The organism is Nonomuraea longispora, assembly GCF_004348345.1.
Classification (GTDB): Bacteria; Actinomycetota; Actinomycetes; order Streptosporangiales; family Streptosporangiaceae; genus Nonomuraea; species Nonomuraea longispora.
The window spans coordinates 1-47,152 of sequence record NZ_SMJZ01000046.1 but is presented as its reverse complement, the minus strand read 5'-3'; the positions used below and the strand labels follow the sequence as shown (position 1 = coordinate 47,152).

General features: G+C 69.7%; 49 protein-coding genes, 2 tRNA genes, 1 rRNA gene and 1 riboswitch. Of the genes, 26 read left to right on the top strand and 26 right to left on the bottom strand.

What is annotated here, in order from left to right:
- Positions 1-68: 68 nt before the first annotated feature.
- The 3 genes from E1267_RS14810 to E1267_RS14800 all read right to left on the bottom strand — a co-directional run bounded on the left by E1267_RS14810 (position 69) and on the right by E1267_RS14800 (position 2,504).
- The gene (locus E1267_RS14810; RefSeq protein WP_132333027.1) at positions 69-518 is read right to left on the bottom strand and encodes an NUDIX domain-containing protein; all 450 of its coding nucleotides are present in this window, start codon (positions 516-518) and stop codon (positions 69-71) included.
- A gap of 346 nt (positions 519-864) precedes the next feature.
- The gene (locus E1267_RS14805) at positions 865-1,551 is read right to left on the bottom strand and encodes a DUF47 domain-containing protein (protein ID WP_246063874.1); all 687 of its coding nucleotides are present in this window, start codon (positions 1,549-1,551) and stop codon (positions 865-867) included.
- Positions 1,548-2,504 (bottom strand): inorganic phosphate transporter, encoded by a 957-nt coding sequence (locus E1267_RS14800; protein ID WP_246063872.1) that lies wholly within the window; start codon positions 2,502-2,504, stop codon positions 1,548-1,550. Before E1267_RS14800 ends, E1267_RS14805 begins: the two co-directional genes overlap by 4 nt.
- Positions 2,505-2,857: 353 nt before the next feature.
- Here E1267_RS14800 and purU point away from each other — a divergent pair, with 353 nt between their 5' ends.
- Positions 2,858-3,721 carry a formyltetrahydrofolate deformylase gene (purU, locus tag E1267_RS14795; RefSeq protein ID WP_132333026.1) on the top strand — a complete coding sequence of 288 codons (864 nt, stop codon included), beginning with the start codon at positions 2,858-2,860 and terminating at the stop codon, positions 3,719-3,721.
- A 6-nt stretch (positions 3,722-3,727) separates the two neighbouring features.
- Here the strand turns inward: purU and E1267_RS14790 are convergent, their stop codons facing one another.
- Genes E1267_RS14790 through E1267_RS14775 form a run of 4 tightly spaced genes read right to left on the bottom strand, consistent with a single transcriptional unit; the run spans position 3,728 to position 7,630 of the window.
- Positions 3,728-4,378 carry a DUF6461 domain-containing protein gene (locus E1267_RS14790; RefSeq protein ID WP_132333025.1) on the bottom strand — a complete coding sequence of 217 codons (651 nt, stop codon included), beginning with the start codon at positions 4,376-4,378 and terminating at the stop codon, positions 3,728-3,730.
- Positions 4,379-4,414: 36 nt separating this feature from the next.
- Positions 4,415-4,765: a VOC family protein gene (locus tag E1267_RS14785; protein ID WP_132333024.1), complete on the bottom strand. Its 351-nt coding sequence runs from the start codon at positions 4,763-4,765 to the stop codon at positions 4,415-4,417.
- The gene (locus E1267_RS14780) at positions 4,762-5,562 is read right to left on the bottom strand and encodes a helix-turn-helix domain-containing protein (RefSeq protein WP_132333023.1); all 801 of its coding nucleotides are present in this window, start codon (positions 5,560-5,562) and stop codon (positions 4,762-4,764) included. The genes E1267_RS14785 and E1267_RS14780 overlap by 4 nt, the downstream gene beginning before the upstream one ends.
- Before the next feature lie 10 nt (positions 5,563-5,572).
- Positions 5,573-7,630 carry a prolyl oligopeptidase family serine peptidase gene (locus tag E1267_RS14775; protein WP_132333022.1) on the bottom strand — a complete coding sequence of 686 codons (2,058 nt, stop codon included), beginning with the start codon at positions 7,628-7,630 and terminating at the stop codon, positions 5,573-5,575.
- 281 nt (positions 7,631-7,911) lie between these two features.
- Between E1267_RS14775 and E1267_RS14770 the strand changes: the two genes are divergently transcribed.
- From E1267_RS14770 to E1267_RS14760, 3 genes are all read left to right on the top strand, one after another.
- The gene (locus E1267_RS14770) at positions 7,912-8,418 is read left to right on the top strand and encodes an HNH endonuclease (protein WP_132333030.1); all 507 of its coding nucleotides are present in this window, start codon (positions 7,912-7,914) and stop codon (positions 8,416-8,418) included.
- Positions 8,419-8,461: 43 nt separating this feature from the next.
- Positions 8,462-9,256, top strand: coding sequence for a GNAT family N-acetyltransferase (locus E1267_RS14765; RefSeq protein WP_132333021.1), 795 nt, complete (start codon positions 8,462-8,464; stop codon positions 9,254-9,256).
- 145 nt (positions 9,257-9,401) lie between these two features.
- A complete protein-coding gene (locus E1267_RS14760) occupies positions 9,402-9,602 on the top strand; it encodes an FmdB family zinc ribbon protein (RefSeq protein WP_132333020.1) in 201 nt (66 codons plus the stop codon).
- A gap of 45 nt (positions 9,603-9,647) precedes the next feature.
- On the opposite strand, the gene E1267_RS14755 is transcribed toward E1267_RS14760, so the two are convergent.
- The 4 genes from E1267_RS14755 to E1267_RS14740 all read right to left on the bottom strand — a co-directional run bounded on the left by E1267_RS14755 (position 9,648) and on the right by E1267_RS14740 (position 13,474).
- A complete protein-coding gene (locus E1267_RS14755; protein ID WP_132333019.1) occupies positions 9,648-9,923 on the bottom strand; it encodes a hypothetical protein in 276 nt (91 codons plus the stop codon).
- A 124-nt stretch (positions 9,924-10,047) separates the two neighbouring features.
- Complete coding sequence (locus E1267_RS14750) at positions 10,048-10,542, bottom strand: helix-turn-helix transcriptional regulator (RefSeq protein ID WP_165959619.1); 495 nt, start codon at positions 10,540-10,542, stop codon at positions 10,048-10,050.
- Positions 10,543-10,628: 86 nt separating this feature from the next.
- Positions 10,629-12,467 (bottom strand): dihydroxy-acid dehydratase, encoded by a 1,839-nt coding sequence (gene ilvD / locus E1267_RS14745; RefSeq protein WP_132333018.1) that lies wholly within the window; start codon positions 12,465-12,467, stop codon positions 10,629-10,631.
- 179 nt (positions 12,468-12,646) lie between these two features.
- Positions 12,647-13,474, bottom strand: coding sequence for a nuclease-related domain-containing protein (locus E1267_RS14740; protein ID WP_132333017.1), 828 nt, complete (start codon positions 13,472-13,474; stop codon positions 12,647-12,649).
- Between the two features lie 241 nt (positions 13,475-13,715).
- Here E1267_RS14740 and E1267_RS14735 point away from each other — a divergent pair, with 241 nt between their 5' ends.
- Positions 13,716-14,006, top strand: a complete 291-nt coding sequence (locus tag E1267_RS14735; protein ID WP_132333016.1) for a hypothetical protein — start codon at positions 13,716-13,718, stop codon at positions 14,004-14,006.
- Between the two features lie 7 nt (positions 14,007-14,013).
- Positions 14,014-14,376, top strand: a complete 363-nt coding sequence (locus E1267_RS14730; RefSeq protein ID WP_236667470.1) for a DUF5130 family protein — start codon at positions 14,014-14,016, stop codon at positions 14,374-14,376.
- A gap of 11 nt (positions 14,377-14,387) precedes the next feature.
- Here the strand turns inward: E1267_RS14730 and E1267_RS14725 are convergent, their stop codons facing one another.
- The 3 genes from E1267_RS14725 to pepN form a co-directional block, all read right to left on the bottom strand.
- Positions 14,388-15,338, bottom strand: a complete 951-nt coding sequence (locus E1267_RS14725) for a hypothetical protein (protein WP_132333014.1) — start codon at positions 15,336-15,338, stop codon at positions 14,388-14,390.
- 52 nt (positions 15,339-15,390) lie between these two features.
- Positions 15,391-16,668, bottom strand: coding sequence for a serine/threonine-protein kinase (locus E1267_RS14720; RefSeq protein WP_132333013.1), 1,278 nt, complete (start codon positions 16,666-16,668; stop codon positions 15,391-15,393).
- Between the two features lie 92 nt (positions 16,669-16,760).
- Positions 16,761-19,325, bottom strand: coding sequence for an aminopeptidase N (pepN, locus tag E1267_RS14715; protein WP_132333012.1), 2,565 nt, complete (start codon positions 19,323-19,325; stop codon positions 16,761-16,763).
- A 90-nt stretch (positions 19,326-19,415) separates the two neighbouring features.
- Between pepN and E1267_RS14710 the strand changes: the two genes are divergently transcribed.
- A complete protein-coding gene (locus E1267_RS14710; protein WP_132333011.1) occupies positions 19,416-20,036 on the top strand; it encodes a mycothiol-dependent nitroreductase Rv2466c family protein in 621 nt (206 codons plus the stop codon).
- 129 nt (positions 20,037-20,165) lie between these two features.
- Positions 20,166-21,569, top strand: a complete 1,404-nt coding sequence (locus E1267_RS14705) for an aldehyde dehydrogenase family protein (protein WP_132333010.1) — start codon at positions 20,166-20,168, stop codon at positions 21,567-21,569.
- 32 nt (positions 21,570-21,601) lie between these two features.
- Here E1267_RS14705 and E1267_RS14700 read toward each other — a convergent pair whose 3' ends face one another.
- Both E1267_RS14700 and def read right to left on the bottom strand, forming a co-directional pair.
- Positions 21,602-22,330 (bottom strand): SDR family oxidoreductase, encoded by a 729-nt coding sequence (locus tag E1267_RS14700; RefSeq protein WP_132333009.1) that lies wholly within the window; start codon positions 22,328-22,330, stop codon positions 21,602-21,604.
- 9 nt (positions 22,331-22,339) lie between these two features.
- The gene (gene def / locus E1267_RS14695) at positions 22,340-22,825 is read right to left on the bottom strand and encodes a peptide deformylase (RefSeq protein WP_132333008.1); all 486 of its coding nucleotides are present in this window, start codon (positions 22,823-22,825) and stop codon (positions 22,340-22,342) included.
- A gap of 92 nt (positions 22,826-22,917) precedes the next feature.
- Here def and E1267_RS14690 point away from each other — a divergent pair, with 92 nt between their 5' ends.
- The gene (locus tag E1267_RS14690; RefSeq protein ID WP_132333007.1) at positions 22,918-23,385 is read left to right on the top strand and encodes a ribose-5-phosphate isomerase; all 468 of its coding nucleotides are present in this window, start codon (positions 22,918-22,920) and stop codon (positions 23,383-23,385) included.
- A 3-nt stretch (positions 23,386-23,388) separates the two neighbouring features.
- Here the strand turns inward: E1267_RS14690 and E1267_RS44330 are convergent, their stop codons facing one another.
- Positions 23,389-23,535, bottom strand: a complete 147-nt coding sequence (locus tag E1267_RS44330; protein ID WP_161714674.1) for a hypothetical protein — start codon at positions 23,533-23,535, stop codon at positions 23,389-23,391.
- Between the two features lie 15 nt (positions 23,536-23,550).
- Entirely contained in the window at positions 23,551-24,783 is a 1,233-nt protein-coding gene (locus E1267_RS14685; RefSeq protein ID WP_132333006.1) for a GNAT family N-acetyltransferase, read from the bottom strand.
- A gap of 118 nt (positions 24,784-24,901) precedes the next feature.
- Between E1267_RS14685 and E1267_RS14680 the strand changes: the two genes are divergently transcribed.
- Positions 24,902-26,017: a PP2C family protein-serine/threonine phosphatase gene (locus E1267_RS14680; protein WP_132333005.1), complete on the top strand. Its 1,116-nt coding sequence runs from the start codon at positions 24,902-24,904 to the stop codon at positions 26,015-26,017.
- A 114-nt stretch (positions 26,018-26,131) separates the two neighbouring features.
- Here E1267_RS14680 and E1267_RS14675 read toward each other — a convergent pair whose 3' ends face one another.
- Positions 26,132-26,728 carry a response regulator transcription factor gene (locus E1267_RS14675; protein WP_132333004.1) on the bottom strand — a complete coding sequence of 199 codons (597 nt, stop codon included), beginning with the start codon at positions 26,726-26,728 and terminating at the stop codon, positions 26,132-26,134.
- 154 nt (positions 26,729-26,882) lie between these two features.
- On the opposite strand from E1267_RS14675, the gene E1267_RS14670 reads away from it, so the two are divergent.
- Complete coding sequence (locus E1267_RS14670) at positions 26,883-28,187, top strand: M50 family metallopeptidase (protein WP_132333003.1); 1,305 nt, start codon at positions 26,883-26,885, stop codon at positions 28,185-28,187.
- A 13-nt stretch (positions 28,188-28,200) separates the two neighbouring features.
- On the opposite strand, the gene E1267_RS14665 is transcribed toward E1267_RS14670, so the two are convergent.
- Positions 28,201-29,034, bottom strand: coding sequence for a hypothetical protein (locus E1267_RS14665; RefSeq protein ID WP_220449491.1), 834 nt, complete (start codon positions 29,032-29,034; stop codon positions 28,201-28,203).
- Between the two features lie 202 nt (positions 29,035-29,236).
- Here E1267_RS14665 and E1267_RS14660 point away from each other — a divergent pair, with 202 nt between their 5' ends.
- Positions 29,237-30,454 (top strand): sensor histidine kinase, encoded by a 1,218-nt coding sequence (locus tag E1267_RS14660; RefSeq protein WP_132333002.1) that lies wholly within the window; start codon positions 29,237-29,239, stop codon positions 30,452-30,454.
- Positions 30,451-31,134 (top strand): response regulator, encoded by a 684-nt coding sequence (locus E1267_RS14655; protein WP_132333001.1) that lies wholly within the window; start codon positions 30,451-30,453, stop codon positions 31,132-31,134. The genes E1267_RS14660 and E1267_RS14655 overlap by 4 nt, the downstream gene beginning before the upstream one ends.
- 12 nt (positions 31,135-31,146) lie before the next feature.
- On the opposite strand, the gene E1267_RS14650 is transcribed toward E1267_RS14655, so the two are convergent.
- The 3 genes from E1267_RS14650 to E1267_RS14640 form a co-directional block, all read right to left on the bottom strand.
- Positions 31,147-32,100 carry a coiled-coil domain-containing protein gene (locus tag E1267_RS14650; RefSeq protein ID WP_132333000.1) on the bottom strand — a complete coding sequence of 318 codons (954 nt, stop codon included), beginning with the start codon at positions 32,098-32,100 and terminating at the stop codon, positions 31,147-31,149.
- Between the two features lie 5 nt (positions 32,101-32,105).
- A riboswitch (cyclic di-AMP (ydaO/yuaA leader) is annotated at positions 32,106-32,248 on the bottom strand.
- Between the two features lie 66 nt (positions 32,249-32,314).
- On the bottom strand, positions 32,315-33,397 hold the full coding sequence (galT, locus tag E1267_RS14645; RefSeq protein ID WP_132332999.1) for a galactose-1-phosphate uridylyltransferase: 1,083 nt from the start codon (positions 33,395-33,397) through the stop codon (positions 32,315-32,317).
- A complete protein-coding gene (locus E1267_RS14640; protein WP_132332998.1) occupies positions 33,394-34,173 on the bottom strand; it encodes a DeoR/GlpR family DNA-binding transcription regulator in 780 nt (259 codons plus the stop codon). The genes galT and E1267_RS14640 overlap by 4 nt, the downstream gene beginning before the upstream one ends.
- Before the next feature lie 135 nt (positions 34,174-34,308).
- Here E1267_RS14640 and E1267_RS47885 point away from each other — a divergent pair, with 135 nt between their 5' ends.
- Complete coding sequence (locus E1267_RS47885; RefSeq protein ID WP_372513659.1) at positions 34,309-34,386, top strand: 50S ribosomal protein bL37; 78 nt, start codon at positions 34,309-34,311, stop codon at positions 34,384-34,386.
- A gap of 52 nt (positions 34,387-34,438) precedes the next feature.
- Here E1267_RS47885 and E1267_RS14635 read toward each other — a convergent pair whose 3' ends face one another.
- Entirely contained in the window at positions 34,439-35,062 is a 624-nt protein-coding gene (locus tag E1267_RS14635; RefSeq protein ID WP_132332997.1) for a nucleoside/nucleotide kinase family protein, read from the bottom strand.
- Positions 35,063-35,158: 96 nt separating this feature from the next.
- Here E1267_RS14635 and E1267_RS14630 point away from each other — a divergent pair, with 96 nt between their 5' ends.
- Positions 35,159-35,425, top strand: a complete 267-nt coding sequence (locus tag E1267_RS14630; protein ID WP_132332996.1) for a hypothetical protein — start codon at positions 35,159-35,161, stop codon at positions 35,423-35,425.
- 21 nt (positions 35,426-35,446) lie between these two features.
- On the opposite strand, the gene E1267_RS14625 is transcribed toward E1267_RS14630, so the two are convergent.
- Positions 35,447-35,517, bottom strand: a tRNA-Gly gene (locus E1267_RS14625).
- An 89-nt stretch (positions 35,518-35,606) separates the two neighbouring features.
- On the opposite strand from E1267_RS14625, the gene E1267_RS14620 reads away from it, so the two are divergent.
- The 4 genes from E1267_RS14620 (at position 35,607) to E1267_RS14605 (ending at position 37,668) form a co-directional block, all read left to right on the top strand.
- Positions 35,607-35,683, top strand: a tRNA-Pro gene (locus tag E1267_RS14620).
- 238 nt (positions 35,684-35,921) lie between these two features.
- Positions 35,922-36,371, top strand: a complete 450-nt coding sequence (locus tag E1267_RS14615) for a DoxX family protein (RefSeq protein WP_132332995.1) — start codon at positions 35,922-35,924, stop codon at positions 36,369-36,371.
- 38 nt (positions 36,372-36,409) lie between these two features.
- Complete coding sequence (locus E1267_RS14610; protein WP_132332994.1) at positions 36,410-37,156, top strand: hypothetical protein; 747 nt, start codon at positions 36,410-36,412, stop codon at positions 37,154-37,156.
- Between the two features lie 11 nt (positions 37,157-37,167).
- Positions 37,168-37,668: a DinB family protein gene (locus E1267_RS14605; RefSeq protein ID WP_132332993.1), complete on the top strand. Its 501-nt coding sequence runs from the start codon at positions 37,168-37,170 to the stop codon at positions 37,666-37,668.
- A 78-nt stretch (positions 37,669-37,746) separates the two neighbouring features.
- Here the strand turns inward: E1267_RS14605 and E1267_RS14600 are convergent, their stop codons facing one another.
- Positions 37,747-38,226, bottom strand: a complete 480-nt coding sequence (locus tag E1267_RS14600) for an ATP-binding protein (RefSeq protein WP_132332992.1) — start codon at positions 38,224-38,226, stop codon at positions 37,747-37,749.
- Positions 38,227-38,460: 234 nt separating this feature from the next.
- Here E1267_RS14600 and E1267_RS14595 point away from each other — a divergent pair, with 234 nt between their 5' ends.
- The 7 genes from E1267_RS14595 to E1267_RS14565 form a co-directional block, all read left to right on the top strand.
- Complete coding sequence (locus E1267_RS14595; protein ID WP_132332991.1) at positions 38,461-39,327, top strand: helix-turn-helix domain-containing protein; 867 nt, start codon at positions 38,461-38,463, stop codon at positions 39,325-39,327.
- A 167-nt stretch (positions 39,328-39,494) separates the two neighbouring features.
- Entirely contained in the window at positions 39,495-40,886 is a 1,392-nt protein-coding gene (gene tig, locus E1267_RS14590) for a trigger factor (RefSeq protein ID WP_132332990.1), read from the top strand.
- Positions 40,887-41,254: 368 nt separating this feature from the next.
- Positions 41,255-41,887 (top strand): ClpP family protease, encoded by a 633-nt coding sequence (locus E1267_RS14585; RefSeq protein WP_132332989.1) that lies wholly within the window; start codon positions 41,255-41,257, stop codon positions 41,885-41,887.
- Between the two features lie 11 nt (positions 41,888-41,898).
- Positions 41,899-42,522: an ATP-dependent Clp protease proteolytic subunit gene (locus E1267_RS14580; protein WP_132332988.1), complete on the top strand. Its 624-nt coding sequence runs from the start codon at positions 41,899-41,901 to the stop codon at positions 42,520-42,522.
- Between the two features lie 184 nt (positions 42,523-42,706).
- Positions 42,707-43,990 (top strand): ATP-dependent Clp protease ATP-binding subunit ClpX, encoded by a 1,284-nt coding sequence (clpX, locus tag E1267_RS14575; protein ID WP_132332987.1) that lies wholly within the window; start codon positions 42,707-42,709, stop codon positions 43,988-43,990.
- Positions 43,991-44,062: 72 nt separating this feature from the next.
- Complete coding sequence (locus E1267_RS14570; RefSeq protein ID WP_132332986.1) at positions 44,063-46,636, top strand: valine--tRNA ligase; 2,574 nt, start codon at positions 44,063-44,065, stop codon at positions 46,634-46,636.
- A 439-nt stretch (positions 46,637-47,075) separates the two neighbouring features.
- Positions 47,076-47,152: ribosomal RNA gene (locus E1267_RS14565) — 16S ribosomal RNA — on the top strand; the annotation flags it as partial.

The window sequence follows — 47,152 nt, the reverse complement described above, 5'->3', positions numbered from 1 at the left end:
GCCCGAGCCCGCCCTGGAGGCGGCCGCCACGTCGTACGACGGCCCGCTCGCACTCGCGTCCGCGGGCGTCACCGTGGACCTGCCGTGAGGGCCGCCACGACCCCGGCCAGCAGGGGAGGCTCGACCCCCTCAGGCAGCTCCTCGGCCCACGCATAGCCGCGGAAGACGTGCTGCTCCTCCTCCGTCAGCGCCTTCGGGACCACCTCGGGACGGACCTCGTCGAACACCGCGAGGAAGAAAGGCTCCGTCTTGACGTACCGTACGCCGAGCCATGTGAAGTCCCGTCCGACCTCGACACATCTGCCGCCCACGGCCGAGCCCGGCAGCCCGGTCTCCTCGGTCAGCTCGCGCCTGGCCGCCTCCAGCGCCGTCTCGCCGGGATCGATACCGCCGCCCGGGGGCTCCCAGACGTCATTCCGGCCGACCGGGTCGTACCAGTGCATGAGCAGCACCCGGCCGTCACGGTCGAGACAGACGACGCGCGCCGCGGGGCGGTCACTGGTGTCCTCGGTGTTCATCCGGGACGAGACTATCCGAGGCGTCCCGCGGCCCGTCAGGGTAGGGAACGAAATACGTCTGGTCGCGCAGGTACCCGGCGAGCCGCCGTCTGAGTCGCCGTTCGAGCCGCCCGCGCCGCCACTGTCGGTAACGCGGCCGTCCACGCCGGTCTCCCCGGCCGTCCGGCTGGGCACCCACTCGACGTACGGTCCGAGCACGCCGCTCGGGAGACGATCACTCACGGGAAGGCGAGCGACCGCCACGCGAGGCCGTACTCCGGGCATGTTCACAGTTGAGCCCGGCGGGCGCCTGGCCGGGCGACCAACCGCGGGAAGATCGGTGCCGGTCTTCGTCATGGGCGGCGCCTCACCGCTTCATCGCGCCGTCCGCGATCGCGTCGGCCGCGTCGCCGATGGACACGCCCACGATCTCCAGCCGGCGCACCAGTTCCCGCTGTTTCATCGCGTCCGCGGTCAGCTCTCCCGAGAAGATCCGCGAGATCTCGTACTGGTACATGCGCCGGATGGCCCCGCCCGCCTTCTTCGCCTCCAACGCGTCCTGCACCACCGCGGAGGGCCGGGAGGCGAGGTCGCGGACGGAGTTCTCCAGGGCGTCGATGCCGACGATGACCTGGTCGAGCAGCGGGGTGAAACGGATCTGGTCGGGCACCCGGTAGAGATGCGACTCGCGGACGAAGTCCCGCAACGAGTCGAGCACGTCGTCGATCGACCGTGACAGCCTGAACAGGTCCTCCCGGTCGATGGGCGTGACCAGGGCGGTCTTGAGCTCGTCGACGAGCCGGGCGCGTTCCTCGTCGCCGAGGTGCTCGATCGCGCGCATCTGCTCGTGCGCGCCCGTCCTGCCCACCTCTCCGCCGATCATGGCCATGGCCAGCCAGGCGCCCTCCTTGGTGGCCTCCAGCTGGCCGAGCAGCGCCTCTGTCAGCGCGCTGTCCATCCGGCCGGTCATGAGGTCGCGGATCCGCCGCAGCCGCCTCACCGCCCGGCCGCCTTCCACGCGCAACCGCGCTCCACCGTTCGCCCTCCCTTTCATGACAGATCCACGCTCGCGATCCCCTTCACCATCGACGCCAGCACCCAGCCGAGCAGCCCGCTCGCCGGCAGGGTCAGCAACCAGGCAACAACGATCTTGACGGCGGCGTACCAGCGGACCCGGCCGCCGCCCTGGGCGACGCCCGCGCCGATGAGCCCGCCGGCGATGGCCTGGGTCATGCTCACCGGCATGCCGGCCGCCGCGGAGGCGACCACCGCCGTGCCCGCGGCCAGCTCGGCCACGACTCCGTGCGGGGGCCGGGAGGCGATGATCTCGCGGCCGAGCGTACGGCCCGCCTTGGGCAGGCCGTACAGGGCGCCGAGACCGAACAGGAGCGCCACCAGCGACGTGTACGCCAGGGACGCATCCGAGAAGCCCAGCGCGATCATGAACACGGCCAGCATCTTCTGCCCGTCGTTGGCCGCGTACGCGAGGGTCTGCAGCAGGAACCCCGCCCAGTGCCAGCGCGGCAGCCCGCGGGCCGTGGTCACCGAGACCAGGGCCCGGATGAGCGCCCAGGCCAGCAGCCCTCCGACGAGCGGGGCCGCCAGCCCGAACGCCAGCACCAGGCCCACCGATCCGGCCGAGACCGGCAGCCCCCAGCCCAGCCCCGCGCCGGTCAGACCGCCCACGATGGCGAGCGTGAGGCTGGTCGGCCGACCCTTCGCGCTGAGCACCGTCACCACGACCAGCGACGAGACCACCGCGCACGCCGTCGCGAGCCGCCCGCCAGGCTCGTCGAAGGTGGCCAGCCTGGTCACGAAGGTCAGCGCCACCTGGTTCGTGAGCAGCGGGACCAGCGCCACCATCAGCACCAGCACCAGCACGCCGGTCGCCGGGCGGACCGTGGGCAGTTTGAGCCCCGTCGCCAGAACGGCGCCGCCGTCGTTGACCCCGGAGACGACGGCGAACAGACCCGCGACCACGATCAGCACGACGGCGTCCAACGGCAAGCGCTCCATCCCGGCCCGCCCTGCCAGGGCGGGGCCCGCTCGATCCACTCACGGCACTCATGGCGGAAAGACGACTGCCCCGTGACCCCCGCATACAGTCTTTCCTCGATGAACATGAACTACCCGTGTTCGTGTGGAAGTTGGGTGAAGCTCCAGGTATCAGGGTGTTCGCCTGGCTGAGGTCCGTGAGGTCAACCCCTGCTCAACCGCTGGTGACCGGACACTTCGCCACTCCCGACCGCACACTCCGAACCCGGTCACGTAGGTACTCTCGGGCGTGGTCGCCCCGGTTGTACGCTGCCCACACCGGCCGCAAGGCGCCCGCAGACCCCACGCCCCGCGGAGGTGAAGGCATGACCGATCCCGCCAGGTACGCCGAGTACATTGTCACGTTGTCGTGTCCCGACCGGCCCGGTGTGGTGGCCGCCGTCTCCGGCCTGCTGGCCGCGCGCGGCTGCACCATCATCGAGAGCCAGCAGTTCGGCGACAGGGCCGCGCGGCGGTTCTTCATGCGCGTGCAGTTCGCCGGGCCGCTGGGGGAGGACGAGATCACCAGTGCCTTCGCCGCGCTCGCGCCCGACTTCGCCATGGAGTTCAGGCTGCGCGACGTGGCCAGGAGGCCGCGGGTGCTGATCATGGTCAGCAGATTCGACCACTGTCTGAACGACCTGCTCTACCGGGTGCGGGCCAAGTCGCTCGACATCGAGATCGTCGCGGTGGCCTCCAACCATCCCGACCTGCGCCCCCTGACGCAGGCGCACGGCATCGACTATCACCACCTGCCGATCACGCCCGAGACCAGGGCCAGGCAGGAGGCCGAGGTGCTGGCGCTGGTCGAGCACTATCAGGTCGACCTGGTGGTGCTGGCCCGCTATATGCAGGTGCTGTCGGAGGAGCTGTGCGAGAAGCTCGCGGGCCGGGCCATCAACATTCACCACTCGTTCCTGCCGTCGTTCAAGGGCGCCAGGCCCTACCGCCAGGCGCACGACCGCGGGGTCAAGCTGATCGGGGCCACCGCCCACTACGTGACCTCCGACCTCGACGAAGGGCCGATCATCGAGCAGGAGGTGGCCCGGGTCAACCACAGCCACTCGCCCGAGGACCTCGCGGCCATCGGGCGTGACGTGGAGTGCGTGGCGCTGGCCAGGGCGGTCACGTGGCACGCCGAGCAGCGCGTGCTGCTCGACGGGCACAAGACCGTCGTCTTCCCCCGCTGAGCGCTCCTAGAACTCGCCGATGGCGCCGACGAGCAGCGGGCCCGCCAGCAGGCCGGCGGTGAACTCCACCCCGGTGATGCGGGCCGCCAGCAGGAACGCGCGGGCCAGGCCGTTGGCCGACATGTCGTGCCACTGGGCCTCCCAGCCGTCGGCGGCCTCCTCGGGAGTCAGCCCCACCTCGCGCATCAGGTCGTCGAGCCGGTGGAGGTCGCTGCCGTGCCGCTCGCTCGGCATGATCGGCCGGAAGGTGGTGACGACGGCGCCGTCGACGGCGTAGGAGAAGTCGTCCTCGGCGTAGTCGTGCCGCGAGACGACCACCACCTCGCAGCCCTTCGACAGCGGCGTCAGCGCCTCCGTCAGGGCCGCCGTCCAGCCCCACAACTCGATCGCCACACACCACTCGCCGGCCTGGACCACGCCGACGTGGCCGCCGCCGTCACCGCCGTCGGTCTCCTCGACGAACGCGAGGACCTGCTCGCCCAGCTCGTCGAAGCTCGTCTCCCGGCCGGCGGGCCCGGCAGGGTCGAAGCGGCGCAGCACCTCGGCGGGGCCGAGCCCCCGGAAGAAGGACACGCAGAAGATGTCGCCCAGGGGGTTGGCCGGGTCGCCGTCGGCGGCCTGGAGCCAGCGGTAGGGGGCGAGCGGATCGTTGGTCATGCCCCGGATCGTGGCAGGCGCCACCGACAGAACCTGTCAGGGCCGGTAGGTACCGAAGTACCAGGCGTTGCCCTCCGGGTCCGTGCAGGCGTACTCGCGCGACCCGTACGGCTGGTTCACCAGGTCCATGGTGATCCCGGCCCCCGCGGCCTTCGCGCGGTCATGATGGGCGTCGACGTCGTCCGTCGCGATGTAGATGCCCGGCCCGCCGGGCCTGCCTTGGCCGATCATGATGATGTCGTCCCCGACGAGCAACTCGGCGTGGGCGACGGCGCCCTCGTCGTTCTTGGTCACCTCGTGCACCCCGAACCCGAACGCGGAGATCAGGAAGTCGAGCGCGGCCTGGCAGTCGTGGTATCTGGCCTGTGCGTAGACGGTTCTGCTCATACGTCCAAGGGTGCCCGCTGCGCGCACACGGGTCTTGGACAAATCTGACCGGGCGTCGTGCCGCCCAGGACCCGGAACTCCCTGTTCATGTGGGCCTGGTCGTAGAAGCCGCACTCCGCCGCCACCTGCGCGATGGAACAGCCCGATCGCAGGAGCCGCGCCGCCCTGCCGAACCTGATCACCCGCGCGGCCGTCTTCGGCGTGAGGCCGATCTGGTCGTGGAAGCGGGCGACGAGATGGCGATGGCTCCAGCCGAGCGACTCGGCCAGCGACGACACGCTCAGGCCGCCGCCCGACTCCAGCAGCCTGGCCCACGCCCACGGCAGCTCAGGACCCAGCTCAGGGCCGGACAGGATGCGCTCGCACAGCAGCCGGTCGGTCAGCGCCAGCCGGTCGTGCCAGGACGGCGTCTCGGCCAGCCTGCTCACCGCCGTGTCACCCCACGCCCCGAGCACGTCGCCGACCGGCACCACCCGGTTGGTCAACTGCCGCATCGGCAGCCCGTGGAGTCGGCGCGCCCCGAACGGCGTGAGGAACACCTCCACGCCCTCCGCCGGACCCGTCGTGCGCGTGACGGTGAAGCGGTCGCCGAGCCCGCCCGTGAACGCCGAGACCCGCTGCCCCTGGACCTCCATCGGCGTGCCGAAGCCCAGGATCAGCACGGCCCCCGGCATCGCCACCTCACGTCTGGTCACCGGCTCGGCGTAGCGCTCGCTGTAGGCGCACAGGCGCGTCACGTAGGGGCGCAGAAGGGCGCTGGGGGCGGTCTCGACCATGGCCACCCCCAGCGCGCTCATGGTGTCGAGGCTATAGGCCGGTGTGCCGTGCCAGGAACGTGAGCGAGTCGGCCGACAGGTCGACCGTCCTGCTCACCGAGCGGGCGCCGTGGCCCACCTCCGTCTCGTTGCGCAACAGCACGGGACGCTCGCTCGTCGTGGAGTGCTGCAGCGCCGCGCACATCTTCCAGGCGTGCATCGGGTGCACGCGGGTGTCGGACTGGAAGACGGTGAAGAGCGTCGCGGGATAGGCGACCCCCTCCTTGACGTGGTGGTAGGGCGAGTAGGCGCGCAGCCAGCCGAACTGCTCCGGGTCGTCGGCCGAGCCGTATTCGACGTTCCAGGTGGCGCCGAGCCCGAACTTCTCGTACCTGATCATGTCGAGCAGCGGCGCGGAGCAGACGACGGCGGAGTAGAGCTCAGGGCGCTGCGTCAGCGCGGCGCCCACGAGCAGGCCGCCGTTGGAGCCGCCTGAGATGCCGAGCTGCTCCCTGGTGGTGACGCCGGTGGCGATGAGGTGCTCGGCGGCCGCGTGGAAGTCGTCGAACACGTTCTGCTTGCTGGCCAGCATGCCCGCGCGGTGCCAGTCCTCGCCCTCCTCGCCGCCGCCGCGCAGGTTGGCGATGGCGTAGACGCCGCCCGCCTCCACCCAGGCCAGGATCGAGGCGGAGTAGCCGGGCGTCATGGACAGCCCGAAGCCGCCGTAGCCGTAGAGGATCGTGGGACGCGGCCCGGAGGCCTCTCCGGCCGGAGAGATGATCAGCATGCGGACGTCGGTGCCGTCGTGGGACTGGTAGACGACCTGCTGGGTGCGCACCTCCGGCACCTCCACCGCGCCGGGGGAGGCGGCCCAGAGCGTGGTCTCGCCCGTGCGGGCGTCGTAACGCTGGATGGTGGGCGGCGTGGTGTTGTCGGTGTAGCCGAACCACGCCTCGTGGCCGCCCTCCGGATGCTCGGCGATGCCGCCGATGGTGCCGAGACCCGGCGTGGGCACCTCGCCGACGCGCTCGCCGGTCTCGAGGTCGTGCACGGTGATCTCGCTGATGGCGTGGCGGGTCCAGGCCACCAGCATGACCGGGCGCTCCAGGTCGTCGAGGATCGCGAAGTCGCTCAGCACCGCCTCGGGGTCCTCAGGGATCAGGTCGCGCCAGGTCCCGAAAGCCGGCGCGGCCGGGTCGGCGACGCACACCCTCCCCCGGGGCGCGTCACGGTCGGTGTGGACGTAGAGGACGCCGTCGCGGCCGAACACCAGCGCCGACTGCGCGTCCACGCCCTCCTGCACCACCCGCAGCTCAGGCCGGTCGACGGGGGACTCCGTCAGGTCGGCCAGCCAGATGTCGTTGCGCGGCGCGGTGCCCTCGTGCGCCGACACCTGGAGCCAGCGCCCGTCACGCGACACCGCGACGCCGTAGTAGTTGGTCATCTTCAGGTCCTGCCCGAAGATCATCACGTCGTCCTCGGTCGAGGTGCCGACACGGTGCAGGTAGACGCGGCGGTGGAACTGCGTCTCGTTCTCCGGCACCTCGGTGCTCGGCAGCCGGCGCACGTAGTAGAACGCCTCTCCACCGGGCAGCCAGGCGACGGGGGAGTAGCGGCAGCGGTCGATGGGCCCCTCGACGCGCTGCCCCGTCGCGACGTCGATGACGTAGAGGACCGACTCCTCGTTCCCGCCCACCGAGATCTGGTAGGCGAGCAGGCGGCCCTCCTTGTCGGGTTGCACCGCGTCGAGCGTGGTCAGGCCTGAGGGATCGATGCCGATGGGGTCGATCAGCGCCCGCTCGGTGCCGTCGGGCTCGACGACGTAGTAGACGGGGTGCTCCTGGTCGGGGATGCGGCGCGAGAAGAAGTGGCGCCCGCCGCGCCAGGCGGGCACGCCCACCGAGCCCGACCTCAGCAACTCGGCGATGCGGCTCTTGAAACGCTGCGGGCCCCGCTCCCGGTTGAACAGCTCGGCCTGCGCGAGCAGCCACCCCTTGGTCTCGGGACCATCGGGTTCCTCAAGCCACCGATAGGGGTCGCGCACGGGTGTTCCGTGCAGGTTGTCAGTGGCTTCTTCGCGTCGTGCGGTCGGGTACGGCTCTCGCGTCATGCCAGGAACCCTATGCCAACGGGGATGCGTAAAGCGCTGGTCGAGCGGGCATAAAACGTACCGTGCGTCCCTTCAGTCAGTCCGCCGAACGGTTTTGGGGTGGCGGGGACCACGGTGCAAACGCCAGACTTGGTGACAGGACGGTGCCGTGGTGACCATCCGCTGGGCCGTCCGGCGGAGGTCCACGTGACGGAAGCACGAGTGCCCCAGGAGGGGCCGACAGCCGGGACATGCCGCGGCATGTCCCCTTTGATACGCGCGCGGCGGGGAGAGGCCCCATGATGCGCCAAGTCCTGCTGCTCAACGCCACCTACGAGCCGCTGACCACCCTGTCGCTGCACCGGGCCATCGTTCTGGTGCTGCGGGAGAAGGCCGACGTCGTGCACCGCGACGGCAGGGGCGCCGTGCTGCGCTCCGCCAGCCGTACGCTCGACGTCCCCTCGGTGATCAGGCTCCGCAGATATGTTCGCATCCCGTACCGGTCGCGCATCCCCCTGACCAGGGCCGCCCTCATGCGGCGCGACGACTACCGCTGCGCCTACTGCGGGCAGCGGGCCGAGACCATAGACCATGTCATCCCGCGCTCCAGGGGAGGCACGCACACCTGGGAGAACTGCGTCGCCTCGTGCACGACCTGCAACCACAGGAAGGCCGACAAATACCTGGAGGAGCTGGGGTGGACGCTCCGCGTCAGCCCGGCGGTGCCACGGGGCGCCCACTGGAGGCTCATCGGCGCGTCGCTCGTCGGAGACCCCCAGTGGGCGCCCTACCTCCAGGCCGCGGCCTGACGGTTTTGATGAGGGGGTTCCCGGCCTGACAACATGAGCAGGCATGTGGACCTTCACCTCAGAGGTTGAGGATTACGCCACGGTCGCCGAGCCCTTCCTGCTCGGCGACCCGGTGCGCAACACCGTCCCGCTGACCGTCCTCGCCAACCTGCGCGCGGGCATGCCCGCCAAGGACCCGCTCTTCGGATGGTGGACGGTGGACGGCGAGGTTCGCGGCGCGGTCTTCCGCACCCCGCCGCATCCCGTCGGCCTCTTCGCGATGCCCGTCGAGGCCGTCGCACCCCTGGTCGAGGCGCTCGATCGCGACCTGCCCGCGCTCGTGGGCCCCGTCGAGGTGACCTCCGAGGCCATGCGGCTGCTCGGCACGCCCCGCAGGGTGGTGTCGGAGCGGCTCTACCGCCTCGGCACGCTCACCGTCCCCGACGTGCAGGGCCGGGGCAGGATCGCCGTCCCCGGCGACTTCCCGCTGCTGGTGAGCTGGTACCACGCGTTCCACGACGAGGTGCAGACGTCCGAGGGAGACCTGGCCGAGCGGGTGGCGCAGCGGCTGGCCCGCCGGCAGCTGTTCGTGTGGGAGGCGGACGGGACGCCGGTATCGTTGGCCGGGCTCTCACCGGCGGCCGGTGGGGTATGCCGCATCGGCCCCGTCTACACGCCGCCCTCGTGCCGCAGGCGCGGCTACGGCACCGCCGTGACGGCGTTCACCAGCCTGACGGGCCTGTCCGAGCGGTGCGACCACGTCGTGCTCTTCACCGACCTGGGCAACCCCACGAGCAACTCCATCTACCAGGCCATCGGCTACGAACCGGTGTCCGACTACGCCCACCTCACCTACTGACGCCGAAGCCCCGTCACGTGAACGGGGCGCGACCTGACACTGCGCTGCGGCCCCGGCCCGGCCCGGCCCGGCTCGGCTCGGGTGCGGCGGTGCGGAGGTGCGGCGGCCCCGGCGGGCGGGCGTCCGGCAGCGGTAAACTCCTTCTATGCCGCGATACGACTTCCGCTGCCGCGCCTGCGGCTCCACCTTCGAGGTCTCCCGTTCCATGTCGGCCTCCAACGACCCGGCCACCTGCCCCGAGGGCCACGACGACACGGTGAAGTTGCTGTCCACGGTCTCCATGACGGGCGGCGCCGCCGCACCCCAGACGGGCGGTGGCTGCTGCGGCGGCGGCTGCTGCTCCTAGGAAGGTCGCGCACCCGCGGCGCCCGACGGTGGCGTCCTGGGTAGGTCACCCGCCAACGGTGGTGCCCGGCCGGGTGAGCGCGTTCACCGCCAGCCTGGCCAGCCGCTCGACGGTCTCGATGCCCGTCCGCATGTCCGGGCTGCGCTCCGACAACACCGCGACCAGCACCTCGTGCCCGTGCACGTCGAGCAGGCCCACGCTGTTGACGGTCCACAGCCCGTCGTGGACGTCGGCGGGCAGCCACCCGTTCTTCAGCGCCGCCCCGCCCCCGTCGGCCGCGGCGCCGACGCCCCACGCCTGCGACGGCGTCACCGAGGACATGAGCCGCAGGGCGTAGCGAGCACGGCCGGCGCCGCCCGGCCGGGACGTCCGCGCAGATAACGCCTGAGCACGCGGTCGAGGGCACGCCGATCGGGCACGGCCGGTCAAACGATCGGCAAGGTTCTCACGCGGCCCTGGCGCGCTTGCGGCGCTGGAACGGCAGGAACCGGTCGGCGAGATGCGGCCGGGACGGAGTGAGCGTGGGCTCGACCGCGATGATGCGGTCGAACCTGAACGCCCTGATGGCCCGGCGCATCCTGCACACGCCGACGAGGTACCAGTATTCGCGGTGGACCAGGCAGGTCACCGGCTCGACGTCGCGCGCGGTGACGGTGCCGTAGGCGTCGCGGTAGTGGAGACGGACCATGAGACGGCTGGTGATGGCGTCGGCCATGAGCCTGGCCCGTGAGGCGACGTCGACGGGCAGCGGCTCGGTGAGGGTCGCGAGGGTGGTGGAGATGACGTCGTCGTCGAGCTCCAGGTGCTCGAATGCGTGCTGCAGGCCACGCCTGGCGGTGACGGCCTGCGGACCCGCTCCGAGGTGGGCGAGGGAGAGGGCGAGGGCGGCGATCTCGGCGGTCGTCAGCGGGCGAGTATCGTGCTTCACGACTGTCGTCATACCCAAAGAATACGGACGACCACCGACATTTTTCGAAAACCTGTACGGCAGGCGGCAACCGATCGCCTGCCGTACAGGAGTGGTGCTTATGGCGACAGCTGCGACAGGTCGCGTGAGGCGCCCGTGGACGCCGACGTCGTCATCGCCGCATAGGCCTGCAGCGCCACGGTCACCGGCCGGTCGCGGTCGCGCGGGCGGAAGCGGCCCAGCTCGGCCAGCAGCCGCTCGCGCCGGGCCGCCAGCTCGGCCTCGGTCACCCGCAGCTCCATCGACCGGTTGGGGATGTCGATGTCGATCATGTCGCCGTCCTCGACCAGCGCGATCACGCCGCCCTCCGCCGCCTCCGGCGAGGCGTGGCCGATCGACAACCCCGACGTGCCGCCGGAGAAACGCCCGTCGGTGACCAGCGCGCAGGCCTTGCCCAGGCCCCTGCCCTTGAGGAAGGAGGTCGGGTAGAGCATCTCCTGCATGCCCGGCCCGCCCTTGGGGCCTTCGTAGCGGATGACCACCACGTCGCCCTCCTTGACGCGCCCGCCCAGGATGCCATCGACGGCCTGCTCCTGCGACTCGAACACCACTGCCGGCCCGCTGAACTTCCAGATCGACTCGTCGACCCCCGCGGTCTTCACCACCGCGCCGTCACGCGAGATGTTGCCGTAGAGGACGGCCAGCCCGCCGTCGGCGGTGTAGGAGTGCTCGATGTCGCGGATGCACCCCTCCGCCCGGTCGAGGTCGAGGGAGTCCCAGCGGTTGTCCTGCGAGTAGGCCTTGACGGTGCGCACGTTGCCGGGTGCCGCGTGCCACAGCTCCACCGCCTCCGGCAGGACCGACGGCGAACGCACGTCCCAGCCGGCCAGCAGGTCGGCGAGCGTGCCGCCGTTGACGGTGGACACGTCGCGGTGCAGCAGACCGGCCCGGTCGAGCTCGCCCAGGATGGCCGGGATGCCGCCGGCGCGGTGCACGTCCTCGACGTGGAACCTGCTGGTGGCGGGGGCGACCTTGCACAGGCACGGCACCCGCAGCGACAGCTCGTTGATCTCCTTGAGGCCGAAGTCGACCTGGGCCTCGCGGGCCGCGGCCAGGATGTGCAGGATCGTGTTGGTGGAGCCGCCCATCGCCACGTCGAGCGTCATCGCGTTCTCGAACGCCTCGCGGGTCGCGATCGAGCGCGGCAGCACCGACTCGTCGTCCTCCTCGTAGTAGCGGCGGGTGATCTCCACCAGCTGCCGCCCGGCGTCCTCGAACAACGTCTTGCGGGCCTTGTGCGTGGCCAGGATCGTGCCGTTGCCCGGCAGCGCCAGCCCGATCGCCTCGGCCAGGCAGTTCATCGAGTTGGCGGTGAACATGCCCGAGCAGGAGCCGCACGTCGGGCAGGCGGCCTCCTCCATCTCCAGCAGGTCGGCGTCGGAGACGGACTCGTCGGCTGCGGCGATCATCGGGTCGATCAGGTCGAGCTTCCTGCCCGGCGTCTTGCCGGCCTCCATGGGGCCGCCGGAGACGAAGATCGTCGGGATGTTCAGCCGGAACGCCGCCAGCAACATGCCCGGCGTGATCTTGTCACAATTGGACACGCAGATCAGCGCGTCGGCGCAGTGGGCGTTGACCATGTATTCGACCGCGTCGGCGATCAGCTCGCGCGAGGGCAGGGAGTAGAGCATGCCGCCGTGGCCCATCGCGATGCCGTCGTCGACCGCGATCGTGTTGAACTCGCGGGGGATGCCGCCGGCCTCCCTGACGGCCGACGCGACCACGTCGCCGACCTCGCGCAGATGCACATGACCGGGAACGAACTGTGTGAAGCTGTTGGCCACCGCGATGATGGGTTTACCGAAGTCGGCCCCGGCTACGCCGGTCGCCCGGAGCAGGGCCCGGGCACCGACCATGTTCCTGCCGTGGGTGACTGTACGTGACCTGAGGGCCGGCATCGCGCTTCTCCCGTCGCTAGCAAGTCCTCACATGTTACGGCCAACCGCCCGGCGACTGAGACGCCTTGTCCATGGATCGGACGGCTGCCGGGCGCCCGCGCCACGGCGAAGCCGGGCGGGAGCGCGCGAGAGGGGCGTCCAGCCTGCGGCGACGGGAGAAGCCGGCGGCTGGGAGGTGCTCAGTCCTCGCCGTAGCGGGCGGGCAGCACCTGGGCGGCGATCTCGTAGATTCGGTTGATCTCGCCGTCGGTCAGCGCCCGCTCCCGCTTGGTGATCCACTTGCGGGCGCGGTCGCCCTGGTAGACGTCCACGCCGCGGATCGTCATGATCTTCCACGGCACCTGCGGCCCGTAGATGGCGAGGGAGGGCACGACCGAGATCTCGCGGCCGAACGACTGGCTGATCAGCTCGCTCGCCCGCGACGCCTCCCACTTGGCCTCGTTGATGCGGGGCTTCTTGTCGAACGGCCCGTGGAAGAGCTTCTTGCCCATCTGCACGCGCACGGGCAGGCGCTTGTCCCACTTCTCGGAGTCGACCGCGTAGACGCCCGTCGGGCCCACCACGAGGTGGTCGATCTGGGCCTCGCTGTCCGGGATCGCCCTGGCGTGCAGTGTGCGGTAGCCGTTGCGTTCGAGCTTGCGCAACTGCGCCTCGGTGCGGCGCTCGGCCACGGATGTGCGCCGCCACGCGGGCACGGAGGAGTTGGAGCGCGCCCGGTAGACCGCCTCGGCGATCGCCGCGAGCACGCCCGCGGTCACACCGGCCCGCCAGTCGCCCACGAGGAAGCCCACGACGAGGCCGACGGCCACCGCCAGAAGCGCCCGGTTGCGCAGCCGTCGGACCCGCGGCTGCTGCATCAGGCTGCGCACGGACACGCGCTTGACCGGCGCGTATGTGGAGGTGGGCGCCGAAGGCTTCGCGGCGGCGGTCTGCTCGCTCTCTGGCTTGTCGCTCACCCAGATGGGTGACGAGTTGTGACCGTCTTCTCGCTGGATGTCGGAGTCCACGTCACTCACCGTAGCCCGGGGTTTCGATCGATTCCTAGTGTTGCCGCGTCCATAGTTTTATGGCCCAGCTCATCGTGTTCCACGCGTGTTTTCCGGGTATGTCTTACGTTCTTCTCTAGAGAAGCCCAGGGGCCCTTGAAGATCCTAACGTGACGCGGGGACGTACCGATCACCTGCCGCATCCGCCGGACACCCCGCGGCGGGTCTGGCCGGACCCGCCGCAGCGGTTTACGGTCAGGGTGTGAACAGCGCGGCGGAGATTCTGCTCTATCTCATCGGAGTGTCCATGGGGCTGTTCGTGCTGATCAGCCTGCTGGTCATGGTGCCGGGCCGGGCTCAGCAGCGCCGTACGAGATCGTGGCCGGTGTGGATCGGCGGGCCGTCCAGGAGCGAGCGCGGGGTGAGCACGTCCGAGCTGGTGCTGGCCGACCGGGTGGCGCCATGGACCGACGTTCCCGAGCACGACTGGGTGGCCGCCGCCGAGACGGCCGAGCCCGGCGGGCGCGTCGGCGGCGCGTCCGCGGGGTGGTGAGGTGACGATGCGCGGACTGACCGCTCCACAGGCCGACGACCTCAGGAAGGCCGTGCAGGCCGCCGAACGGCGAAGCGGCCTGCGGTTGGGGTTGTTCATCGGCGAGCCGGAGGGTCCGCGGCGGCACTTCGCCGAGCGCCTGCACGCCGCCCTGGGCGACGAGGCGGGCAACGCCGTGGTGATCTTCGTGGATCCCGTGGGGCGGGCGCTGGAGATCGTCACCGGCGACGTCGCGAGGCTCCGGCTGCCCGACAGCGCCTGCCGGCTGACGGCGATGTCGATGGCCACCTCGTTCAGCGTGGGCGACCTGGTGGGCGGCCTGTTGTACGGCATCGCCGCCCTCGCGGAGCAGGCCGCGGCCCGCCGCTGATCTCGAGAGGATCAGCCGCGTTCGAGCAGGCCGACGATGTGCTCGCTCACCCCGTGCAGCAGGGTCGACGGCTCGATCGGGGCGTCGGCGACGGCCGAGAACAGCGCGGGCAGCCCCGGCAGCGGGAACCCGTCGTCCTTCAGCGCCGCGGCTCCGACGGTGTTCTTGTCGAGCGCCGCCCGGCTGCGCTCCCATGCGTCGAGCACCTCCTCCGGCGACGGCACCCCGAACCCGTGCCCCACCGGCGCCGCGTGGCGCAGCCGGACGAGCGGGGTCTCCGCGAAGGCCAGCGCCGTACGCGCGCGCACCTGGAGGCCGGCCCGCGGCTCCGGCTCGATCCAGTCCATGGCCGTGCACGGGTTGCGGCAGCCGGCGACGCACACGGCGAGCGCGCCGGCGACCTGGCTGTGCTGGCGGTCGAAGTACGCCCGCCAACCCTCGGCCGGCTCGGAGGAGACCCGCAGCGTGCGGTTGGTCGCCGACTGCTCGGACTTGGTGTGGTCGCACTCCCGGTCGCCGATGACGCCGAACCGGCTGCCCGCCACGCTCAGCCCCTCGGGCCAGCGGGCGGGGTCGCCCGCGTGGCCGAGCTGCGGCTCGAAGGCCAGCAGCGGCAGATATTCGCTGGCGATGTGCACCGCGGCGATCATCGGGCTCAGCTCACGCCGGTGCCACCGTACGGAGATCACTTCCAGCAGCAGCTCGTACGCGGGCCGCAGCGACTCCAGCGCCCCGCGCGGCTGCTCGCGCGGGGTCTGCGGCATGTGACAGGCTCGCGCGCGCCGCCGCAGGTCGGCGGGCACCACCCTGGCCTCGGTCGCGAAGTCCTCGGCGTCGAGTGACAGCAGCCGTTGACCGAACTCGCAGACCTCGGCGATGTCGGCGGCGGGTGCCAGCGCACCGAGGTCGGCGAAGGCGTAACGACGGGCAAGGGCGACGAAAAGGTCACGAGTCGAGTCCACGCGAAGACTTTCTCATGTTCGGCGAGCCGCCAAGGACGGCGCCGGAGGCCGGTCACGGGCACGGAGCCCGGACACACTGGATCTCACCCGGAGGCGGCGGCCGGGAGATCGTGGGCTCCGACGTCGGCTCCTCGGGCTCGTCGGTCGTCGGCTCCTCGGTCGGCTCCGGCTGGGGCGTGGTCGGCGAGACCGTCGGTGTCTCCGTCTCGGTCTCGGTGGCGGTGACCGTCGCGGTGGGCGTCGGCACCGTCGTCTTCGAGACCGAGGGCCTGGGGCTGGAGGTGCGCTTGGCCGGCGCAAGCGGCTGCTTCGCGGTGGCAGGCGGCGACGGCGAGGTCTCCGTGACCGTGGGGGTGGCGGCCGGTGACTCCGTCCGGCCCACCGAGGCGGGCGCCGAGGGACGCAGCCAGACGAAACCCGCCACCGCCGCGGACACCGCCACCGCGGCGGTGATGGTGAGCACCGCCCGCATCGTGCGGCGGCGGCGCGGGACGGGCAGCGTGGCGGGCGAGATCATCGCCGTGCGCGCGGCCTCGGCCATCAGCGCGACCGACGGCCAGCGTGCGTCGGGTGTCTTCTCCAGCGCCCGCTCCACCACCTGCCGCGGCCCCGCCGGCACGTCGGCGGGCAAGCGCGGGATGGGGGAGTTGAGGTGCTTGAAGATGATCTGTACGGGCGTGTCACCCTGGAACGGCAGTTGCCCGGTCAGGCACTCGTACGCCACCACGCCCAGGGCGTAGACGTCGACCGCGGGCGTCACGTCGCTGCTCGTGGCCATCTCGGGAGCGCAGTAGCCGGCCGAGCAGAGCATCGTGCCCGTGGCCGTCAGGTGCCCGGTGGACGCCGAGTGGGCGATGCCGAAGTCGGTGAGCGCCACGCCGCCGTCCGGCCTGATCATGAGGTTGGCCGGCTTGACGTCGCGGTGGACGATGCCTTGCGCGTGGGCCGCGGCCAGCGCGTCGCCCACCTCGGCGACCAGCCGCATGGTGGCCTCCGGGCCGAGTGCGCCACGCCGCAGCACGTGGTCGAGCGACTCGCCCGCCACGTATTCCATGACCAGGAAGCTCACCTGGCGGCCGTCGACCTCGCTGACGCCGTAGTCGTAGACGTCGACCACGCCGGGATGCCGGAGCGTGGCCATGGCCCTGGCCTCGTTCTGGAAGCGCTGGACGAAGGACGGGTTTTCCGTCAGGACCGGCATGAGCACCTTGACGGCCACCGTGCGGCCGAGAACCGTGTCGTCGGCACGCCACACCTCGCCCATGCCCCCGCCGCCGAGGCGGCCGGTCAGCACGTAGCGATCGTTGAGCGTCGTCCCGGCGCCTAGCACGTACTTGAGGCTAACATCGCCGCCGCGCTGCCAGGGCCAAGTATGCCCAGCCCGCGGGCCCTCGCCTGGAGGCGGGGCCCGCGGCGGGCGCGTCAGGCAGAAGAGGCGTCCTTCTCCCTGTTGCGCAGGGCCCTGCTCACGCCGTCGGCGCCTTCGAGGATCAGCCGGCGCAGCGCCTGCGGCGGTTCCTCGTCGGCGAGGTAGTGCTCTGCGGCCCCGACCGTCGCCGGCTCGATGAGCAGCGAGGGGAAGCATCCCACGGCGAACGTGGACGCCTGGTCGAACGTCCACTCCTTGTAGATCCGCCCCACCTCGGCGAAGTATTTCTCACGGTAGGGGGCCAGCAGCTCGGGATGGTGCGGGTCCTGGAAGCCGCCGATGGTCGTACGGGCGATGTGGTTGGCCAGCTCGCCGCCCACGATGCGGTCCCACGCCGCGGCCTTGGCCTCGGCCGTCGGGATCGCGGCCCGGCAGTGCGCGGCCGAGCGCTCACCCGTCGCCGTAGGGTCGAGTTCCAGCTCGGCGTCGATGTCCGCCTCGGCCAGGCGGCCGCAGGAGATCAGCGCGTGCACCAGCGACCAGCGCAGGTCGGCGTCGACGGTGAGGCCCTGGGGCACGGACGAACCGTCGAGGATGCCCTGCAGCAGGTCGAGGTCCTCGTCCGAGCCGGCCACGGGGGCGAAGGCCTGGAGGTAGGCGAGCTGGTGGTCGGAGCCCGGCTCGGCGGAGGCGAACAGCTCGCGCAGTCTGCCCGCCAGCAGCGTCAGGCCCTCCTGCCGCCACGCCGGGTCGGCGTACTGCTGCACGGCCATGCGCGCCTGCCGCAGCACCGTCTGGAGGACGGTGATGTCGGCGACCGTCTCCGCTCCGGAGACGACCAGCCTGACGTAGTCGCGCGTGGACATCTCGCCGTCGCGGGTCATGTCCCACGCCGCCGACCAGCACAGGGCCCGCGGCAGCGACTCGGTGAACGCCGCGATGCCGCCGTCGACCAGCGTCTTCAGCGAGCGCTCGTCGAGGCGGATCTTGGCGTAGGTCAGGTCGTCGTCGTTGATCAGCACGAGGTCGGGCTGCTCCTCGCCGACGAGCTGGGCCACGTTCGTACGGGCGCCCACCACGTCGAGCTCCACCCGCTTGGTACGGGCCAGCTCGCCGCCTGCCAGGGAGTACAGGCCGATGGCGACCCGGTGGGAGCGCAGCGTCGGGTGCTCGGCCGGGGCCTCCTGCAGCACCTCGAAGCGGGTGAACCGGCCTCCTGACACCTCGAACGAGGGCCGCAGCGTGTTGACCCACGAGGTCTCCAGCCACTCCTTCGACCACGACGACAGGTCTCGGCCCGAGGTGCGCTCCAGCGCGGTGAGCAGGTCCTTCAGCTCGGTGTTGCCCCAGGCGTGCTCGGCGAAGTAGTCGCGTACGCCGGCCAGGAAGTTGTCCAGGCCCACGTAGGCGACGAGCTGCTTGAGCACCGAGGCGCCCTTGGCGTAGGTGATGCCGTCGAAGTTGACCTCGACGGCCTGCATGTCGGGGATGTCGGCGGCGATCGGGTGGGTGGAGGGAAGTTGGTCCTGGCGGTAGGCCCAGGCCTTCTCCACGTTGGCGAAGGTCGTCCACGCGCCCTTGCCCCACCTCGTGGCCTCGGCCTGGGCGAGCACGGACATGTAGGTGGCGAACGACTCGTTCAGCCACAGGTCGTCCCACCAGCGCATGGTGACGAGGTCGCCGAACCACATGTGCGCCATCTCGTGCAGGATCGTCTCGGCGCGGCGCTCGACGACCGCGTCGGTGACGCGGGAGCGGAAGACGTAGTCCTCCAGGAAGGTCACGCAGGCGGCGTTCTCCATGGCGCCGGCGTTGAACTCGGGGACGAAGAGCTGGTCGTACTTCCCGAAGGGGTAGCGCAGCCCGAACACCCGGTGGAAGAAGTCGAAGCCCTGCCGGGTGACCTCGAAGATGTTGTCGGCGTCGAGGTGCCCGGCCAGCGAGGCCCGGCAGTAGACGCCGAGCGGGATGCCGTCGTGCTCGGAGGTCACCTTGTGGTAGGGGCCGGCGACCAGCGCGGTGATGTAGGTGGAGATGGCCGGCGTGGGCGCGAACTGCCAGCGGCGGGCGGCGGGCACCGTGCCGTGCTTGCCGGCCTGCTCGGGCAGCTCCTCCACCCCCGTGGCGGTGGCGTTGGAGATGACCTCCCAGCCGGCCGGCGCCAGCACGGTGAGCTGGAAGGTGGCCTTGAGGTCGGGCTGGTCGAAGCAGGCGTACATGCGGTGGGCGTCGGCCGTCTCGAACTGGCTGTGCAGGTAGACGTTCTCGTCGACCGGGTCGACGAAGCGGTGCAGCCCCTCGCCCGTGCGCATGTAGGAGTAGTCGGCGTCCACGACCAGCTCGTTGTTCTCGGCGAGCGAGGGCAGCGGGAAGCGTCCGGCGTCGGCGTCGTAGCCCGCCACGTCGAGCTCCTCGCCGTTGAGCACGACCCTGCGCACGCGGGCTCCGTGCAGATCGATGAAGGTGGACGCGCCCGGGCTGGTGCCGGCGAAGCGGACCGTGGTGACGCTCTCGAAGCGCTCGTCCCCCTCCGTCAGGTCGAGTGCGACCTCGTAAGACTCGACCTTGAGCAGCCGGGCGCGCTCGCGAGCCTCGTCTCGGGTCAGGTTGCCTGCCAAGTTGCGCTCCTTTTCACCACTTCGGAGAAGTTTGTCGGTATCCTGCCACGGCGGGAATAGGACCCGAACCACCTCAGGTTATGGCCCCACGTGACTGAAAAGATTCCTGTGGACCTGTGGTTCGACCCATCCTGCCCCTTCGCGTGGGTGACGTCACGGTGGCTGATCGAGGTGGCGGAGGTCCGCCCCATCGAGCCGCGCTGGCGCATGATGTCGCTTCACATCCTCAACGAGGACAAGGACGTCTCCGACGACTACCGCGAACGCGCCGCCAGGGCCATGGGGTCGGTCAGGGTGGTCGCGGCCGCCGCCGAGAAGCACGGCGAGCAGGCCGTCGGCGTGCTCTACACCGCTCTCGGCACTCTCCTGCACAACGAGGGCAGGGGCAAGGAGCCGGAGCGGCTGCGTGAGACCGTCGAGACCGCGCTCGAGCGGGCCGGCCTCGACAGGAGCCTCGTCGAGGCCATGCACTCCGAGCAGTGGGACGCCACGATCCGCGCCTCTCACGACGAGGGCATCACGCTGGTCGGCCAGGAGGTCGGCACGCCCGTCATCCGCGTCGGCGCCAACGCCTTCTTCGGGCCCGTGATCACCAGCATCCTCCGAGGCGAGGAGGCGGGCAGGCTCTGGGACGGCGTGCTCGCGGTCACCGCGTACGAGGACTTCTTCGAGCTGAAGCGCACCCGCACCAAACGACCGCAATTCGACTGACACATCCGGCTATGCCCGCTGCGCCGTCGTACGCTGGCGGTTGAAGAAGGACGGCGGCGGTGGAGGAAGGCTCATCCCGACCGGGATGAGCCCTCGCATCGCCGCGTGAAGCGCTGTCAGGATGGTGCAATGCGTCAGCTCTATATCGGCGGCTCCTGGACCTCGTCGCAGTCGGACGAGTCCATCGAGGTCGCGAACCCGGCCACGGAAGAGATCATCGACCGCGTCCCCGCGGGCTCCCCCCGCGACGTCGAGGCGGCCGTGCGGGCGGCCGGGACAGCCTTCCCCCGATGGTCGGAGACCGCCGCCGCCGAACGCGGGAAGCTGCTCGGCGACGCCGCCGAGCTGCTGAAACAGCGAGCTGACGAGATCGCCAAGACCATCGCCACCGACATGGGCGCGCCGCTCGGCTTCGCGCTCAAGGTACAGACCCTCATGCCCGCCACCGTGCTGGCCTCCTACGCCAAACTGGCCGAGAGCCATCCGCGCGAGTCCCGGGTCGGCAACTCGCTGGTGCTCAAGGAGCCGGTCGGGGTGGTGGCGGCGATCACGCCGTGGAACTACCCGCTGCACCAGATCATCTGCAAGGTGGGCCCCGCGCTGGCCGCCGGGTGCACCGTGGTGCTGAAGCCGAGCGAGGTGGCGCCGCTGGCGGCGTACGCGCTGGCGGAGATCTTCGACGAGGTGGGCCTGCCCGCGGGCGTGTTCAACCTGGTGAGCGGGCGTGGGCCGGTGGTGGGGGAGGCGATGGCCGCCCACCCTGACGTGGACATGGTGTCGTTCACCGGCTCGACCGTCGCCGGCAAGCGGGTGGCCTCGCTCGCGGCCGAGTCGGTCAAGCGGGTTGCGCTGGAGCTGGGCGGTAAGTCGGCAAATATCATTCTTCCTGATGCCGACCTGGCCCGAGCCGTCAAGGTCGGCGTGGCCAACTGCTTCGTCAACGCCGGCCAGACCTGCTCGGCATGGACCCGCATGATCGTCCACCGCGACCAGTACGACGAGGCCGTGCGCCTGGCCGTGGAGACCGCGCGCGGCTACCCCGTCGGCGACCCCTTCGACGAGTCGACCAAGATCGGCCCGCTGGTGTCGGCGACCCAGCGCGAGCGCGTCGTCCGCTACATCAACAGGGGCCAGGAGGAGGGCGCGCGGCTGGTCGCCGGTGGCACCGAGCAGCCGCGCGAGCGCGGCTACTACGTCGAGCCCACCGTGTTCGCGGCTGTGGAGCCGGGCATGACGATCGAGCAGGAGGAGATCTTCGGCCCGGTGTTGTCGCTGATCCCGTACACGACCGAGGACATGGCCGTGCAGATCGCCAACGACACGAAATACGGCCTGGCCGGAGCGGTCTGGTCGGGCACCGACGAACACGCCCTGTCGGTCGCCCGCCGGCTCCGCACCGGCCAGGTGGCCGTCAACGGCGGCCGGTTCAACCCGATGGCCCCCTTCGGCGGCTACAAGCAGTCGGGGGTGGGCCGGGAGCTCGGCGAGCACGGGCTGGAGGAGTTCCTGGAGGTCAAGGCGCTGCAGCTGTAGCCGCCGGGCCGAATCACGACGCGCCGGCGAGGTCAGACGTACAGCCCGCCGGTGGCGTGCACGTTGTGGCCGGTTACCCAGTGACCGTCGGGGCCCGCCAGGAAGGCGACCACGGCGGCGATGTCGCCGGGCCTGCCGAGGCGCCGCAGCGCGGTGTACTGCTCCGTCAGCTCCAGCGCCTCCGGCGGGTTGGCGCCGCGCAGCATGTCGGTGTCGGTCGCGCCGGACGAGACGACGTTCACGGTGATGCCCCGCACGCCCAGCTCGCGCGAGGCCACTTTGGCGAACTGCTCGACCGCCCCCTTGCTGCCGCAGTAGAGGATCAGGCCGGGAGCGGGCACCTGGGTGTTGAGCGTCGAGATCGTGATGATCCGTCCGTCGTCGCGCATGACCCCGCCCGCCCACTGCGTGGCCAGGAACACCGCACGCGTGTTCACCGCGAAGACCCGTTCGTAGTCGTCGCCGGTGATGTCGCCCAGGGGCTTGGCCAGGCTCAGCGCGGCGTTGTTGACCAGGATGTCCAGCCCGGGCAGCCGCGCCTCCGCCTCGGCGAACAACCGCTGCAGATCATCCTGGTCGCCCAGATCGGCTCGTACGGCGTGCGCACCCGTCTCCTCGGCCACCTGCCGCGCCGCCTTTTCCGAGTGCTCGTAGCAGAACACGACCTCGGCCCCGTCGCGGGTCAGCCGCTCCACGACGGCCCTGCCGATGCCCCTGGAGCCTCCGGTGACCAGTGCGCCCTTACCTGAAAGTACGCTCATGCGGTGAGCCTACGCCCTGAGCATGATCTTGCGGGCTTCGTTCTTGGGGAGGCGGTCGACGTACAGCTTGCCGTCCAGATGCTCGCTCTCGTGCTGGAAGCAGCGCGCCAGCGATCCGCGGGCCTTGATGCGCACGGGCCGCCGCAGCCGGTCGACGCCCTCGACGGTGACGCCCGAGGCCCGCGCGACGGGGGCGTACATCGGCCGGCCCGTGCGGCGATCGGGCACCGACAGGCAGGCCTCCTCGTCGAGGATCTCCTCGGCGTCGTCCACGGTCAGCCGCGGATTGATCACGTGGCCCTTGCGTCCGCTGATGTCGTAGACGAACAGCCGCCGTGACACGCCGATCTGGGGGCCCGCCAGGCCGACGCCGTTGACCGCGTACATCGCCTGGAACATCTCGTCGATCAGCCGGCGCAGGTCGCGGTCGAAGTCGGTGACGGGGTCGGCGGTCGTGCGCAGCACCGGATCGCCGATGATGCGGATCTCGCGCATGGGATATCTGCTTTCGTAAGGACTGAGATGCGGAACGGGTCCTTACTCTAGCAAGCGGACCTGATCGGCGAAGGCTGTGGAAGACTGGTCGGGTGCGTGTCTACATCGGTGCCGACCATGCCGGCTATGAGCTGAAAAACCACCTCGTGTCCTGGCTCAAGGACCACGGTCACGAGGTGACCGACTGCGGTCCGTTCGTCTATGACGCGGAGGACGACTATCCCGCGTTCGTCCTGCGCGCGGCCGAAGGCGTCGCGGGCGACCCCGGCAGCCTGGGGGTGGTCATCGGAGGCTCGGGCAACGGCGAGCAGATCGCCGCCAACAAGGTGCGCGGCATCCGCGCGGCGCTGGCCTGGAGCGAGGAGACGGCCTCGCTGGCCCGCGAGCACAACAACGCCAACGTCGTCAGCGTCGGTGCCCGCATGCACACCGTCGACGACGCGGCCAGGTTCGTGGAGGTCTTCCTGACCACGTCGTTCTCCGGCAGCGAGCGCCACAGCAGGCGGATCGCCCAGCTCGACACCTACGAGACGATCGGCCAGCTGCCCTCCCTGCCCTGACCCTCAGCCCTTGCGCTTGGCGTCACGCCTTGGCATCTCGTCACGCAGAGGCCGCCGGTCGGCGGCCTCCTGCTGCTCCTTCGACGGTCTCGACACGTCGCGGGCGCGCATGGCGACGGTCGCGGTGATCTGCAAACTCTGCAGTGCCATGTCAACGACCCTACGTCAGAACGTCAGCCCCGCCCATGGCCTCGGGCTCCACGACATGGCGGTGGCCAGCGAACGCAGCGCGCCGGGGGAGTGCTCGCGCACCAGCCCCGCCGCCAGGTGCTCCGTGAGCATGCCGTCGCCGAGGTACGCCGAGCCGAGCGAGGCCACCGGCAGTGTCACGTCAGGCCGGTCGTCGACCGGGGCGCACTCCGCGCCCGCCGGGCCGGCGGTGAGTCGCCAGCGCCGGGCGTTCCACGGGCACACGTCGTCCTCGACCTCGATCACCGCGTCCACCGGAGCCGAGTAGGACCGCGCGGCCAGAGCCGCGCCCACCTCGACCAGGCGCACCCACAACTCGTCCGTCCAGCCGGCGCGCGCCTGCCTCGGGTCGGCCAGCAGCGCGAGCAGGGGGTCGTCCACCGGCCTCGCGCCCGCCTCCACCCGGGAGACGAGATCGCGGTCGAGCACGCTGCGCCACAGCAGCGCGTACGCCGCCGGATCGGCCGCCTCCAGCTCCTGCAGCCGCACCTCCCCGTCGGGAATGCCGTCGGCGTCCCACGACGACTTGATCCGGAACAGGGCATAACCGCGTACGCCGCCGTCGTCCTCGGCCAGCACCGAGCGCAGCGGGCCTGCCCCGCCCTGATCGGCCTCCTCGTCGGCCAGCACGCCGTCCCAGTAACGCGCGTTGCGCTCGTAGCGTCCGGGACGCCGGGCCACGACGGAGGCGAACACCTTCTCCAGGTCGGCGCGTACGTCGGCGGGCTTGGCGACCCTGAGCCTGAGCGACGGGTCGGAAGGAGCGTTCGCGACGAACGGCGTACCACCGGGTTTCCTGAAACGGAACGACAGCGAGGTCGACGCCCTGCCGTAGCCGTACCTGCCGTAGATGGAGGCCTCGGAGGTGTAGAGCGCGGCGACGCTCTCCCCGCGCTCCCGGATGTCGGAGAGCTGCCTGCGCATCAGCGACGACAACATGCCGCGCCGGCGATGGGAGGGCAGCACGCTTACGGCCGTCACGCCCGCGACGGGAAGCTGCCCGCCGGGGACCGTCATGGTGAGGCTGTAGATGGACGTGACGCCCGCGATGAGGTCTCCGTCGAAGACCGCGAGCGTGCGGTCGAACTCCGTCTCGGCCTTGTAACGCTCGTTCTGCGCGGGATTCGGCCGCCAGCCGAACCCTTCTTCGAGCACCAGCGCGAACGCCGGCCACTGGGACTCGTCAATCGGGCGGATCGGATACGTCATCTGTCCACGGTAGGAGCGGGCAAAGAGGAAGGGCTACCGAATATCCGTGCTTGATGATCAAGGCCTTGGTCAAGTGGGCTGCCCAAACACGGGTCAGACCGATACAGTCAGGCCCATCATGAGTTCCCGACCGGCGCCGCTGATCCCGCCACGGGTCCGTGCCGTCCTGGTGCGGGTGCCGGGTCTGGTGGCCGCCGTCCGCTTCATCCGGCGAGGGCCGCTGGCCCGCGACCGCAACCTGCTCGTCACGCTGACCGTGCTCGCGCTCGTCATCGGGTTCCTCGCGGTCAAGGTCTCTACCGAGTGGTTCTCGCCCTCCCTGCTCATCCTCGTCACCCTGGTCGGCGGGCTTCAGCTGCGTCTGCGCAGCCTGGTCAAGCTGCTGGTCGGCGTCGGCGTCGCGCTCGGCTACATCGCGATCGGGCTGGGCCCCGACCGGATCGGCGTCGGGCTGACCGTGACGATCGTGTTCACCACGGTGCTCGCCGTGCTCATGGCCCGCACCAGGGGCAAGCTCGGCGTGCAGGGGTTGCGCGGCGACGCCATGCTGCTGGAGTTGCGCGACCGCCTCAAGAGCCAGGGCGAGCTTCCTGCGCTGCCCAAGGACTGGGGCGGCAAGGTGGTGCTCAAACAGGCCGGCGGGTCGTCGTTCGGCGGCGACTTCCTGGTCTCCATGCGCGACGGCAACTCCGTCGAGATCGCCCTGGTCGACGTGTCGGGCAAGGGTGTCGACGCGGGCACCAGGGCACTGCTGCTGTCCGGTACGTTCGGCGGGCTGCTCGGCTCGGTCGACGACTTCCTGCCCGCGTGCAACACCTACCTCCACCGCCAGCGAGGCGACGAGGGGTTCGTGACCGCGGTGCACGTGCGGCTCGACCTCGACACGGGCGACTACACGATCACCTCGGCCGGGCATCCGCCGGTGGTGAAGTTCGACGCGGGCACGGGCAACTGGCAGGTGGCCTCGGCCAAGGGCGTGGTGCTCGGCGTGGTGCCCGACCTGCACTGCGAGCCCGACAGTGGCACCCTGCGCAAGGGCGACGCGCTGCTGCTCTTCACCGACGGCCTCATCGAGCAGCCGGGGCGCGACATCGACGCCGGCCTCGACCGGCTGCTGGGCGAGGCGGAGCGGCTGCTGCCCTCCGGTTTCCGCGACGGCGCGCGGCCACTGGTCAACGCCATGGCCTCCGGACACAACGACGACTGCGCATTGGTGCTGATCTGGCGTCCCTGATGACGAATGACACGGTTCAGGTCGTGTGGGGAGTCACTGGCAGCGGGCTCCACGCTGCTGAGATCCTCTAGACGTTCGGGCCCCGGCGGAGCGGCGCGGCTCCACCGGGGCCCGTCACAACCAGCCCTGGTCGCTCGCGATGCGCACGGCGTCGAGCCGGTTGCGCGCCCCTGTCTTGCACATGATGCGCGACAGATGGTTGCGCACGGTGCCCACGGAAAGGAAGAGCTGGTCGGCGATCTCGGTCGAGCGCGCGCCGCCCGCCGCGACGCGCAGCACGTCGAGCTCCCGCCTGGTCAGCGGGTTCGTCGCGCACTGGAGCGCGGCCGCGGCCAACTCCGACTCGATGGCCCGGCGGCCCGCCGCGACGAGGCGCACTCCCTCAGCCAGCCGCTCGGGCGGCACGCACAGGCTCATGAATCCGAGCGCGCGCTCGGCCAGCGCGCTGCGCACCTGCCCGGGATGGGGATCGGTCGACAACACCAGCACCCTGCATCCCGGCGCCCGCGCGGAGAGCCCGGCCAGCACGGAGCCCCCCGGCAGCCCGGCATCGACGACGGCCACGTCGGGACCGCTCTCGACGGCCGCCCGCACCGCTTCGTCGGCGCATCCGGCCTGCGCCACGACCCGCAGATCGGGTTCGGCTCCGAGAATGGCCAGCAGGCCACGGCGCACCAACGGCAGGTGCTCTGCGATCAGTATGCGGATCAAGGACTCCCCCTTCATCGTCTCTTAGGGTGATCGTTTGATCGCGCACTGTCAATCCATTCCAAAAGGCGGGCAAGCCGTACCGCGCGGCGGATTCGACTACCCTTGGGTTGGCGGTTTTTCGCCGATCCTGCCGTCTGCCATGGAGCGCGACTCGATGAACTGGCTCTATCTCGTGGGGATCATCCTCTTCCTCCTCGGGCTGATGTTCTCCATCGCGCTGCACGAGCTCGGCCACCTCGTGCCCGCCAAGATCTTCGGCGTGCGCGTGACGCAGTACATGGTGGGTTTCGGCTCGACGGCCTGGTCCCGCAGGAAGGGCGAGACCGAATACGGCGTCAAGTGGATCCCGCTCGGCGGCTACATCCGCATGATCGGCATGCTGCCGCCGCGCCCCGGTGACGACCCCACCAAGGCCAGGAGCACCGCGACGGGGCCGTTCCAGGGGCTCATCGAGTCCGCCCGCGACGCCGCGCTGGAAGAGGTGCGGCCCGGCGACGAAGCGCGCGTCTTCTACCGCAAGAAGTGGTGGCAGAAGGTCATCATCATGTCCGGCGGCCCGGCGATGAACTTCGTGCTGGCGTTCGTCTTCTTCAGCATCCTGCTGGTCGGCATCGGCCTGCCGACGTGGGCCCCGATCGTCTCGCCCGAGACCAACACGTGCGTGATCCCCGCCTCGGAGCAGCGCACCACGTGCAAGCCCACCGACCAGCCGACCCCCGCCGCCCAGGCAGGCCTCAAGCCCGGTGACCGCCTGGTCTCGCTCGACGGCGAGAAGATCGGCGACTGGACCGCGGCCACCCACCTGATCCGCTCCCACGGTGCCGGGCCCGCGCAGCTCGGCATCGTCCGCGACGGCAAGCCGATGACACTCGACGTCACGCTCATCGCCCAGGACCGGCCCAACCTCGAAGATCCGGAGAAGATCGACAGGAATGTCGGCTTCCTCGGCGTGCTGCCCACCGAGGTCATGCAGCAGCAGAACCTCGGCCAGGTGATCGGCTACATGGGCGAGCTGACGGGCAGGGTCGCGAGCTCACTGCTCAACCTGCCGGAGAAGATGGTCGGCGTCTGGCACGCCGCCTTCTCCGGCGAGGAACGCGACCCTGAGGGCCCGGTCGGCGTCGTCGGCGCGGGCCGCATGGGAGGCGAGATCCTCGCCTCCGACCTGTCCAACGAGAAGAAGATCGCCATCTTCGTCAACCTGCTGGCCGGGTTCAACCTCGCGATCGGCATGTTCAACCTCATCCCGCTGCTGCCGCTCGACGGCGGGCACATCGCGGGCGGCCTGTGGGAGGGGCTCAAGCGGGCGTACGCCAAGGCCATGCGGCGGCCGGACCCCGGCTACGTGGACATCGCGAAGGTGCTGCCGCTGACCTACGCGATCGCGATCGTCATGATGATCATGGCGGGGCTGCTGATCTACGCCGACCTGGTCAACCCGCTGCGGCTGACGGGCTGACGGGCGGGCCGTCTCAGCCCCGGGTGAACGGCAGGGCGGAGCCGAAGACCGCGCCGAGCACGAGCCAGGCGATGACGACGGCGAGCCAGAACACGGCTCGCCGGCTCGGCGGAGGGCCGTCGCGCAGCAGCGAGAACCCCAAAGGGACCAGCGCGACGCAGAGTCCGCCCACGGCGATGACGGACTGCGGGATCTGGGTGCCCTTCAGCGTCCCGAGCGCGAGCGCCGACATCAGGCCGAGCGCCACCGAGCGGCCCAGGCCGAGTGCGCCGGAGCGGTAGGCGCCGACGGCCAGCACGATCCAGCCGGCGAAGGCCGCACCCGACAACATCCTGAAGGGATGCCATTGCGTGTCCCTCCATGCTGCGTAGTAGTGCTCGATCCCGCCGATCATCGCGGGCAGGCCCAGGGCGTCGGTCAGGTGGAAGGCCAGGTGGTCGGTGCCGTACTGGAAGGCCCGGGTGAACAGCCCGGCGATCACCAGCCATCCGCCCCACAGCCCCCACAGCGGCCTGGTGGCGGCGATTCTGTGCGCCAGGGTCATGACCGCCGGGCACAGCAGGATGACGCCGCAGGCGAAGCTGGCATAGGCGACGGTGACGAGCTCCGGGTGCCGGGTGTAGGCGGCGAGCTGGTCAGGGAAGAAGAAGTGGAACCGTGAGCGCAGCAGAATCCCGGTCATGAGCAGGGTGGGGCCGGCGATCAGCGCGACGGCGCTCACCCATCGTCCGGGGAAGGCCGGTTGCCGGCCCAGGTTGGCGGTGGCGTTGGCGGTGGCGTTGGCTGCCCGCCGCTCCTTGGCTGCCCGCCGCCATCGCGTGATCCGCCGGCGAAGCTCGTTCTTCATGCGTTCCTGCCCGTCGTGTCGGTGTCGGTGCGGCCCGGAAAGCCGGGCGCATCAGCATGGTGGCGGGCGGTGCGGCGGGCGCGCGTCGGGCCCAGGTCACATCTTGCGGCGGCGAGCAGGAGACAGGTACGACCCCGGACGGACGCGGCCGTCCTACCGTGGTCAGATGCCGGGCGAGCCGGTGAGGAGATAACGTCACGGCATGAAATGGGCTCGGCAGCTCCGCCGGAAGGGCGGTGCCGACGCGGCGGCGGCGGTCATGGTGGCGCTGCTCGTCGGCTACGCCCTCGTCGATCCTCCGGGGCCGTCGCCGTCATGGCCCGCCTGGACGGCCTGGCCGGTCGCGGCGGTCGTGAGCTTTCCCGTCGCGCTCCGGCGGCGCCTGCCGCGGTCCATGCTCGCCGCCGGGTGCGCCGCGGGCGCACTGACGGTCGTGGCCGGCGCCGCCGCGGCGGGCGCGCTCTCGGTGTCGTTCCTGCCGACCGTGCTCGTGCTGTACGTCGTGGCCTCCACCGCCTCGGCCGCGTGGGCGGTGGCGGGCTGGGCGGCCTGCCTGTCCGCCGCGGTGATCACTATCCTGATCTTCTACGCCCAGGTGCTGCCCGGCCTCTCGCCGGTGGCCACGCCGAGCGAACTGCCACCTCACTGGCCGGTCGAGATCGGCGTGATCGGGGTGCTGCTGACGGCCGCCTGGGCGCTGGGGACGGCCGTACGCTGGAAGCGCGACACGACCGCTCGGCTCGTCCGCCACCTCGCCGAGGCCGCGGTGGGGGAGGAGCGCAGGCGCATCGCCAGGGAACTGCACGACATCATCGGCCACAGCATGAGCGTGATCGCCGTCAAGGCCACCGTCGCCAACCATGTCGCCGAAGCCCGCCCGCAGGAGGTGCGCGCCGCGTTGTCCGTCATCGAACAGACCAGCCGGAGCACACTCACCGAGATCCACCGGGTGCTCGACCTGCTGCGCTCCGACGGCGACCCCCAGCAGGCGCACGTGCTCGTTCCCGGCATGGCCGACCTGCCCGAGCTGGCCGCGCAGGCCCGCTCGGCCGGGGTCGAGGTCGACCTGACCGTCCGCGGGGAGGCCACGCCGCCTCCCGCGGTCGCGGTGTCGGTCTACCGGATCGTGCAGCAGGCCCTGACCAACGTCGTCACCCACGCGGGGCCCACGCGCTGCTCGGTCACCGTCGACGTCGACGAGCGGGAAGCCGCGATCGAGGTCGTCGACGACGGCCCTCGCCATGGTGCCCGCCATGGTGCCCGCCAGGGCCGGCGGCCTGGTCACGGCGGCCACGGCCTTGTGGGCATGCGTGAACGCGCGAAGACGTACGGAGGCACGTTCAGCGCGGGGGCACGCCCTGATGGCGGGTTCCGCGTGGCGGCCCACCTGCCCTACGACCTGGACGGCCGGCCGGCATGAGCGCCGACGCCCCTAGGCCGATCAGGGTGCTGCTCGCCGAGGACCAAATCCTGGTGCGTGACAGCTTCAAGGTGCTCATCGACACCACACCGGGGCTGACCACCGTGGGCGAGGCGGGCAGCGGTGCCGAAGCCGTCCTGCTGGCCCGCCGGCACCGCCCGGACGTCGTCCTCATGGATATCCGCATGCCCGGCATGGACGGCATCGAGGCGACCAGGCGGATCTGTGCCGACCCGGCCGGCAGCGGCACGCGCGTGCTGATCCTCACCACGTTCGACCAGGACGACTACGTCCACGCGTCGCTACGCGCGGGGGCGAGCGGTTTCCTGCTCAAGCACGCCACGGCGACCGAGCTGCTGGCCGCCATCCGGGTCGTCGCCGCCGGCGAAGCGCTGCTGGCGCCGACCGTGACCCGCCGGCTCATCGCCGACTTCCTGCGACGTGCCCACCCCGCTCCGGCCACGCGAGACCTCGGCCACATCACCCAGCGCGAGTGCGAGGTGCTCACCCTCGTCGGCAGGGGGATGTCCAACTCCGAGATCGCCGGGCACCTGCATCTCACCGTCGGCACGGTCAAGACCCACATCGGCAGGCTCCTGGCGAAACTGCAGGCGCGCGACCGGGCGCAACTCGTCATCGCCGCCTACGACGGCGGGCTCGTCGACCCGCGGCCACGATGACACAGAGCCCGTTCAGTTCATGGAGATGTGCACGTGGTCGTAGTGGTTCTCGGTGATGCTGCCGCGGTCGGACATCGTGCTCCAGCCCGATCCGTGGTTGATGCGCTGTTTCCAGATGACGTACTTGACGCCCAGCTTGCTCTTGTTCTTGATGGCCCACTCCGCGATGCGATCGCCCAGGGCGGTGTTGGCGGCGGAGGGCATCGAGCCGCCCGTGCTCATCATGAAATCGCAGGCCCTGCCCAGCGGGTGCTCGCCTCCTGAGCCGGAGCGGAAGCAGCCGACGGTGAAGGGCAGCGCGAAGTTCTTCTCGATCTGCTCCTTCATCAGCCGCGTGCGCGGGGTGATGTTGTCGGAGCCGGACGGCAGTTCGGGCGCCCAGCCGCCGTCCGGCCTGCGGTTCGTGCCGAACGGCACCAGGTCCTGCAGCTTCTTCTCGATGTCGTCGATGACGTCCTCGGCCTCGTCGCGGCGGCCGGCCACCTCGGAGGCGTCCTTGCGGATCTTGACGGCGAGCTCGGCGGCCTGCACGGCGGCCTTCTTCTTCTGGTCGCGTGCCCTGGCCACGCCCTGCACGAACGCCTGCTGCTCGGCGGTGACCTGGTTGAGCACGGCCGCGCCGCCGCTGTTCTCGGGCAGCATGAACGCGGGAACGCTGGAAGTGCCGTTCTGGTAGCGCAGCCGGGCGATCTCGGCGACCCGCTTCTTGGCCGTCGTGAGCGCCTCCTCGGCGGTGGCCAGCCGGGTCTTGGCCGCCTTGGCGGACTTCTGTGCCTTGGCCAGCTCGACCCGCTTGAGGTTGTACGCCTCGATCAGCTTGTCGACCTTGTTGTTGAGCTGCTTGAGCTGGGCCCGCAGCTCCGACTCCTTGGGTTTGGGCGCCGCGGACGCCGGGGCCGCCGAGACGGCGACGGCTGCGGCGGCGATGAGACCGATGGCAAAACTCGCGGGGGACGAAGCCGCCACGTAGGTGTTCCTCTCCCTCTGCCGGCCGGGTTAGCTGACGGGTTCGGGTAAGGGAGCTGCGTTTCCCTACCACCGAAGTGGATTCACCCCAAGTGCGATGGGTCCCCGGCTCCCGGGCAACTCGCCCAGGATTAGGCGGTGCAACGGCTGTTACGGCCGGTACATAAGGGGATATTAGTGGTAGATCACGAGTCATGCGACCTTAAGTAGAAATCTATTCTTGATCGATCCGTGACCGGAGCATGCGGGCGGCCTCCTCCGGCATCACGTCGTTGACGAACGCGCCCATCGCGGACTCCGAGCCAGCCAGATACTTGAGCTTGTTCGGCGCCCGCCGGATGCTGAAAAGCTCCAGATGCAGGTACGCGAGCTCGCGGTCCCGCCGCACCGGAGCCTGGTGCCAGGCCGAGATGTAGGGCATCACACCGCCGAACAACCCGTCGAAGGCTTGCAGCACCGCGGTGTAGAGCGGGGCGAACGCCGCACGTTCCTCCTCCGTGAGTGCCGCCAGGTCGGGCACCTGCCGGTGCGGATAAACGTGCACCTCGAACGGCCAGCGAGCGGCCGCCGGCACGAACGCCGTCCATGCCTCGTTGTCGGCGATCACCCGCGTCCCGGCGGCACGCTCGGCGGCCAGCACGTCGGCGAACAGGTTGCCCGGCCCCTGATAGCGGGCCGCCGCGCCGAGCTGGAGCTTCGTCCTGGGCGTGACGTACGGGTACGCGTAGATCTGGCCGTGCGGGTGCGCCAGCGTGATGCCGATCTCCTCGCCCCGGTTCTCGAAACAGAACACCTGCTCCACGCCCTCGGTCGCGGACAACTCGGCCGTACGGTCGGCCCAGGCCTCCATGACGAGCCGTACCTGCGCGTCAGAGAGCTTGGAGAAGGAGGACGAGTGGTCCGAGGTGAAGCACACCACCTCGCAGCGCCCGACCCCCGGACGGACGTCGCTCAGCCCGCCAACATCGTGATAAGTCCCAAAATTGGTGGAGAAGGACGGGAAGCGGTTTTCGAACACCACCACGTCATAGTCGTACGCCGGGATCTCCGTCGACCGCGCGTCCGACGACGGGCACAACGGGCACTCGGCGGACGTGCCCGCCGGCAGGAACGTCCGCGTCTGACGGTGCCCGGCCATCGCGATCCACTCCTCGGTCAGCGGATCGTAGCGCAGCTCGGACGCCACCGGCCGGGGCTCCAGCGGACGCCGGTCGATCGCGCTCCGATCGGCGTCGTCGCGCTGGTCGAAGTAGATCAGCTCCCGGCCGTCGGCGAGTTGGGTGACGGTGCGCTTCAATGCGTGCCCTCCGCGATGGTCAGTTCTCCGGCCCGCTCGGCCAGCTGGGTGCGTGCGTCCTCGGGCAACCCCGCGTCGGTGATGACCACGTCCGCCTCGCTCAGTTCGGCGATGGTGCTGATGCCCACCGTGTTCCACTTGGTGCTGTCGGCCGGGACGACCAGCCGGTGCGCGGCCGCCACGAGCTCCCTGTCGGTCTCCGACTCCAGCAGGTTCGGCGTGGTGAACCCGGCCCGCACGCTCATCCCGTGCACGCCGAGGAAGAGCGTGTCCACGTGCAGGCGGCGGATCGCGGCCACGGCCACCGGGCCGACCAGCGCGTCGGACGGCGTACGCACGCCTCCCGTCAGCACGACGGTGCGGTCGGCGCGCGGGTTGCGGTGGAAGACCTCGGCGACGGGGATCGAGTTGGTGATCACGGTCAGTTCGGGGACGCCGATGAGGTGGTGGGCCAGCGCCCATGTGGTGGTGCCCGCTGACAGCGCCACGGCGGTGCCGGGGCGGACCAACCTGGCCGCGTGCCGCGCGATGGCCTCCTTCTCCTGCTGCTGGCGGGCGGACTTCGCGGTGAAGCCCGGCTCCTCGGTCGATCCTGGACCGAGGGCGGTCGCCCCGCCGTGCACCTTCTCCAGCAGGCCGCGTTCGGCCAGCACTTCAAGGTCGCGGCGGATGGTCATGTCGGATACGCCCAGCTCGCGTACGAGGTCGGCGACCCGGACGCCGCCGTTGCTCCGCACACGTTCGAGGATCGTCTGCTGACGCTGCTGTGCGAGCACGCCCGCTCCTTCCAACAGATTCCACCAAATTATGACACGACGCTGTTGGGGAATGTTAGGTCGTTACGGATCGCTTGCGCTGTTCAAGGGGGAAAGAGAGGTTGAAAGCACACCGATCATCCGGGAGGCGTACTGATGGCCAGGCGAGCACGCAAAGGCAGGGCACGCAAGAAGAAAAAGGCCAACCACGGCAAGCGCCCGACCGCACGCTGACAGGTGGCCGCCCGCCGGCGGCCACCCCCAGCACAGCCCGGCAGGAGCCGGCTCAGAGCAGGAGCGCGGGCCGGTCCGGGTGATCGGCCCTGATCACGACGTCGGCCGCCTCCTGCGGCCGCACCTCGCGCTCGTACCGCTCGTATGCGGGCAACCGCCACCGCTCCTCCTCAGGCGTACGGCGCTCCAGCGCCGCCGCCGACAACCACACATGCACGGTCAGCTCGAAAGCCAGCCCCTGCCCCAGCAGCAGCGTCCCGTCGACGACGACCACCCCGCCCGGCGGCAGCTCCTCGTACGGCAGCCGGTACGCCCGGTCGATCCGGCTGTCCCACAGGGCCGGCAGCACCCGCCCGGAGCCGTGCTCGTCCAAGGGGTCCAGCACCTCCCTGCGCAGCGCCTTGACGTCGAGCCAGTCCTCGTAGAAGGCGTCGGGATCGTCCCTGCCGTGCTCCAGCCGCAGTGACGCGGGCCGCAGGAAGTCGCCCGCGGAAACCCGGAGCACGGGCCGCCCACGCAGCCTCAGCGGTGCCACGAGGTCGTCGGCCAGCGTCTCCGGCCGCCCCGCGGGCGCTCCGTCGACGGCCACCCGCACCCACCGCTCGCGCGGCCACCGGGCGACCCGCTCGGCCAGCTCGCCGACGAGAACGTCACGGAAGATCGGTCGCGCACGCATCAGCACCACCTTACGAGCGCCCGCCGCCGGGCCGACGCGCGTGGCGGAGGCGCCGAGAGGCGTCCGATCGTAGAATCCGCCCATGGACTGGCGGACGTGGCACGACGAGTACGACGGCCCCGTTCGCGGCTGGCGCAACGCCTGCGGTCGTGCAGCAGCGCATCCGGCCGGCACTCGACACCTGCCGTGCCGCAGGTCTGCCGATGGTTCGAGGACCGCGGCTACGACCGCGAATGGCTGTCGGAACCGGGCACCGGCTACGGCGTCCACCGTCTCACCGGCACCCCGCAGCCCATGGTCGCGGGGCGGCACATGTTCACCTTCACCCGGCACGACAAAGGCCAGGCCCTCGGTGAGGTGTGACCTGGCCTTCGTGCTCACGAGAGCGGACGACGGGAATCGAACCCGCGTAGCTAGTTTGGAAGACTAGGGCTCTACCATTGAGCTACGTCCGCGCGAACCGGTCGAAGTCTGGTCTAGACTTCATCCGGTCGTCAGGTCGTAAGCGTACCGGAGTCGCGGACCGCATGCGCACTCGGCGAGACGGGGCGTGGCGCAGCTTGGCAGCGCGCTTGCTTTGGGAGCAAGAAGTCGCAGGTTCAAATCCTGTCGCCCCGACCATGTGATGTCTCAGGACATCGGAAACCCTCGAACCTACGGGTTCGGGGGTTTCGTCCTGTAAGGCGCAGGAAGACGTGGGTCTATTTCCATGGGGCGCAGCCGGAAGGGCAGCGTAGGACGCGGGTGACATGCGCTGCCACTTGGCCGAACGGCGCGTGCAGGGGTGCATCTACGTGCACCCCTGCCGGGTAGCCAGGCCGATTCCCCCAGGCCCGCCCGGGGCCCTAGCGTCGGAGCCATGAGCAGATCGACAAGGGGAGAGCGCGCCGTGACCACCGCACAGGGCAAGGCCGCCGACCGTACGCCCGCCCGCGGGCGCGCCCTGACCGTCCTCCTGTGGATTCTCCAGGTAGTCGTGGCCGGTTTCTTCCTCATGTCGGCCATGGGCAAGTTCTCGAACGTGGAACCGGCGAAGTCCACGTTCGAGGCCATCGGGTTCGGGGATTGGTTCCGCAACCTGGTGGCCGTACTGGAGGTGGCGGGGGCGGCGGCGCTGTTCGTGCCGCGGCTGGCCGGTCCTGCGGGCCTGGCGCTCGCCGGGCTGATGGTGGGCGCGACGCTGACCGAGTTGTTCGTGTCGGGCGGAGGCGTGGTGATGCCGCTGGCCACGCTCGTGCTCTGCGCCGTGATCGCGTGGGGACGATGGGAGAGCACGACCCGGCTGTGGGCGGCCGTCACCCGGCGGTAAATAGACTGTGTGGTCCCGCTCCCGTCACGGGCAAGGACATGCTCGAACTGTTCGACGACGATCCGATCTCCCGCCCGCTCACCTATCCAGGCCGGATCCCGGCGGCCTCCGGGGTCCTCGCCGACGACGCGTACATGCCGCTCCAGCCTCAGGGCGACGACCCGGGGGAGTGGGGCGTCGCGGGCGAGCCGCTCAGCGCACTGCTGGCACACCGGGGCTGCCTGCCGCTGACGGCTCGCCACCGCGTCGTCGCCGTGGGTTCCAACGCCGCGCCGAGTCAGCTGCGCAGAAAGTTCCTCGGCCATGGCGTACGCCCCGTCGTCCCCATGACGCTCGCCGACGTGCCGGGCATCGCCCCCGGAGTCTCGGCCCACGTGAGCAGGTGGGGTTACGTGCCGGCCGCGCCGATCGACACGCCGGGCGAGACGTCCAGGCTGTTCGTGCTCTGGCTGGACGAGCGCCAACTCGCCGCCCTCGATCTCACCGAGCCCAACTACACGAGGCGGACGCTCACGCACCCGGTCAGGCTGGAGCCGGGCCCGCACCTCCCGCCACCCTTCGTCTACGCGGGTAAGCACGGCTGCGTCCTGGACGAAGGCCGCCCCCGCCGGCTGACGCCGCAGAGAGCGCTCATCCAGTCCCTCCTGGACGAGATCCCACGGCTGCGCCAGGTGTGCGGCGACACGCCGGACGACTTCGTGGCCGGCGTCAGGGACGAGAGCGTACGCGCGACGGCGTCCCGCCTCCTCCAGGCAGAGCGGAGCCGCGCACGGGCCGCCGGATAAAGTCGGGTTCCATGACTGACACCCGCATTCCCCCACCCCGGACAGGCGACGAACGGACCGTCCTGAACAACTGGCTCGAATGGCACCGCGGCACCCTGGCGGTCAAGTGCGCGGGCCTCACGGACGATCAGCTGCGCCTGTGTTCCGCGCCTCCCTCCACGCTGTCGCTGCTGGGCCTGCTCAGGCACATGGCGCACGTCGAACGTTCCTGGTTCCGCCGGGTGCTGAACGGCGAGGACATCCCCAAGCTCTGGGACAAGGACCGCGACAACGACGCCGACTTCAACGGCGCCGGCAAGGCCTCCGTCGAGGAGGCGTTCGCCACGTGGCGGGCCGAGGTCGAGCGGGCCCGCGCGATCTCGGCCGCGACCCCGCTGGACGCCGTCGGCGAGCACAGAGGCTCCGACTACTCGCACCGCTGGATCCTCGTCCACATGATCGAGGAGTACGCCCGCCACAACGGCCACGCCGACCTGCTGCGCGAGCGCATCGACGGCGCGACGGGCGAGTAGGGCCCCTGTACCTGCCGTCGGCCGACCACCGTCCCCGACGACAGGTACAGGGGGGCCGTACCGGAAATGAGGGGTCTGTCAGGGGGCGTCGGCGTGGAAGAGCGCCCAGACGGCCTTGCCGCCGCTCGCGAGCGGGTCCCAGCCCCAGCGCTGGCTGTACGTCTCGACGATGTAGAGGCCGCGCCCGTTCTCCGAGATGAAGTCGGGGTTCTTGGGCCGCGGCACCTCGTCGCTCGGGTCGGCCACCGCCAGCAGCACGTGGGGCGCGACCCGCATCAGCAGCAGCTCGATCCCGCGCCGCCCACGCGCGTACATCGCGTACCTGACGGCGTTGGTCACCAGCTCCGACACCACCAGCGCGGCGTCGTCGCTCAGGTCGTGCAGGCCCCAGCCGCACAGGGTCGAGCGTGTCACGTCCCTGGCGGTCTTGACCGAGTCGGCCTGGAAGGGCAGCGGGCACGAGGTCGTGTACGGCTTCTCGCCCATGAGAAGGTGGTCGAAACCGACCTCGCGGGTGATCTGCAGGCAATCGGCAGTGGCCAGCGGATCCTCCACCATGCTGCCGATACCTCCCCGTTCAACCTTCGTTAGTGCACGTTTGGCCCAATATGCACCAACCCATCATGGGTCACGCGGCCGGGTCGCTGCAAGACCCAGATGCACGTGCAGTTGCATTGTGCAGGAGCGAGCGGCATCAGCGTGTCGGCCGCTGAATCGGACACGGGGTTGGGACCTTGTCATACCTGGCGATGTGGTGTCACTGTGTGTGCGGACCTTGATAGGAGGAAGCAAGTGACGCAGAACCAGCCGGGTTCCGGGCCGACGGCGCTGCGCATCCTCCTGGGCTCCCAACTGCGCAAGCTCAGGGAAGCGAAGAACGTCACCCGCGAGGAGGCGGGCCACCTCATCCGGGGCTCCGAATCCAAGATCAGCCGCATGGAGCTCGGCCGGGTGGGGTTCAAGGAGCGCGACGTGGCGGACCTGCTCACGTTGTACGGCGTCGAGGACCCACAGGCCCGTGCCGCCGTGCTCGACCTGGTCGCCACCGCCAACGAGCCGGGCTGGTGGCACCGGTTCAACGACGTCCTGCCCACGTGGTTCCAGGCGTACGTCGGCCTTGAGGAGGCCGCCGCCAGGATCAGAACCTACGAGGTCCAGTTCGTGCCGGGACTGTTGCAGACGAAGGAGTACACCCGGGCCGTGGTGACCGCCGGGGCGGCGGGCATCGGAGCCGAGGAGATCGCCAGGCGGGTGGACCTCCGGCTGGAGCGCCAGCGGATCCTGGACAAGCCCGACGGGCCCATCTTCTGGGCGGTGATCGACGAGGCCGCGTTACGCCGGCCCATCGGCGGCGCCGAGGTGATGAAAGCACAGATCGAGCATCTCATCGAGCTGATGCGCCAGCCCAGCATCACGATTCAGATCATGCCGTTCAGCTTCGGCGGGCACAGTGCGGAGGGCGGGGCATTCAGCATCCTGCGCTTCCCCGACAACGACCTGCCGGACGTCGTGTACGTCGAACAACTCGCCAGCGCCCTCTACCTCGACAAGCGTGAGGACGTGGACAGGTACACCGAGGTGATGGAGCGGCTGTGCGCCGTCAGCACCACCCCGGACGAGACGATCGAGCTGTTGCGGACCATCTCGGACGAGTTCTGAGAGCCGTGGCGTCGTTGTCGGGTGTGCATCTGCCCTAGACTGGCAGTCGGCGTTGGATCCCGCCGTGGCGGAGCATGCCCGACACCGCTCATGTGGGCGCGGCGCGTGAGCCGAAACCGATGAGACGCGCCCGCGATCACTCGTAGCATGATCAAGGAGACCATTCCGTGAAGACCGCTGTCGAGGAGCTCAGCCCGACCCGGGTCAAGCTCACCGTCGAGGTGCCGTTCGACGAGCTGCGCCCGAGCATGGATGCGGCATACAAGAAGGTCGCGCAGCAGGTGCGCGTCCCCGGGTTCCGGCCTGGCAAGGTTCCGGCCCGCATCATCGAGCAGCGCTTCGGCCGGGCGGTAGTGCTGGAGGAGACCCTCAACGACGCGGTGCCCAAGCTTTACGGCCAGGCCGTCGACGAGGTTGACGTGTTCCCTGTCAGCCAGCCGGACATCGAGGTCACGAAGATCGACGACGGTGAGCAGATCGAATTCACCGCCGAGGTCGACATCCGGCCCAACTTCGAGGTCCCCGACTACGAGGGCGTCGAGGTCACGGTCGACCCCGCCGAGGTCTCCGACGACGACGTCAACGACCAGCTCGACGCGCTGCGTCAGCGTTTCGCGACACTGACCGGCGTCGAGCGGCCCGCCGCCAACGGCGACTTCGTCGTCATGGACCTGCGCGCCGAGATCGACGGCAAGAACATCGAGGAGCAGCAGGCCAGCGAGGTGTCCTACGAAGTGGGCGCCGGTTCCGTGCTGCAGGGCCTCGACTCCGCGCTCGAGGGCATGTCCGCGGGCGAGGAGAAGAGCTTCAAGACAGAGCTGGTCGGCGGCGACAACGCCGGCGAGGAAGCCGATGTGATCATCAACGTCAAGTCGGTCAAGGAGAAGGTCCTGCCCGAGCTCGACGACGAGTTCGCCCAGCTCGCCAGCGAGTTCGACACGCTGGAGGAGCTCAAGGCCAGCATCCGCGAGCAGGCCCGCCGCAACAAGCTGATCGACCAGGTCGTGCAGGCCCGCGACAAGGCGCTCGACGCCCTGCTCGACAAGATCGACATCCCGCTCCCCGACAGCGCGCTCAAGGCCGAGGTCGACGCCCGCAAGCACAACCTCGACCACCAGGTGGCCGAGAGCGGCCTCAGCCGTGAGGCCTTCTTCCGCCTCTACCAGACGACGGAGGAGGAGCGCTTCACCGAGTTCGAGAGCAGCGCCGCCAAAGCGCTCAAGGTCGGCTTCGTGCTCGACAAGGTCGTCAAGGCCGAGGAGCTGGGCGTCTCCGAGCAGGAGCTGACCAACTTCGTGGTCCGCCGGGCCATGGAGATGGGCGTGCAGCCCAACGAGCTGGCCAAGCACCTCGCCGACAACGACCAGCTCACGCTGGCCATGGTCGAGATCGTCCGTGACAAGGCCAAGTCGGTGATCGGCGACGCCGCCAAGGTGGTCGACACCGAGGGCAACGAGGTCGACCTCAAGGGCATCTACAGCGAGATCAACGGCAGCGAGGCCAATGAGGAAGAGGCCGCCGAGGACGACAGGGCCGACGGCGAGAAGGCCGACGCCTGACGCCTGAGCCGACCGGAGCCCCTGGACCCATCGGTCCGGGGGCTCTGTCATGACCTGACGCATCCGGCACAGGGCGAAGCGCTCAGATGGCTTGTGCGGAGCGATGGGGGCCGCGGGCGTCTGCGGTCGGCGCCCCGGGACCATCGCGCGGCACCCGCCCTCTCAGGCCGTCTCGGGGAGGCCGCCGTACGCGTTCCGGGGTCACGCGGGACGAAGACCGGCACAAGCCGAAGAAGCGTAACAGGCAACCATTCGCTCGAACCTGCGCCGTCAGCGAACAGTACGGGGGACCGGGCATGACCTGTAGGCCGGGCGCGTTAGGGTCACAAGCAAAGCCCATCGATTACGACGCATCGGAAGGTGACGCTGTGACCAGCCCGCCGACCTTCTATCAGCCTGAGTCTCGAGGCCGTGAGAACGGCTCCGCCTTCCGGCTTGAGGACCAGCTTTACCAGCGCCTGCTTCGCGAGCGCATCATCGTTCTCGGGCAGGAGGTCAACGACGAGATCGCCAACCGCATCTGCGCAGAGCTGCTGCTGCTCGCGGCCGACGATCCCGACCGCGATATCACGCTCTACATCAACTCGCCCGGTGGCTCGGTGAGTGCGGGCATGGCGATCTACGACATGATGGAATACGTGCCTAACGACGTATCCACGGTCGTCATGGGCATGGCCGCCTCGATGGGGCAGTTCCTGCTGTCCGCCGGCGCCCGTGGCAAGCGTTACGGCCTGCCGCACGCCCGTGTCATGATGCACCAGCCGTCCGGCGGCATCGGCGGCACCGCCGCCGACATCGCCATCCAGGCCGAGCAGATGCTCTACGTGAAGAAGACGCTGGCCGAGCGGATCGCCCACCACACCGGGCAGCCGCTCGAGCAGATCGAGGCCGACTCCGACCGTGACCGCTGGTTCACGGCCGAAGAGGCCAAGGACTACGGCTTCATCGACCACGTGGTGCGCAGTGCACGACAGGTGCCCACGCAGGGCCCGGTCTCCTAGGGGGAGCTGACATGAACATCGAAAGCCGTTACGTTCTCCCCTCCTTCGTCGAGCGCACGTCCTACGGCGTGAAGGAGATGAACCCGTACAACAAGCTCTTCGAGGACCGCATCATCTTCCTCGGAGTGCAGATCGACGACGCGTCGGCCAACGACGTGATGGCCCAGCTGCTGACGCTGGAGTCGCTCGACCCCGACCGTGACATCAGCATCTACATCAACTCGCCGGGCGGCTCGTTCACGGCCATGACGGCGATCTACGACACGATGCAGTTCGTCCGGCCGGAGATCCAGACCGTCTGCCTCGGTCAGGCCGCGTCCGCCGCGGCCGTGCTGCTGGCCGGCGGCACCCCCGGCAAGCGGTTCGCGCTGCCCAACGCCAGGGTGCTGATCCACCAGCCGTCCACCGAGGGCGGCGGTCAGGGCAGCGACATCGAGATCCAGGCCCGCGAGATCCTCCGCATGCGCACCCTCCTCGAGGAGATCGTGGCGAGGCACTCGGGCAAATCCTCCGCCGAAATCCGCAAGGACATCGAACGCGACAAAATTCTCAACGCGGACGAGGCGAAGGCGTATGGTCTGATCGATGACATCATCCCGTCCAGGAAGAAGCGAGCTCAGGCCGTGGCTTCCTAGACGAGACGTGACGCGCCGGAGCGCTGCCCAATAGGGCACGTTCCGGTGCGACTCGCCGCTAGGGGGCTCACTGAGGGCCCAGAAGACGGTAACGTCGAAACCTGAGCGGTTCGGCCTAGTCCGGAGGATGTCCGGAGACACTGCTCGCGTGAGCAGGGCGGTCCCACGCAAAGGAGTATCTGGGGTGGCACGCATCGGCGACGGGGGAGACCTGCTGAAGTGCTCGTTCTGTGGAAAGAGCCAGAAGCAAGTCAAGAAGCTCATTGCCGGTCCAGGCGTCTACATCTGCGATGAGTGCATCGATCTCTGCAACGAGATCATCGAGGAGGAGCTCTCCGAGTCCTCCGAGCTCAAGTGGGACAACCTGCCCAAGCCGAGGGAGATCTACGAGTTCCTCGACGCCTACGTCATCGGTCAGGACAAGGCGAAGAAGGCGCTCTCGGTGGCGGTCTACAACCACTACAAGCGGGTGCAGTCCGGCGACCGGGGCAGGGATGACGGCCTTGAGCTGGCCAAGAGCAACATCTTGTTGCTCGGGCCGACCGGTTCCGGCAAGACGCTCCTGGCGCAGACCCTGGCGAAGATGCTCAATGTGCCTTTCGCCATCGCCGACGCCACCGCGCTCACCGAGGCCGGCTACGTCGGCGAGGATGTCGAGAACATCCTCCTCAAGCTCATTCAGGCCGCCGACTACGACGTGAAGAAGGCCGAGACCGGCATCATCTACATCGACGAGGTCGACAAGATCGCTCGCAAGAGCGAGAACCCGTCGATCACGCGCGACGTCTCCGGCGAGGGCGTGCAGCAGGCGCTGCTGAAGATTCTGGAGGGCACCACGGCCTCGGTGCCTCCGCAGGGCGGCCGCAAGCACCCCCACCAGGAGTTCATCCAGATCGACACGACCAACGTGCTGTTCATCTGCGGTGGAGCCTTCGCGGGCCTGGAAAAGATCATCGAATCGCGCATCGGCAAGAAGGGCATCGGCTTCAACGCCATCATCCGGTCGAAGGAAGAGGTCGACACCGCCGACGTCTTCGGCGACGTGATGCCGGAGGACCTGCTGAAGTTCGGCATGATCCCCGAGTTCGTCGGCCGCCTGCCCGTCATCACCTCGGTGCACAACCTCGACCGCGAGGCGCTCATCCAGATCCTCACCGAGCCCCGCAACGCGCTGGTCAAGCAATACCGCAAGTTGCTCGAGCTCGACGGCGTCGAGCTCGAGTTCACCGACGGCGCCCTGGAAGCGATCGCCGACCAGGCCATCCTGCGCGGCACCGGCGCTCGCGGGCTGCGCGCCATCCTGGAGGAGGTGCTCCAGTCCGTCATGTATGAAGTGCCCTCCAGGCAAGACGTCGCCCGCGTGGTCATCACCCGCGAGTCCGTGATCGAGCACGCGATCCCGACGCTCGTCCCGCGCGACCAACTCGCCGCCAAGCAGCAGCGCACACCGCGCGAAAAGTCGGCCTGAGCCGCATTCGTTCACGCCGGACGCCCCGTGGTCGCGAACCATGGGGCGTTCTGCTTTCCCGCCTCCCTAGAATTGGTCACTGTGACAACGCCAGAGCTGCCCACCCAATACACCCCGGCCGACGTCGAGACCCGGAGCTACGACCGCTGGGTGTCCGAGGGCTATTTCCACGCCGATCCGGGCAGCACGCGCGAGCCGTACAGCATCGTCGTCCCGCCGCCCAACGTGACGGGCGTCCTGCACATCGGGCACGCACTCGACCACTCCATCCAGGACGCGCTGACGCGCCGGGCGCGGATGAAGGCCCACGAGACCCTGTGGCTGCCGGGCATGGACCACGCCGGCATCGCCACCCAGAACGTCGTGGAGCGAGAGCTGGCGAAGGAAGGCTTGTCACGCCACGATCTGGGCCGCGAGGCGTTCGTCGAGCGGGTCTGGGCGTGGAAGGAGGAGTCCGGGGGCCGCATCCTCGGCCAGATGCGCAAGCTCGGTGACAGCGTCGACTGGTCGCGCGAGCGGTTCACGATGGATCCCGGCCTCTCGCGGGCCGTGCAGACCATGTTCAAGAAGTTGTTCGACGATGGGCTCATCTACCGCGCCGAGCGCATCATCAACTGGTGCCCGCGCTGCCTGACCGCGCTGTCCGACATCGAGGTTGAGCACGGCGAGGACGAAGGCGAGCTCGTCTCGATCCGCTACTCCGACGAGATCGTGGTCGCCACCACGCGCGCCGAGACCATGCTCGGTGACACGGCCGTCGCCGTTCACCCCTCCGACGAGCGTTACGCGCACCTGATCGGCACGCTCGTGGAGGTGCCGCTCACCGGCCGCATGATCCCGGTGGTCGCCGACGAGCACGTAGACCCCGAGTTCGGCACCGGAGCGGTCAAGGTGACCCCCGCCCACGACCCCAACGACTTCGAGATCGGGCGGCGTCATTCGCTGCCGTCGCTGACCGTCATGGACGAGCGCGGAGTGATCACCGCGCACGGGCCCTTCCAGGGGCTCGACCGTTTCGAGGCCAGGCCCGCAGTGGTCGCGGCCCTGCGCGCCGAAGGCCGCATCGTCGCCGAGAAGCGGCCCTACCTGCACTCGGTCGGCCACTGCTCGCGCTGCAAGACCGTGGTCGAGCCCCGGCTGTCGCTGCAGTGGTTCGTCAACGTCTCGCCGCTGGCCAAGGCCGCCGGCGACGCCGTCCGCGACGGGCGCACCCGCATCCACCCGCCCGAGCTGGCCAAGCGCTACTTCGACTGGGTCGACGACATGCACGACTGGTGCATCTCCCGCCAGCTGTGGTGGGGCCACCGCATCCCGGTGTGGTACGGCCCGGGCGGCGAGGTCGTCTGCGTGGGCCCCGACGAGGAGCCACCCGCCGGCTACACGCAGGACCCCGACGTCCTCGACACCTGGTTCTCCTCAGGGCTCTGGCCGTTCTCGACCCTCGGCTGGCCCGACTCGACCCCAGAGCTCCAGCGCTTCTACCCGACCTCCGTGCTGGTCACGGGCTACGACATCCTGTTCTTCTGGGTCGCGCGCATGATGATGTTCGGCCTGTACGCCATGGACGGCGAGCCGCCATTCCGTGTCGTCGCGCTGCACGGCATGGTCCGCGACCAATACGGCAAGAAGATGTCCAAGTCGTTCGGCAACGTGGCCGACCCGCTCGACTGGATCGAGCGCTTCGGCGCCGACGCCACCCGGTTCACGCTGCTGCGCGGCGCCAACCCCGGCGCCGACGTCGCGGTGAGCGAGGAGTGGGCGGCCGGTTCCCGCAACTTCTGCAACAAGATCTGGAACGCCACCCGCTTCGCCCTGATGAACGGCGCCGCCGTGGGCTCCCTCGACGACGCGCAGTTGACCCCGGCGGACCGGTGGATCCTCTCGCGCCTGCAGACGGTCATCACGGCCGTCGACGCGGCCTTCGAGGAGTTCGAGTTCGCCAAGGCCTCCGACCTGCTTTACCACTTCGCCTGGGACGAGGTCTGCGACTGGTATCTCGAACTGGCCAAGATCCAGCTCGGTGAGGGCCTGGAGCACACCCGGCTCGTGCTCGGCCACGTACTCGACGCGCTGCTGCGGTTGCTGCACCCGCTGACGCCGTTCGTGACCGAGGAGTTGTGGCGGGCCGTGACCCGCGGCGAGTCCGTGGTCGTGGCGCCGTGGCCGAAGGCCGAGCCCCGCTACGCCGACCCCGCGGCCGAGGCCGAGATCGGTGCGCTGCAGGAGCTGGTGACGGAGGTGCGCAGGTTCCGCTCCGACCAAGGGCTCAAGCCCGGCCAGAAGGTGGCCGCCCGCCTTGGGCTGGCCGGCACGCCGCTGGCCGGACAGGAGACGGCCATCCGCGCGCTGCTGCGCCTGACCGAGCCGGCGGAGTCGTTCAAGGCCACGGCGCGGTTCACCGTGGGCAAGGTGAGCGTGGAGATCGACACGGCGGGCGCCATCGACGTCGTGGCCGAGCGTAAGCGGCTGGAGAAGGACCTCGCAGCCGCCCGTAAGGAAGCCGCGCAGGCGGCGGCCAAGCTGGGCAACGAGCAGTTCATGGCCAAGGCGCCGGATGACGTGGTGGCCAAGGTGCGGAGCCGCGCCGAGCAGGCGTCCGCCGACATCGCGCGGCTCGAGGCACAGCTCGCCCGGCTCGGGGTTTGAGACACAGCCCCGACGGGAAAGCCTATTCGTTACCTGAGAACGGACCTTCGACCCCGTCGGGGCTGCTACAGTCTTACAGGCGGGGTAGTCAACCCCGACATCCTTTTGATCACACCTCGATTTCCGGGCGGTCCAGCCACGCGATTGGACAGCGGCCGGATGTTGGAGTAAGTTAAGAGGGTTGCCTCCAAGTGGGGCACGTCCTAAAGATCCCGAATCGGGCGGTTTGACAAGGATCGTCCATATCGGGTAACCTTGAGGAAACGAAGTGTGTAAGCCTCCGCGGCAGGGTCGGTAAAGATCTTGACGGGGATGTATGCGTGCGTTTCTTGAGAACTCAACAGTGTGTTAAAAGCCAGTGCATGATGCACAACCCCGTCCATCGGCCCTTTTGTGGCTGGTGTTGACGGATTCCTTTTTGTTGGTTGGGTTCAGACCTTTTTTGGAGAGTTTGATCCTGGCTCAGGACGAACGCTGGCGGCGTGCTTAACACATGCAAGTCGAGCGGAAAGGCCC

Bases quoted from the DNA above. Each gene is read 5' to 3' on its own strand.
- E1267_RS14670 (WP_132333003.1), top strand. From the start codon at position 26,883: ATGAACTGGCTCTATCTCGTGGGGATCATCCTCTTCCTCCTCGGGCTG.
- E1267_RS14705 (WP_132333010.1), top strand. From the start codon at position 20,166: ATGCGTCAGCTCTATATCGGCGGCTCCTGGACCTCGTCGCAGTCGGAC.
- ilvD (WP_132333018.1), bottom strand. From the start codon at position 12,467: ATGCCGGCCCTCAGGTCACGTACAGTCACCCACGGCAGGAACATGGTC.
- E1267_RS14610 (WP_132332994.1), top strand. From the start codon at position 36,410: ATGCTCGAACTGTTCGACGACGATCCGATCTCCCGCCCGCTCACCTAT.
- E1267_RS14770 (WP_132333030.1), top strand. From the start codon at position 7,912: ATGCGCCAAGTCCTGCTGCTCAACGCCACCTACGAGCCGCTGACCACC.
- E1267_RS14635 (WP_132332997.1), bottom strand. From the start codon at position 35,062: ATGCGTGCGCGACCGATCTTCCGTGACGTTCTCGTCGGCGAGCTGGCC.
- E1267_RS14755 (WP_132333019.1), bottom strand. From the start codon at position 9,923: ATGTCCTCGGTGACGCCGTCGCAGGCGTGGGGCGTCGGCGCCGCGGCC.
- E1267_RS14750 (WP_165959619.1), bottom strand. From the start codon at position 10,542: ATGACGACAGTCGTGAAGCACGATACTCGCCCGCTGACGACCGCCGAG.
- E1267_RS14810 (WP_132333027.1), bottom strand. From the start codon at position 518: ATGAACACCGAGGACACCAGTGACCGCCCCGCGGCGCGCGTCGTCTGT.
- E1267_RS14680 (WP_132333005.1), top strand. From the start codon at position 24,902: ATGAGTTCCCGACCGGCGCCGCTGATCCCGCCACGGGTCCGTGCCGTC.
- E1267_RS14685 (WP_132333006.1), bottom strand. From the start codon at position 24,783: ATGACGTATCCGATCCGCCCGATTGACGAGTCCCAGTGGCCGGCGTTC.
- E1267_RS14730 (WP_236667470.1), top strand. From the start codon at position 14,014: ATGCGCGGACTGACCGCTCCACAGGCCGACGACCTCAGGAAGGCCGTG.
- E1267_RS14605 (WP_132332993.1), top strand. From the start codon at position 37,168: ATGACTGACACCCGCATTCCCCCACCCCGGACAGGCGACGAACGGACC.
- E1267_RS14700 (WP_132333009.1), bottom strand. From the start codon at position 22,330: ATGAGCGTACTTTCAGGTAAGGGCGCACTGGTCACCGGAGGCTCCAGG.
- E1267_RS14665 (WP_220449491.1), bottom strand. From the start codon at position 29,034: ATGAAGAACGAGCTTCGCCGGCGGATCACGCGATGGCGGCGGGCAGCC.
- E1267_RS14760 (WP_132333020.1), top strand. From the start codon at position 9,402: ATGCCGCGATACGACTTCCGCTGCCGCGCCTGCGGCTCCACCTTCGAG.
- def (WP_132333008.1), bottom strand. From the start codon at position 22,825: ATGCGCGAGATCCGCATCATCGGCGATCCGGTGCTGCGCACGACCGCC.
- E1267_RS14655 (WP_132333001.1), top strand. From the start codon at position 30,451: ATGAGCGCCGACGCCCCTAGGCCGATCAGGGTGCTGCTCGCCGAGGAC.
- E1267_RS44330 (WP_161714674.1), bottom strand. From the start codon at position 23,535: ATGGCACTGCAGAGTTTGCAGATCACCGCGACCGTCGCCATGCGCGCC.
- E1267_RS14660 (WP_132333002.1), top strand. From the start codon at position 29,237: ATGAAATGGGCTCGGCAGCTCCGCCGGAAGGGCGGTGCCGACGCGGCG.
- E1267_RS14615 (WP_132332995.1), top strand. From the start codon at position 35,922: ATGAGCAGATCGACAAGGGGAGAGCGCGCCGTGACCACCGCACAGGGC.
- E1267_RS14600 (WP_132332992.1), bottom strand. From the start codon at position 38,226: ATGGTGGAGGATCCGCTGGCCACTGCCGATTGCCTGCAGATCACCCGC.
- E1267_RS14805 (WP_246063874.1), bottom strand. From the start codon at position 1,551: ATGAAAGGGAGGGCGAACGGTGGAGCGCGGTTGCGCGTGGAAGGCGGC.
- purU (WP_132333026.1), top strand. From the start codon at position 2,858: ATGACCGATCCCGCCAGGTACGCCGAGTACATTGTCACGTTGTCGTGT.
- E1267_RS14790 (WP_132333025.1), bottom strand. From the start codon at position 4,378: ATGACCAACGATCCGCTCGCCCCCTACCGCTGGCTCCAGGCCGCCGAC.
- E1267_RS14765 (WP_132333021.1), top strand. From the start codon at position 8,462: ATGTGGACCTTCACCTCAGAGGTTGAGGATTACGCCACGGTCGCCGAG.
- E1267_RS47885 (WP_372513659.1), top strand. From the start codon at position 34,309: ATGGCCAGGCGAGCACGCAAAGGCAGGGCACGCAAGAAGAAAAAGGCC.
- E1267_RS14775 (WP_132333022.1), bottom strand. From the start codon at position 7,630: ATGACGCGAGAGCCGTACCCGACCGCACGACGCGAAGAAGCCACTGAC.
- E1267_RS14785 (WP_132333024.1), bottom strand. From the start codon at position 4,765: ATGAGCAGAACCGTCTACGCACAGGCCAGATACCACGACTGCCAGGCC.
- E1267_RS14780 (WP_132333023.1), bottom strand. From the start codon at position 5,562: ATGAGCGCGCTGGGGGTGGCCATGGTCGAGACCGCCCCCAGCGCCCTT.
- E1267_RS14580 (WP_132332988.1), top strand. From the start codon at position 41,899: ATGAACATCGAAAGCCGTTACGTTCTCCCCTCCTTCGTCGAGCGCACG.